42 protein-coding genes and 1 tRNA gene are annotated in these 57,671 nt (G+C 35.0%); 19 read left to right on the top strand and 24 right to left on the bottom strand.

Features of this window, described 5'->3' with window-relative positions; all coding sequences use genetic code 11:
• Window positions 1-193: 193 nt before the first annotated feature.
• From rplK to TY19_RS03425, 7 genes are all read left to right on the top strand, one after another.
• Window positions 194-622 carry a 50S ribosomal protein L11 gene (rplK, locus tag TY19_RS03455; protein ID WP_011175150.1) on the top strand — a complete coding sequence of 143 codons (429 nt, stop codon included), beginning with the start codon at window positions 194-196 and terminating at the stop codon, window positions 620-622.
• Between the two features lie 10 nt (window positions 623-632).
• A complete protein-coding gene (rplA, locus tag TY19_RS03450) occupies window positions 633-1,343 on the top strand; it encodes a 50S ribosomal protein L1 (protein WP_011175151.1) in 711 nt (236 codons plus the stop codon).
• Between the two features lie 4 nt (window positions 1,344-1,347).
• Window positions 1,348-1,893: a 50S ribosomal protein L10 gene (rplJ, locus tag TY19_RS03445; protein WP_011175152.1), complete on the top strand. Its 546-nt coding sequence runs from the start codon at window positions 1,348-1,350 to the stop codon at window positions 1,891-1,893.
• A 60-nt stretch (window positions 1,894-1,953) separates the two neighbouring features.
• Window positions 1,954-2,343: a 50S ribosomal protein L7/L12 gene (gene rplL, locus TY19_RS03440; RefSeq protein ID WP_011175153.1), complete on the top strand. Its 390-nt coding sequence runs from the start codon at window positions 1,954-1,956 to the stop codon at window positions 2,341-2,343.
• A 495-nt stretch (window positions 2,344-2,838) separates the two neighbouring features.
• On the top strand, window positions 2,839-6,603 hold the full coding sequence (rpoB, locus tag TY19_RS03435) for a DNA-directed RNA polymerase subunit beta (protein ID WP_011175154.1): 3,765 nt from the start codon (window positions 2,839-2,841) through the stop codon (window positions 6,601-6,603).
• Window positions 6,604-6,726: 123 nt separating this feature from the next.
• Window positions 6,727-10,893 carry a DNA-directed RNA polymerase subunit beta' gene (rpoC, locus tag TY19_RS03430; RefSeq protein ID WP_042280173.1) on the top strand — a complete coding sequence of 1,389 codons (4,167 nt, stop codon included), beginning with the start codon at window positions 6,727-6,729 and terminating at the stop codon, window positions 10,891-10,893.
• A 407-nt stretch (window positions 10,894-11,300) separates the two neighbouring features.
• Window positions 11,301-11,768 carry an outer membrane lipoprotein gene (locus TY19_RS03425; protein WP_042280171.1) on the top strand — a complete coding sequence of 156 codons (468 nt, stop codon included), beginning with the start codon at window positions 11,301-11,303 and terminating at the stop codon, window positions 11,766-11,768.
• 492 nt (window positions 11,769-12,260) lie between these two features.
• Here TY19_RS03425 and TY19_RS03420 read toward each other — a convergent pair whose 3' ends face one another.
• Entirely contained in the window at window positions 12,261-14,423 is a 2,163-nt protein-coding gene (locus TY19_RS03420) for a hypothetical protein (RefSeq protein ID WP_042280169.1), read from the bottom strand.
• Window positions 14,424-14,982: 559 nt separating this feature from the next.
• Between TY19_RS03420 and TY19_RS20520 the strand changes: the two genes are divergently transcribed.
• Window positions 14,983-15,108, top strand: a complete 126-nt coding sequence (locus TY19_RS20520; protein ID WP_255346657.1) for a hypothetical protein — start codon at window positions 14,983-14,985, stop codon at window positions 15,106-15,108.
• A gap of 139 nt (window positions 15,109-15,247) precedes the next feature.
• On the opposite strand, the gene TY19_RS03415 is transcribed toward TY19_RS20520, so the two are convergent.
• From TY19_RS03415 to TY19_RS03405, 3 genes are read right to left on the bottom strand one after another with little or no spacing between them, the layout of a single operon-like run.
• Window positions 15,248-16,933 carry a HEAT repeat domain-containing protein gene (locus TY19_RS03415; protein ID WP_042280167.1) on the bottom strand — a complete coding sequence of 562 codons (1,686 nt, stop codon included), beginning with the start codon at window positions 16,931-16,933 and terminating at the stop codon, window positions 15,248-15,250.
• 19 nt (window positions 16,934-16,952) lie between these two features.
• Entirely contained in the window at window positions 16,953-17,540 is a 588-nt protein-coding gene (locus TY19_RS03410) for a Maf family protein (RefSeq protein ID WP_042280166.1), read from the bottom strand.
• 11 nt (window positions 17,541-17,551) lie between these two features.
• On the bottom strand, window positions 17,552-17,848 hold the full coding sequence (locus TY19_RS03405) for a hypothetical protein (RefSeq protein ID WP_011175161.1): 297 nt from the start codon (window positions 17,846-17,848) through the stop codon (window positions 17,552-17,554).
• 198 nt (window positions 17,849-18,046) lie between these two features.
• On the opposite strand from TY19_RS03405, the gene TY19_RS03400 reads away from it, so the two are divergent.
• On the top strand, window positions 18,047-18,895 hold the full coding sequence (locus TY19_RS03400; RefSeq protein WP_042280164.1) for a hypothetical protein: 849 nt from the start codon (window positions 18,047-18,049) through the stop codon (window positions 18,893-18,895).
• Between the two features lie 38 nt (window positions 18,896-18,933).
• Here TY19_RS03400 and TY19_RS03395 read toward each other — a convergent pair whose 3' ends face one another.
• Window positions 18,934-20,313 carry a hypothetical protein gene (locus TY19_RS03395; protein ID WP_042280162.1) on the bottom strand — a complete coding sequence of 460 codons (1,380 nt, stop codon included), beginning with the start codon at window positions 20,311-20,313 and terminating at the stop codon, window positions 18,934-18,936.
• Window positions 20,314-20,583: 270 nt separating this feature from the next.
• Window positions 20,584-22,260 carry a DUF11 domain-containing protein gene (locus tag TY19_RS03390; RefSeq protein WP_042280160.1) on the bottom strand — a complete coding sequence of 559 codons (1,677 nt, stop codon included), beginning with the start codon at window positions 22,258-22,260 and terminating at the stop codon, window positions 20,584-20,586.
• A 318-nt stretch (window positions 22,261-22,578) separates the two neighbouring features.
• Between TY19_RS03390 and TY19_RS16130 the strand changes: the two genes are divergently transcribed.
• Window positions 22,579-22,737, top strand: a complete 159-nt coding sequence (locus TY19_RS16130; RefSeq protein ID WP_158383120.1) for a hypothetical protein — start codon at window positions 22,579-22,581, stop codon at window positions 22,735-22,737.
• A 505-nt stretch (window positions 22,738-23,242) separates the two neighbouring features.
• Here TY19_RS16130 and TY19_RS03385 read toward each other — a convergent pair.
• From TY19_RS03385 to xseA, 4 genes are all read right to left on the bottom strand, one after another.
• Window positions 23,243-24,085 (bottom strand): NAD(+)/NADH kinase, encoded by an 843-nt coding sequence (locus tag TY19_RS03385; protein WP_039357286.1) that lies wholly within the window; start codon window positions 24,083-24,085, stop codon window positions 23,243-23,245.
• Window positions 24,086-24,131: 46 nt separating this feature from the next.
• Window positions 24,132-26,039 carry a 1-deoxy-D-xylulose-5-phosphate synthase gene (locus tag TY19_RS03380; protein WP_042280157.1) on the bottom strand — a complete coding sequence of 636 codons (1,908 nt, stop codon included), beginning with the start codon at window positions 26,037-26,039 and terminating at the stop codon, window positions 24,132-24,134.
• A gap of 92 nt (window positions 26,040-26,131) precedes the next feature.
• On the bottom strand, window positions 26,132-26,410 hold the full coding sequence (locus TY19_RS03375; RefSeq protein ID WP_039357294.1) for an exodeoxyribonuclease VII small subunit: 279 nt from the start codon (window positions 26,408-26,410) through the stop codon (window positions 26,132-26,134).
• Window positions 26,403-27,890: an exodeoxyribonuclease VII large subunit gene (xseA, locus tag TY19_RS03370; protein ID WP_042280155.1), complete on the bottom strand. Its 1,488-nt coding sequence runs from the start codon at window positions 27,888-27,890 to the stop codon at window positions 26,403-26,405. Before xseA ends, TY19_RS03375 begins: the two co-directional genes overlap by 8 nt.
• A gap of 238 nt (window positions 27,891-28,128) precedes the next feature.
• Here xseA and TY19_RS03365 point away from each other — a divergent pair, with 238 nt between their 5' ends.
• Window positions 28,129-29,508, top strand: a complete 1,380-nt coding sequence (locus tag TY19_RS03365) for an alanine/glycine:cation symporter family protein (protein ID WP_042280154.1) — start codon at window positions 28,129-28,131, stop codon at window positions 29,506-29,508.
• Between the two features lie 14 nt (window positions 29,509-29,522).
• On the opposite strand, the gene nfi is transcribed toward TY19_RS03365, so the two are convergent.
• A complete protein-coding gene (gene nfi / locus TY19_RS03360; RefSeq protein WP_011175173.1) occupies window positions 29,523-30,230 on the bottom strand; it encodes a deoxyribonuclease V in 708 nt (235 codons plus the stop codon).
• Window positions 30,231-30,743: 513 nt separating this feature from the next.
• Here nfi and TY19_RS11555 point away from each other — a divergent pair.
• From TY19_RS11555 to TY19_RS03340, 3 genes are read left to right on the top strand one after another with little or no spacing between them, the layout of a single operon-like run.
• Window positions 30,744-31,223: a DUF948 domain-containing protein gene (locus tag TY19_RS11555; protein WP_052354752.1), complete on the top strand. Its 480-nt coding sequence runs from the start codon at window positions 30,744-30,746 to the stop codon at window positions 31,221-31,223.
• Window positions 31,224-31,226: 3 nt separating this feature from the next.
• Window positions 31,227-31,901 (top strand): YtxH domain-containing protein, encoded by a 675-nt coding sequence (locus TY19_RS11550; protein WP_052354751.1) that lies wholly within the window; start codon window positions 31,227-31,229, stop codon window positions 31,899-31,901.
• Between the two features lie 32 nt (window positions 31,902-31,933).
• Complete coding sequence (locus TY19_RS03340; RefSeq protein WP_042280153.1) at window positions 31,934-32,287, top strand: YtxH domain-containing protein; 354 nt, start codon at window positions 31,934-31,936, stop codon at window positions 32,285-32,287.
• 226 nt (window positions 32,288-32,513) lie between these two features.
• On the opposite strand, the gene TY19_RS03335 is transcribed toward TY19_RS03340, so the two are convergent.
• The 4 genes from TY19_RS03335 to TY19_RS03320 all read right to left on the bottom strand — a co-directional run bounded on the left by TY19_RS03335 (window position 32,514) and on the right by TY19_RS03320 (window position 38,126).
• Window positions 32,514-33,131 carry a hypothetical protein gene (locus TY19_RS03335; RefSeq protein WP_011175178.1) on the bottom strand — a complete coding sequence of 206 codons (618 nt, stop codon included), beginning with the start codon at window positions 33,129-33,131 and terminating at the stop codon, window positions 32,514-32,516.
• A gap of 324 nt (window positions 33,132-33,455) precedes the next feature.
• Window positions 33,456-33,543 (bottom strand) — tRNA-Ser (locus TY19_RS03330).
• Window positions 33,544-34,035: 492 nt separating this feature from the next.
• On the bottom strand, window positions 34,036-35,556 hold the full coding sequence (locus TY19_RS03325; RefSeq protein WP_042280149.1) for a carboxypeptidase M32: 1,521 nt from the start codon (window positions 35,554-35,556) through the stop codon (window positions 34,036-34,038).
• A gap of 44 nt (window positions 35,557-35,600) precedes the next feature.
• Entirely contained in the window at window positions 35,601-38,126 is a 2,526-nt protein-coding gene (locus TY19_RS03320; RefSeq protein ID WP_042280147.1) for a bifunctional UDP-N-acetylmuramoyl-tripeptide:D-alanyl-D-alanine ligase/alanine racemase, read from the bottom strand.
• 322 nt (window positions 38,127-38,448) lie between these two features.
• Between TY19_RS03320 and TY19_RS15190 the strand changes: the two genes are divergently transcribed.
• A complete protein-coding gene (locus TY19_RS15190) occupies window positions 38,449-38,598 on the top strand; it encodes a hypothetical protein (protein WP_226988476.1) in 150 nt (49 codons plus the stop codon).
• 42 nt (window positions 38,599-38,640) lie between these two features.
• Window positions 38,641-38,841, top strand: a complete 201-nt coding sequence (locus tag TY19_RS03315; RefSeq protein WP_042280145.1) for a CsbD family protein — start codon at window positions 38,641-38,643, stop codon at window positions 38,839-38,841.
• Window positions 38,842-38,918: 77 nt separating this feature from the next.
• On the opposite strand, the gene TY19_RS03310 is transcribed toward TY19_RS03315, so the two are convergent.
• The 5 genes from TY19_RS03310 to TY19_RS03290 form a co-directional block, all read right to left on the bottom strand.
• A complete protein-coding gene (locus TY19_RS03310) occupies window positions 38,919-41,996 on the bottom strand; it encodes an efflux RND transporter permease subunit (protein ID WP_052354750.1) in 3,078 nt (1,025 codons plus the stop codon).
• Window positions 41,993-42,805: an efflux RND transporter periplasmic adaptor subunit gene (locus TY19_RS03305; protein WP_039357319.1), complete on the bottom strand. Its 813-nt coding sequence runs from the start codon at window positions 42,803-42,805 to the stop codon at window positions 41,993-41,995. The genes TY19_RS03310 and TY19_RS03305 overlap by 4 nt, the downstream gene beginning before the upstream one ends.
• 1 nt (window position 42,806) lies before the next feature.
• Window positions 42,807-44,075 (bottom strand): TolC family protein, encoded by a 1,269-nt coding sequence (locus tag TY19_RS03300; protein WP_039357322.1) that lies wholly within the window; start codon window positions 44,073-44,075, stop codon window positions 42,807-42,809.
• Window positions 44,076-44,412: 337 nt separating this feature from the next.
• Entirely contained in the window at window positions 44,413-45,495 is a 1,083-nt protein-coding gene (locus TY19_RS03295; RefSeq protein WP_042280142.1) for an LptF/LptG family permease, read from the bottom strand.
• Window positions 45,495-46,646 (bottom strand): LptF/LptG family permease, encoded by a 1,152-nt coding sequence (locus tag TY19_RS03290; protein ID WP_042280140.1) that lies wholly within the window; start codon window positions 46,644-46,646, stop codon window positions 45,495-45,497. The genes TY19_RS03295 and TY19_RS03290 overlap by 1 nt, the downstream gene beginning before the upstream one ends.
• A gap of 214 nt (window positions 46,647-46,860) precedes the next feature.
• Between TY19_RS03290 and TY19_RS03285 the strand changes: the two genes are divergently transcribed.
• The 3 genes from TY19_RS03285 (at window position 46,861) to ftsH (ending at window position 51,624) form a co-directional block, all read left to right on the top strand.
• Window positions 46,861-47,196: a DUF4339 domain-containing protein gene (locus TY19_RS03285; RefSeq protein ID WP_042280137.1), complete on the top strand. Its 336-nt coding sequence runs from the start codon at window positions 46,861-46,863 to the stop codon at window positions 47,194-47,196.
• A 10-nt stretch (window positions 47,197-47,206) separates the two neighbouring features.
• Window positions 47,207-48,547, top strand: a complete 1,341-nt coding sequence (tilS, locus tag TY19_RS11545; protein ID WP_158383118.1) for a tRNA lysidine(34) synthetase TilS — start codon at window positions 47,207-47,209, stop codon at window positions 48,545-48,547.
• 326 nt (window positions 48,548-48,873) lie between these two features.
• A complete protein-coding gene (ftsH, locus tag TY19_RS03275; RefSeq protein ID WP_052354748.1) occupies window positions 48,874-51,624 on the top strand; it encodes an ATP-dependent zinc metalloprotease FtsH in 2,751 nt (916 codons plus the stop codon).
• A 383-nt stretch (window positions 51,625-52,007) separates the two neighbouring features.
• Here ftsH and TY19_RS03270 read toward each other — a convergent pair whose 3' ends face one another.
• The 4 genes from TY19_RS03270 to rpsO form a co-directional block, all read right to left on the bottom strand.
• The gene (locus TY19_RS03270) at window positions 52,008-52,754 is read right to left on the bottom strand and encodes a glycosyltransferase family 2 protein (RefSeq protein ID WP_042280135.1); all 747 of its coding nucleotides are present in this window, start codon (window positions 52,752-52,754) and stop codon (window positions 52,008-52,010) included.
• A 9-nt stretch (window positions 52,755-52,763) separates the two neighbouring features.
• Window positions 52,764-53,507 carry a glycosyltransferase family A protein gene (locus TY19_RS03265; protein WP_042280221.1) on the bottom strand — a complete coding sequence of 248 codons (744 nt, stop codon included), beginning with the start codon at window positions 53,505-53,507 and terminating at the stop codon, window positions 52,764-52,766.
• A 670-nt stretch (window positions 53,508-54,177) separates the two neighbouring features.
• Window positions 54,178-56,271, bottom strand: coding sequence for a polyribonucleotide nucleotidyltransferase (gene pnp / locus TY19_RS03260; protein ID WP_042280133.1), 2,094 nt, complete (start codon window positions 56,269-56,271; stop codon window positions 54,178-54,180).
• Between the two features lie 615 nt (window positions 56,272-56,886).
• Window positions 56,887-57,156 carry a 30S ribosomal protein S15 gene (rpsO, locus tag TY19_RS03255; RefSeq protein WP_011175194.1) on the bottom strand — a complete coding sequence of 90 codons (270 nt, stop codon included), beginning with the start codon at window positions 57,154-57,156 and terminating at the stop codon, window positions 56,887-56,889.
• Window positions 57,157-57,671 lie beyond the last annotated feature (515 nt).

Here is a 57,671-nt window from a genome sequence, read left to right as displayed (position 1 = left end):
AAATTTTAACAAAAAATCAATAAAACTAAAAAAACGCTAGAATTTTCTAGTCGTTTTTTGTATACTTCATTTCCTTTCGTTTGAACGGAAAAGAAACTGGATAAAATCTGAGAACAGATTGCACTGAGCGCCTCTATCTAAGTGTAAATCAGAAACCAGGTTTTACCATTAGATAAAACGTATAGAGGACAATATGTCAAAAAAAGTTGTTAAGGTGATCAAGCTGCAGATTCCTGCAGGGAAAGCCAATCCAGCTCCTCCAATCGGACCAGCATTGGGAGCAGCGGGTGTAAACATCATGGCTTTTTGTAAGGAATTTAATGCGAAAACACAAGCGATGGCGGGGGATGTACTTCCTACACTCATCACTGTGTATCATGATAAGTCGTTTTCATTTATAACTAAAAAGCCCCCTGTTGCCGAATTGCTTAAAAAAGCAAAAGGAATAGCGAAAGGTTCAGGCGTTCCAAACCGAGATAAAGTTGCAAAAATTACACGTTCAGAAGCGCGCAAAATTGCTGAAGAAAAAATTCAGGATATGAACGCTGCAGATTTGGAAATGGCAACTAATATTGTTTTGGGAACAGCTCGTTCCATGGGAATTGATCTCATAAAAGAGTAGAGAATAATATATGGGTCGTCCAAGTAAAAGAATTCGGGAGATAGCTAAATCGCTGGATGCGGCGAAAGCATACACGATTAGAGAAGCTATCGATATTTTAAAGAAATGCCCTCCTGTCAAATTTGATCAGACAGTAGAAGTTTCTTTAAAACTCGGTGTTGACCCTCGTAGATCGGACCAAAGTGTTCGCGGAACTGTTTCATTACCGAATGGAACGGGTAAAACGATGAAAATTCTCGTTTTCGCGAAAGGTGACAAAGTTAAAGAAGCTTTGGAAGCGGGTGCCGATTACGCAGGTCATGATGAACTTCTAGAAAAAGTTAACGGGGGTTGGACAGATTTTGATGCTGTTGTTGCAACACCTGACATGATGCGAGAAGTGGGTAAGTTAGGTAAGGTTCTCGGACCACGGGGTTTAATGCCCACTCCAAAAGCAGGAACAGTGACAACAGATATTGCTAAAGCGATTCAAGAGCTTAAAGCAGGAAAAATTGAGTTTAAGCTAGATCGTCATGGTGTCATTAATAATGGAGTAGGAAAAGTTTCTTTTGAGTCTAATAAGCTTGAAGAAAATATTCGCGCGTTTTTGATTGCTATTCAGCGTGCTAAGCCTGCTTCTGCTAAAGGTCACTATATGAGATCGCTAGCCATTTCCTCTACAATGGGGCCTGGCCTTAAAATTGACCTACGCGAATCTGATTTAGCAGCTAAGGAGTCATAAACTTATGAGAGAGGAAAAACAACTCCTTAAACAAGAGATTATTGATAAGATTCAGCGTTATCCTGCTTTTGTCATTATGCAATATGCTGGATTAACAGCTAACCAAGCAAATGATTTTCGTCGCCAACTGGGAAAAATTGGTGGTGATGTTGAAGTCGTGCGTAAACGTGTTTTGCTTAAAGCTGCTAAAGATGCTGGACTCGAACTAGACGTTTCTTCTTTAAATGGCCATATTGGTTTGGTGTTTTTAGGAGAAGATCCGATTGAAGCAACAAAAACAGTTTTTAAATTCAGTCAAGAGCGTGAAAAAATCATCCAAGTCCTCGGTGGACGTTTTGATGGACAGATTTATAGCGGTGATGATGTTGAAAAACTTTCGAAGTTGCCAAGCAAAGACGAAATGCGAGCTCAATTCCTCAGTACTCTGGAAGCTCCAATGGCTCAAACCTTGGCCGTTGTTGAAGCCCTCCTTGCAAGCGTTGCATACTGTTTGGATAATAAAAGCAAGCAAGGAAGCGAGGAACCAGAAAATAGCGCAAGTGAAGCCTAAGGTTAATCCATTCCACTAGAATTATTAACAGAAGTTATAGAAAATTAAGAGGTAAATACCGTGAGTAAGAAAAAAACAGAAGAACTAGTCGATGCACTAAGTGAATTGACCGTTTTGGAAATGGCTGAACTCAAGACTCTACTCGAAGATAAATGGGGTGTTAAAGCCGCAGCTCCTGTCGCAGTAGCAGCTCCTGCTGCTGGTGCTCCTGCTGCTGCTGTAGTTGAATCTACAGATTTCCAAGTCACTTTAACTGAAGCTCCAGCTGATAAGAAAATTGGAATCATTAAAGTTGTGCGTGAAATTACAGGTCTTGGTTTGAAAGAAGCAAAAGACTTAGTAGAAGCAGCACCTAAAGAATTGAAGCCTACAGCTCCAAAAGCAGAAGCTGAAGACATTAAAAAGAAAATTGAAACAGCTGGTGGAAAAGTCACTTTAAAAGGGCTTTAATCCTCTAACTATTTTAGTTAATGTGAACCAAGTGCAAAATTAAAACTCTTGCACTTGGTCTTGTGCTATTTTAATATTTATTTTTTAATTAAGATACCATAACTATTAGGATTCTAATAGATGCTAGTAAACGAATTACAATCTAATTCTATTCATATTTTTTCCAGTTATTTTTTGTTTTTTTATGAGCACTGTTTGTTAATTTTTGCAGGGCAGAAGAGGACTTTTGGTTTTTGACAGTTCGATTGGTTTATCAATCGTACACTCAAAATTCAAAATTCTGAGTTTTATTAACAGGTGATTTTTTGCTAATAAACTTGATGAAAGGCTAAAAAAGCGCTTAATCAAAGTAAATTTTTCAACTTAAGTTGTCAAAAATAGTAAAAGTTCACAAACATCGGTATTTTAATGGATCAAGCAAACAGCTATTTAGAAAAATATCGAGTCAATTATATCTATTCGTCTCAAGTAAAGCCATAGTAGGAGTCCTTCATAATGTTGCAAAGGCCGCCACATCGCGAGAGTTTTAATGATAAGGAAGAAATTATCGATCTTCCAAATCTGATAGAAATTCAGATCAAATCATACAACCAATTTCTTCAAGCCGATAAATTTCCTGATGAAAGGGAAAATATTGGCTTACAAGAAGTTTTTACCGAAATTTTTCCAATTAAGTCTTATGACGAGAAAACTATTTTAGAATTTTTGTCATATAACCTAGGAGTGCCTAAGTATAATCCTGAAGAATGTATTCGCCGGGGAATCACTTATAATGTCACTTTGAAAGTAAAGTTTCGTCTAACAGATGAAACCGGAATTAAAGAAGAGGAAGTCTACATGGGAACAATTCCTGTGATGACTGATAAAGGAACATTTATTGTTAATGGTGCAGAGCGTGTTGTTGTTTCTCAACTTCATAGATCTCCAGGAATATGCTTTGAACAAGAACGCCATTCTCGTGGGAACGTGATTTACTCATTTCGTATCATCCCTTACCGAGGAAGCTGGCTTGAAGGAGCTTTCGATACAAATGACTTAATTCACATCTACATCGATCGTAAAAAACGACGCCGCAAAATCCTTGCGACAACTTTTATTCGTGCTTTAGGTTATTCTTCTAACAGTGATATTATTGAAGAGTTTTTCACAACTCGTAAGTATAAAATTAAAAACGAGAAAGAGTTTGCTAAACTTGTTGGTAAAATTCTAGCTCAAGATGTTGTCGATGAAGAATCAGGACTGGTATTTGGTAAAGCTTCTGAAAAATTAACGACAGCTATGCTTAAACGTATTGTAGATGCTGGGATTGATGTCATTCGTATTGCAGAAGATGCGGATGAAACAAGCCCTGTTATTAAAATGCTTGCAAAAGATCCAACAGATTCTTACGAATCCGCTTTAAAAGATTTTTATCGTAAAATTCGTCCGGGTGAGCCAGCAACTTTATCTAATGCCCGTTCAGCAATTATGCGTCTTTTCTTTGATCCAAAGCGTTATAATCTCGGACGTGTTGGTCGTTACAAGCTCAACAGTAAATTAGGTTGTGAAATTAATGATGAGAAGTTACAGACGGTCACATTAGATAAAGAAGATGTGATTGGAGCTCTGAAATATTTGATCATGTTAAAAAGTGGTAGCGAAGAAGCCTCAATCGATGATATCGATCATTTGGGCAATCGTCGTGTTCGCTCCGTTGGAGAACTCATTCAAAATCAATGCCGCATTGGTTTGGCACGAATGGAGAAAATTATTCGGGAAAGAATGAATCTTTTTGACTTTTCATCAGATACATTAACTCCTGGTAAGATTGTCTCCGCAAAAGGGTTGTCAGGAGTTTTAAAAGACTTCTTTGGTCGTTCACAACTTTCACAATTTATGGACCAAACAAATCCAATTGCAGAGTTAACTCATAAACGAAGACTTTCATCTCTTGGACCTGGTGGTTTAAACAGAGATCGTGCTGGATTTGAAGTACGAGACGTTCATACAAGTCATTATGGACGTATTTGCCCAATCGAAACACCTGAAGGGCCAAACATTGGTTTGATCTCTTCTCTTTCATCGTTTGCTAAGATTAATGAATTTGGATTTATTGAAACACCTTATAGAATTGTTCGTGAGGGGGTTGTAACAGATGAGATCGAATACATGACAGCCGATCAAGAAGAACAGTGCGTGATTGCGCAGGCTTCTGCTCCGCTGGATGAATACCATATGTTTGCTGAACCCATCTGTTGGGCTCGTTATAAAGGTGAGCAATTTGAAACAGATACGAAAAATGTTACACATATGGACGTATCGCCGAAGCAGCTTGTTTCAATTGTTACCGGATTGATTCCATTCCTTGAGCACGACGATGCGAACCGTGCATTGATGGGATCAAACATGCAACGTCAGGGGGTTCCTCTTCTCAAACCTACTGCTCCAATTGTAGGTACTGGATTGGAGGCTAGGGCAGCACGTGACTCAGGAGCTGTTTTAATTGCCCATGAGGACGGAGTTGTTGATTATGTCGATGGTTTAAAAATTGTTATTTCTCCTGATGACAATCGTTTAGAAAAAAGAACTTATTTGCTTAAAAAGTTTATTCGTTCTAACGCAGGTACTTGTATCAATCAGCGCCCTCTCTGCCATGTGGGTGATAAAATAAAAGCCGGAGATGTGATTGCAGATGGACCGGCAACAGATAAAGGGGAAGTGGCGCTTGGACGTAATGTCTTAGTTGCCTTCATGCCTTGGTTTGGTTACAACTATGAAGATGCGATCATCATTTCTGAAAAGCTTCTTCGCGAAGATTATTATACTTCTCTTTACATTGAAGAATTTGAATTAACGGCGCGTGATACAAAACTTGGAAAAGAAGAAATTACACGCGATATTCCGAATGTATCAGAGGAAACATTAAGGAACTTAAATGACGATGGAATTATTCGTATCGGAGCAGAAGTAAAGCCTGGCGATACATTAGTTGGTAAAATTACCCCAAAATCCGAAACAGAATTAGCCCCAGAAGAGCGTTTACTACGCGCGATTTTTGGTGATAAAGCTTCTGATGTTAAAGATGCATCTTTGATTGCTCCTCCTGGAACAGAAGGGGTTGTTATGGATGTTAAAGTCTTTAGTAGAAGAGATAGACTATCTAAGACTGATGATGAACTTGTTGAAGAAGCTTCAAAATTGAAAGATATTCAGCGTGAATATAAATCTAATCAAGCCCAGCTTCGTACTGAAAAACATGAACGAGTAGGAGCTCTTCTTCTGAATGAAACAGCTCCAGGTAATATTGTTCATCGTCGAACAGCGGAAATTATTGTCGATGAAGGAGATTTAATCACACAAGATCTCATTGAAGCTTTGGAAAAAGAGAGTGTAGAAGATCTATTGATGCCTGAAAATGACATCTATACAACGTTACGACAAATTTTACACGATTATGAAATTGCTCTGCAAACCGTGGAAACACAGTATAAAACTCAGTTAGAGTTTATGCGTAAAGGAGATACAGATTTAGATCCGGGTGTCATTCGTCAAGTCAAAGTCTACGTAGCTTCTAAGCGTAAGTTGCAAGTTGGTGATAAAATGGCTGGTCGCCATGGAAATAAAGGGGTCGTCTCCAAAATTGTTCCAGAAGCTGACATGCCATTCCTTTCAACTGGGCAGACAATTGAAATTATTCTTAATCCTTTAGGCGTACCTTCACGTATGAACATGGGACAGTTGTTTGAAACTCACTTAGGAATTGCTGCTAAGCATACTGGAATAACAGTAAAAAGCCCTGTATTTGAAGGTTTCCCAGAAGAAAAAATTTGGGAAATGATGAAAAAGGCGGGTCTTCCAGAAGATGGTAAGTTTTTCCTTTATGATGGGTGCTCTGGTGAGCGCTTTGATAATAGCGTTGTGGTAGGTTACATTTATATGTTGAAGTTGAGCCACTTAGTAGCTGATAAGATCCACGCTCGTGCAGTTGGGCCTTATTCACTTGTGACTCAGCAACCATTGGGTGGTAAAGCTCAAATGGGTGGTCAACGTTTTGGAGAGATGGAAGTTTGGGCAGCCGAGGCTTATGGAGCCGCTCATCTCTTACAAGAAATGCTAACTGTTAAATCTGACGATGTAGCTGGTCGTACACGTATTTATGAATCAATCGTGAAAGGGGAAAACCTGCTTAAATCAGGAACACCGGAATCTTTTAACGTATTGATTAAAGAAATGCAAGGGCTTGGCTTAAATGTCTATACAGAAGCCGTTGATGACTCTTGATTAAATAGATGATTTGTTACTAGTACCGAAAAAGAAGAAATGCCATTAGGTGTTTCTTCTTATCTGAAAAAGTATCTATTTTGATCTGCTTAAAAATTTAAACTAATTTGTTAGGAGACATACATGTCTGAAAGAAATCAGCAAGATGGACAATTTGATAAATTGACCATTAAAATTGCCTCTGACGATGTCATACGTAATGAGTGGTCCCGCGGAGAGATTAAAAAACCTGAAACGATTAACTACCGAACATTTAAACCTGAAAAAGGTGGTCTTTTTTGCGAAAAAATCTTTGGACCCACACGTGACTGGGAATGTGCTTGCGGAAAATACAAAAAAATTAAACACAAAGGAATTGTTTGCGATCGTTGTGGTGTGGAAGTTACTTTATCCAAAGTTCGTCGTGAACGAATGGCTCACATTGATTTAGCTGTTCCAGTTGTTCATATTTGGTTTTTTAAAACAATGCCTTCTCGTATTGGTAATGTTCTCGGAATGACATCCGCCGATCTTGAACGGGTGATTTATTATGAAGAGTACGTTGTCATCAATCCAGGCCAAACGGATTTAGAAAGAAAGCAGCTATTAAACGACACTGAATATCGTGAAGCACAAGAAAAATGGGGGCGCGATAGCTTTGTGGCAAAAATGGGTGGCGAAGCCATTCGCGACCTCTTAGCGAGCGAAGATCTACAAACTCAATTGGTAGAATTAAAAGACAAACTTCGTAAAACTAAATCGCAGCAAGCTAGAATGAAGTTGGCGAAGCGTTTGAAAATTATTGAAAGTTTTGTTTCTTCGGATAACAAGCCTGAATGGATGATCATGTCTTGTGTTCCTGTGATTCCACCTGATTTACGTCCTTTGGTTCCTCTGGATGGTGGTCGCTTTGCTACGTCTGATTTAAATGATCTTTATCGCCGTGTGATTAACCGGAACAACCGTTTAAAAGCTATTTTAAAGCTTAAAACACCTGATGTAATCGTACGTAATGAAAAACGTATGTTACAAGAAGCTGTGGATGCTTTGTTTGATAACGGTCGTCATGGACATCCTGTTATGGGAGCTGGTAATCGCCCCTTAAAGTCATTATCTGAAATGTTAAAAGGAAAGCAAGGACGTTTCCGTCAGAACTTACTCGGTAAACGGGTGGATTATTCAGGTCGATCGGTTATTATTGTTGGTCCAGAATTGAAGTTCAATCAGTGTGGATTACCTAAATTAATGGCTCTTGAATTGTTTGAGCCCTTCATTGTAAAGAGACTTAAAGATCAAGGGTATGTTTATACGATTCGTTCAGCAAAAAAAATGATTCAAAGGCATGCTCCAGAAGTTTGGGATGTGTTAGAAGATATCATTAAAGGTCATCCAGTATTATTAAACCGCGCGCCAACGCTTCACCGTTTAGGTATTCAAGCTTTTGAACCGGTTTTGATTGAAGGTAAAGCGATTCGCATTCATCCACTTGTTTGTTCGGCATTTAACGCGGACTTTGACGGTGACCAAATGGCTGTTTATGTTCCTCTTTCTATTGAAGCACAGTTGGAAGCAAAATTGTTAATGATGGCGCCTGATAATATTTTCTTACCATCGTCAGGTAAGCCTGTTGCCGTTCCTTCTCAGGATATGACACTCGGTTTGTACTATTTAATGCTAGACCCTCTTTATATTCGAGAAAATCATGAATTAAAAACACAAGTTTTTCGAGATAGCGAAGAAGTACTGCTGGCTCTACAAGCAAGTGGTAGTTATAACTGGTATGAAGAAGGTAGCAAAAGTCCGAATGGAGAAAATCGTTCCGATTACTTAAGAGGAATTCGTATTCATGAAAAAATTAAATTACGAACAGAAAATGGGATTATTGAGACAACACCTGGACGTGTCGTTTTCAACACGATTGTTCCGAAAGAACTGGGTTTCCAAAACTATAGTTTACCTAAAAAGAAAATGGGTGAACTCGTTATGCAGTGCTATAAAAAGGCAGGACTCGAGGCAACGGTTCGTTTCTTAGATAATCTAAAAAGCATAGGTTTTGCGGAAGCGACTAAGTCAGCTCTTTCGATGGGTGTTTGCGATGTAAAAATTCCGACAATTAAGCAAAAAATCTTACATGATGCTCATGAACGCGTTGCTGTAGTCAGAAAACAGTACGAAGATGGTATCATAACTGAAGGGGAACGCTATTCTAAAACAATTAGTATTTGGACAGAGGTTTCAGATGTCCTTTCAGAAGAATTATTTAAGCTGATTAGTGAAGTTAAAGATAGCACAATGAACCCACTTTACTTAATGATGGATTCGGGTGCTCGTGGTAATAAATCGCAGATCAGACAGCTTGGAGCTCTGCGAGGTTTGATGGCAAAACCATCTGGCGACATCATTGAATCGCCGATCACTTCTAACTTTAGAGAAGGGCTATCGGTGATTGAGTTTTCTATTTCATCTCATGGTGCTCGTAAAGGACTGGCAGATACAGCGCTTAAAACAGCTGACTCAGGCTATTTGACTCGCCGTTTAGTCGATGTGGCTCAAGATGTGATCATTACAGAAGATGATTGTGGAACATTAAACGGAATTGATGTTTCAGCGATTAAGCAAGGTCAAGAAGAGTTACTACCTTTGAAAGACCGTATTTTTGGACGTACCGTTTGTGAAGATATTTATCAACCAGGTGATAGCACGAAATTGCTTGCTAAGAGTGGAGACACATTAACTGTTCTTCAAGCTGAAGCTATCGACGACTCAGGAATTGAAAGTATTCGAATTCGCTCCGTGTTGACATGTGAAACAAGACGAGGCGTCTGTGCAAAGTGCTATGGAATTAATTTAGCTAATAGCCGTTCAATAAGCATGGGTGAAGCTGTTGGTATTATTGCAGCTCAGTCGATAGGTGAACCAGGAACACAGTTAACAATGCGTACCTTCCACTTGGGTGGTATTGCATCTGCTGGTTTAACTCCAGAGATTGTTGCAGATGATAATGGTATACTTGTTTACACAGATTTGCGTACTGTAAAAACTGATGAGGGGAATTGGGTTGCTTTAAATAAAAATGGTAGACTTAATATTGTTAAAGATGAAGGGCGTACCTTAGATGAATATAAGAAGCTACTATCGACGAAATCGATCGAACCTTTGCAAGCATTTAACGTAGAACTCGGAACAAAGATTCTTCTTGAAGAGGGAACAAAAGTTAAACCGGGTACTCGTGTTGCCGAGTGGGAACAACATAATATTCCAATTATTTGCGATCGCCCAGGTTATGTTCGTTATGAAGATTTGGTAGAAGGACTTTCTACTGAACGTGACGTAAATAAGCAAACAGGTCAGGCAGAATTGATCGTAAAACAACATCGTGGTGAGTTACATCCTCAAGTTGCGATTTATGCTGATCAGGCTTGCGAAGATCTTGTAGGTACATATCCCTTACCTGCCGGAGCAATCATTTCAGTTGAAGAAGGTGAATTTGCTACAGCTGGTAAGATGCTTGCACGTCTTCCAAGAAGTGCTATTAAAACAAAAGACATTACTGGGGGGCTTCCACGTGTGGCGGAGTTATTCGAAGCACGTAAACCTAAAGATTCAGCAGAAATTGCTAAAATTGATGGGGTTGTGGATTTCCGAGGTGTTCAGAAAAACAAACGCATTGTCGTTGTTCGCGATGAAATGACAGGAATGGAAGAGGAACATCTTATCTCGCATACTAAGCACTTAATTATCCAACGTGGCGACCATGTTGTTAAAGGCCAACAATTGACAGATGGATTAGTTATCCCTCATGAAATTCTTGACATTTGTGGTGTTCGTGAACTTCAAAAGTATTTGGTTAACCAAGTACAAGAAGTTTATCGCCTACAAGGGGTAGACATCAATGATAAGCATATTGAAATTATTGTACGCCAAATGTTGAAGAAAGTTCGCGTCATTGATCCAGGCGACACAAGTCTTCTATATGGCGAAGAAGTTGATAAGAAAGAGTTCGAGGTTGAAAACCAAAAAGTTAGTCAAGAAGGTGGTAAGGCTGCCCAAGCAACCCCAGTTCTACTTGGTATAACTAAAGCTTCTTTGAGTACGGAATCCTTTATTTCAGCTGCTTCATTCCAAGATACAACACGTGTCTTAACAGAAGCTGCCTGTGCGGGTAAAACAGACTATTTAGTTGGTTTTAAAGAAAATGTCATCATGGGACACATTATTCCTGGTGGAACAGGTTTTGATCGCCATAAACGAGTTAAAATGTTCGTAGATAGCGAGCAAGAGCAAGAATTGGAATTCAATTTTGCGGATTAATTAAGCTCGTGAATTGTGTATTTCATTGCACAGACTGTTTGCAGTCTGTGCTTTTTTTTTACTAAATAAATTTTTAATATGAATTTTTATGATTAATCAAATAGTTCAACCTTGCTCCGATTGTGGTGTACCGAAAGATAAAGAAACGGAATGGCCACCTAAACATATTTGATACTTGTTTTAAAAGAGCTATTTCATTCCACAATTATTTCTTGAATTTTGTCTGATACTATAAACTCAACCATTTTTTATTCTTTTTGTCTTTTTAAATAAATGTCAGAAATTAGGAGTGTTTAAAGTTTATTTCTTGTGAGAGATTTCCAAAATGCTTAAAATAATTATTTCTAATTTTTTTTTATAGGACATTAAAACAACTAATTTCAAGTTTTAATTAAAGAGGGTTAATAATGAAAAAATTAAATAAGTTTTTGTTGCTAGGAATAAGTGTATGTTTGCTTAGTTCATGTACAAGAGATATTTCTTCTGATGTCTATTCAGTTAGACAAGTCGGTGAAGCTTCAATAACATATATGGGAAAGATTAGAAGTGTAAGAGCTGTGACCGTCAATCAAAATGCACAACTGGATGAAAACGGACTTGGTATAGCTGGAGGAGGCGTAACTGGAGGAATTATTGGAAATGCTGCGGGTAGAGGACATTTGCTTCCGACAGCATTTGGGGCAGTTGCGGGCGCTCTTGCCGGGTCTCTAATTGAAAAACGAGCTAAACAACAAGCAGGTTTAGAATATGCTGTGGAATTGGACAATGGGGATTTATTAACTGTTGTCCAGGGACCTAACGATAATTTTTACATCGGACAACCTGTTTATGTTATCGTCAGTGCTTCAGGTCGGTCGCGCATTACTCCTCAATAAATAAGGAATATTTTTAATAATTTCTTTTAGAGTTTTCCTAAAAAAACGTTTTTTTAAAAGTAGAAGTCGATGCTGACTGAATTAAGAATTTTTAGCATCGACTAAATTTTATTATTTTTTCGCTAAAAACTTATGAAGCAATTAAGACAGTGAACTTGTGAGTTAAAGTTTTTAATTACATATATTTTTTCTGATTAAAAAATTCGCAATATGGCCCGTGAATACCTTACATATGGCTAAACTAGTCTCTGCTTTTGTATAATTAATTTTTTTGTAGCATAGTTGTTTTTTTATAAATATGTAAAAGTATTATGCCAATTTATAATTTTATTCTTTTCTTGAGCGGAATGAATTTCATTCAATATTTAAAATAGAAAAATTTTGAAGAGAGGAGTAATCGAATAATTGCAGTTATTTAATATATATATTAAGAAATATAGAAAAATATTTTAAAATTACTATTGATTTGTTTAAAATTAAAATAACTAAGAATTAATCGAAAGTATAAATTTTGTGTTCACAGTACTTTCCTTCAGGCCTTCTTAAACCTACATTCACATACAGAGCTATACGATTGTCATTTTCACGATGTTGAAAAGAAAGACGTAAATGCCAAGCCGTCTGAATTGTTGTTAATAAATCGATTTCATATTCTAAATAACTAGGTTCTTTCTTTCGATTCCATCCTTGTCTAGAAGAAAATTCGCAAGCCCAATTAGGATGAAAGCGATAGAAGAAATGAAGTAAAAAAGTATTTCGTCTATCAGATAGAGCTGAATTAAATAAATTGTTTTCAGAACGAAAACTATCAAGAAAAAAGTTTTCTTCATCGACTTTGCGCCAACTATAAGCGCTTCTGTGACGATACTCGATAGCTAAGGCAAAGTCAGCGCTTAATGTCCATTCAGAGCGAAAATTAAAATGATCAAATAGATGATGTTGAAAATCCCAGGCTGTTTGAATCGTGTGTTTAATAGTAGAAATAGAGGAAAAGACAAATTTCCCATAAAGTTTGGGAAAAGTTCGAGCAATCGTTTTGGAGTTGAAAAAAGCGTGAGTATAAATATTTGCATAAAAAATTTGTGAAATGCCGTTTTGTTCTTTTAATAACAATGAATTTTTAAAACCTATCGTTAATTTGTTTAAGCGAGCCCAACCATCTGTAATATCAAAAATGTAATGTTGATTGGGAGATGAAGTAGGAGAGGTATAGTAGTGAAAAAATGAATAAGGGGTAACAACATGTTTAAAGTTGCCAAGATGTTTATAAAGTTGTGTTTCAACTCGACAACCGACTAATCCCAAACTAAGAAGTTGAGAGGAATGTTTCGGGCTATTTCCATAAAAAATCTCTATAAAACCCATTTGAGGGGTAATAGTTACGGGGCCTGCAATGAATGGCCGATATAAAGTAGGTCTATATTCAAACCGATTGGAAGCATAATTAGGAACATCCACTATATGTTTGGAATACTTAAAATCTAAGTAAGAAACACTAGCCCAATTTTCAAATATAATTCCCGTTCTTTGCAAAGGGAAAGGCTTAAAGTTTACTGACAGGGTAGGAAGCTCTTGTTTAACGGTTTGAAAACTATTAATACGCAAACGTGTGTATAAATTTCCAATCCATAAATTTTCTTGTCTTCTGATTAATACTTGTGTTCTTTCTGACGGATCAAAATCAAAATCTCTATCGTGGTAACTACTTGGCATATCTCTATCACTGATCTTGTCATAAGTCATTAAGATACTTACTTTATCTTGATCTAACAGTGTTTTAAATAACCCTTCAAAACGATATCGGGCTTTTTCATTTGGGTCCAAAAGAGAAGAATCTCTAGCTAAATAATTAATGCTTTGAAATTCCGTTTTACGATCAACAGAATGATACCTTGTTTCAATACCTCCTCCTGGGCCTCTAGCTAAACGATAATCAAATCGCACAAATGTTTTCCAACGATTCCAAGAAAATATTTCGTAAGTAAGTCCTACACGTGGCCCCTGTCTTCCTCCCCATCTAAAACGATAACGAATAGGGGAATCAAAAATAGAGTCTAAGTTAGCGCTTAAAGAAGGAATCCATAAAATAGTGTATTTTTTGAGTTTTAGTTGTACATCATAAGCTTTCAGGTATCGTCCTTGTTTGACATAGACATTATTTGAATAAAGACCCCATTCGGGTTGTTCGTTTTCCGATGTCGTAATATAACCATTATATAAAACATAACTACCATCACAGCGCATTTCAATTTTTTCGCCTCCGAAAAACCAAGGTTCTATCGCTGTCCGTCCATATTCAATAAAACCTTCTTTTTTTTGAAAGTCATAGTAGAGTTTTTGTCCTGTAAATAGGTAATCTCCAAATTCGATTATGAGCTGGTCTTTTGCTTCAATTGTTAAAATCGGAGTTTTATCGATCATTTTTTTTGTATAACGGATGACTTTTGCTTGGATACGAAGACGAGGTGCAGAAATCACTCCTCCTTGATTGGTTGTCATAACACCATCTATATAAAGAGGTTCTTTTAGGTCGACAGTGATGCCTTCAGCAAAACCCTCATGTAAGACTTTAACGGTTTCTTCAGCATAATTGGAGAGGCAAAACCCTAAAAATGAAAGAAGAGATAAAAATAAAATGAAGGGATGAAAACACATGGATATACGTTTGATAAGATAAAAAGAGCAGATTATACGATGAAAGCGATTAACTCAAAAGGTGAGAATGACCTATTTCAGAGTAAAATGGATAGAAATACTGGAGATACCTAATTCTAATTTTTGAATTTTTTAAATGAATCAATATATAATAAAAAATAGTGATATTTTCTTTTTTATTTAAAATAGTTTGAATTCATAAAATCGTTGCAAGAAATAGATTAAAGTCTTTGAGATGTGTATATTTTAACAATATAATGACGAACTTATACCATGACGAACTTATGATCGCGATAAAGTTCTATAGATAAAATAAAATTTTAGCGATTCATTGTCACAAGGAATCCAATTATTTTTAAAAGAATTTTTGCTATTGATTTTATGCAGCAAGTTTGGACATACAATCTCTCACTTTTACCAGAAAAAAAGTCCTCAAATTTAAGCGAAAATCGAAAGGAATTAATTGATGATTTGATCAGATATCAGACATCAAAGAACAATTTTTGGCAGATACAGCTCTTCCGAGAAAAAAATATTTCGGCAGGAAGGAGCAAGCTATTTGATGCAAAAATTTGGAGTAAAAGAAGTTTTAGCATTGTTTTCTAATACTGATCCTAAAACAATCGATTTTAAACAAGAAAAAGCAAGCTTAAATCAGCAACTTAAAGAAGTTTGTGGAGAATAAAGATCATTTTTCTATCCACATTTTAATATCATTTCTTGAAAGAAATTGAATTAAATTTAAAAGTCTTAGAAATTGGCAAGTTTTTAATTTACAAAAGCTTGTCGATACTCCTTTCAGAGAAATTTTCCAACTGATTAATTTATTGTGTGGCTCGCAACAGAATACCTGCCAAGGCATACTTATTATTGGTTTGATCTTGACTAATGGCTTCCAAAAGCGCTTCAATTCCTAGCGTATCTTGATTAATAGCAAAAGCTTCATATATTTTAATTAAAAGCTGAGAAGCTTCAGCGGGAGCTAGTTGATAACTGTTTTCAGTTAATTTCCAAGGATTTGTAATAGATCCTTTAAATCGAATAAATTCAGTTTCTCGTTGAGTTTTGACCCACTGTCTGAGTTGTTCCGCGTAAGGGCCTTTTTCTTGAAGACGATAAAGTGCCAAGTTACAATAATGACGCACAAACGGAGCTCCTAATTGTTGTTGATGAGCTTTTAAACAATTGACTGCGTCGTGAGAGCCTATTTCTTCTAACAAGCTAGTAACTAACGGAATAAGCTCATTTTGCTGTGATTCAAAAATGGCATGAGCAAGCACAATAAAAAAAGGCTCGGAAAGATTTCTTACGGTTTCAACGACAGATTCTTTAAGGGTTATATGTTCTTGATAATCCAGGTCACCTTCCATGATTTGGCTAGCTGAAGGAATGATTCTCCAAATTTTAAAAGTTCTACCAGGGGAATGATCAGGAACAAATGCATAATCTTTTTTATGGCGTAAAATGATCTCTTTCAAATAAGGAAAACAAACCGTATTTTTTTGATTTAATAGAGCTAAAACAGCATTAATGCGCAATTGAGGATTTGAGTGGTCTAAGAAGTTTGTAAGAACCTCACTTTTTTCAGGAATTTCTCCTAAAGCTTGAATGGCAAATAAATTTTCTTGTTTTGCCATTGCTTCAATAGCATCAGCAGAGGTGTTGATTCCTAATTTATATAAAGCCAAATGAGCCGCTAAGGCAACTGTTGGATAGGGAGAAAAGGTTAATTTTTGCAATTTGTCTTTGCTATACCCATCGTAAAAAACTCCGAGAGCATGTGCACAAGCTTCTTGTTGAATTTGATTTCCTTGAAAAGCTTGTTGCCTAATTTGTGGAAGTAAATCATCTCTTTTATATTTAGCAATGCTGTGGATGACTGACAAACGAACTGTTTCAGAAGAATGATGCAGTAATTTTCTTAAGACCCTTATAGCTTGTGGAGTTCCCACGGAGGCAATTAAAGGTGGATAAAGAGAAATTAGAATTTCTGGCGTTTTATACATAAGAGATTCAGCTTGATTAATAGAGGCGGGATGATTTTTTAAACAAAGTTGTTTTAAAGCTTCTAGTCGAATTAAAAGTTGATTAGATCCCATCGCTTTAAGAATCGTTTGATCAGCTTTATCACTTTGAAGGCGAGATAAGGTATTCAATGCAATCAATTGAATTTGAGGATAACGATTTTTTAAACCAGCTTCTAAGATATAATAGGCATCTTCATGAGCAGAAACACTTGCGCCTAGCAAAGACAAAAGTTCAATTTCAGGATCAGATTGTCTATATCCAAAATCTAAAATCCCTAATCCTATGTGATGTAAAAGTTCAAAATCATGCAATTCATTAGCTTGAAGGTTATTCATGTAGATATTTAATGCTTGAGAATGATCTCCTTGCTGGATAAGAAAAAGAATACGCCCGCTTTGAGAAGTATGGATTTCTTTTGCTTGCAAAAAAAAATGACAAAATAGAGAGAATAAAACTCCTTTTATGACTAAATTGAGATTCATTTAAAACTCATTGTTTAAATTATCGATCTTTTAAATATTTCCAGAGATCGATGCCTATCTCAGATAGACACAATCTCAAAGTATTAATAGGAAGTCCCATTACATTATAATAACATCCTTCCAGCTTTTTGATGATTAAACTTCCCGCTCCTTGAACCATGTATCCACCCGCTTTGTCTGCACAGTGAATCTTTTCTTGATATTGATGGATTTCATCATCTGTCAATGAATTAAATAAAACTTTTGTTTCTTCAAATTGTTGAATTTCTTGATTTTCATTTGATACGTTAACTCCTGTATAAACGGAATGCCAATGGCCAGCAAGTTCACGTAAATTTTGAAAAGCTTCTTCTTTACTACGTGGTTTTCCGAAAACTTTTCCTTCTTTGTAAACAATAGTGTCTGCAGAAATGAGAATATCTTTAGGAAATTGATATCTAAGTGATTTGGTTTTACCCGCGGATAAACTTAAAACATAGTGTTCTGGGTTACCTTCAAACGGGACTGTCTCTTCATCAAAGACAGGGCTCACTTGTTCAAAGGGAAGAGAAAAAAAATTTAAAATTTCTTTACGACGAGGAGATTGTGATCCTAAAATTATCTTCATTGTTATTATCCCTAGCTTAGAAATATTTGCGGGAAAAGTTGAATTTTTTGTTTATCTAAATTAAGTTTAGGACAATAAAGTTGCAACTGAGTTTTAATCTTTTCTTCAATTCGTTTTAAAGATTTGTAAGTTGGCATCTCCTCGGTAAAAAAACCAATATATTCTTTATCATTGCAATAAGCACTCTCAAATATTTTTTCCAGTTTCCACTTTTGTCTATTTTCTTGAGACGTTTGTTGAAGATGTATTGCAATTTCTCCTTGTAATAAATAGCCTAAAAAGAGACGTATTTGGATAGGGTTTGACATGAAATAACTTTATGGGAAATTTATGATTATTTTATCAAAAAATAGGTTTAAGAGATTATTCTAGAATTAGCTTACTATACGATATAGGCCATCCATGATTAAGAATGTTTTATTTCGATGGAATCCCTTAAATATATTTGGGATAGAAGTTGAGTATCAAGATTACTTCATCAACCTCTTGAATCTGACGAAACGTTGATGCAAGATAGTCGTGGTTGCGTCCATCGTTTAAAAGTTTCTTCTAAACACTCTACCTTTTGGGAGACAGTTCTTTATTGGATTCAAATTCACCTTAATAAAAAAGGTCATTTGGATGCAATTGATAAATTATTATCTTCTTTTGATTCTCAAATCCTTCAATGTTCTTTTTTAGCAGCTAAAGAATTTAAAGAAATAAAATCTAATCTAGAAAGTTTAAAATCATTGAAAAATGATTATCATTTTCGACAATCAATTGGCATTAAAGTGATTGATAAATGGTTGGCGGAAATTGAAGACAAAGCTTTTTCTATTTTTGAGTATAGTATGCAGAAAATGGCTAGAGAACAAGAAGAAGAAAGGAAAAATTTTTTTTTATTTCTAACAGAGGAAGTCAATTTATTTGTTATAAATTTAATTCATGACCATCAAAATAATCTACAACAAATTAAATTTTTTTTATTAGCCTCTTCTCAACATTTAATTAAACTTTTTCAAGAGCGTACTGAATATATCCACATTTGCTTATATAAAATTAAAATGTTAATAAAGAATATTAATTTATTAGAACATGAGCACCAGGATAAATTTACAATTCCCTTTTTTGAAGAATATGTTTACCAAATGCGTAAAAAATTGACAAAAGGATTGAATCTCATTGAATTGCAAGTCATCACTCTAATTGATCATTTAAAAATTGCTTATCAAGTGAATGCCACCAAAGATGTTATTAAAAATCTGTTAGCCACTCTTGAAGTTAATCCGCGTGAAATAAGGCAAAACGAGGAAAAAGAAAGAAACAATTTACTGGCTGAAGTGAAAATCCTTCAGAGTCTATTGTCTACTTAAGATTAAAATAATTTGTTTAAGTGTAGCTCATTCTATTATTATTGAGCTAGTCTTTTTTTTAATCGATCTGAAAATGTAAGAGCAACAATATCCAATAAATTTTGATGATTTTTGACAGATCTATTCTTTTCTAATCTATCTAAAATCTGTTGTCCATTGATTAAAATAGATTCAAGTGAAGATGGAATAAAATTAATTTTATTAAGATGAGGATGTAAATAATACCTGTCATACATAGAGACAAATAAGGTTGTCAGCAAATGAATATCAGCTTGCAATTCTTTTTCTTTAGATCTTTGTTCAAACTGCTTCGTGTAAACATTTAATTTATTTAATAAACTTGATTCAGTCCAAAAAAATAGAAGAACTTCTTCAGGATGTATCCCTTTGAAGTCCGGGGGAGTATAGGCATCTGCATGTGTAGAATGAATGAGTTGGTAACGATATAGCATATAGTAAACAGAATAAATAAAAAGCTTAATTCCTATTGAAATATGAGATATTTCAAAATTTGGGTTTAATTTAAAAAGAGGATCTGGAGTTGTTCCTCCATGAATAATTTTTCGTTTGACTTCATAAAAATCGTCAATCCATTTCCAAAATAGCTCTAATGGTTTTGTAAATTTTAACGGAAGAAGGGAGCGAAGCTTATGTTTAAAATCTGCTGTGACTTGTTGATCATTAAGATCGAATAAAGCTTCAAAACTCGAAGCTAAAAAGACTACATCTTCTGGTTCAAATAAATATTCAGAAAACTGAACCTCCTTTTCAAAAAGATTAACAAACCGTTGAAAGAAGCGATCGACAAAATATCGAATGGAGCGAACGAGACGTTTATAGGCATGAATGGTAGCCATGTTTTCATGGGGAGCAGATTGATAAATTGTTAGCAGCGTTTTTCCCAGTCCTTGGCAGATGTCTTGATCAAGAAAATGAATACAAACAGTCTCTTCGCGATAACTTTCATTGATGTAAAGGTTTTTCCAGTTATCTTTGGTTTTAATAAAGTCGAGAGTACAAGGAATGATTTTTCTAAAGGCATTAAAAGAAGGAATTTCATTTCCATAGTAAAGATCTCGAAAAGTACAAGCAAAATAAAGCAAATAAAGAGCATCGACTAAAACAGCCTCTCTTTCTGAAACAGGAATTTGATTTGAGATAGAAATACATGTTGTTTCTTTAGGATATAGTTTGATTGTATTAATCCACTCAACTTTTTCATTACCAACCTTAGCTTTTATTTGACCAATAGAGTAAATGTAATTATGAAAAAAAAGATGTTCGGTTTGATTTAAATAAGTTGAATATTGGGAAGCAGGCCAAAAGATAACAGCTCCAAATTGAATACATGTTTCTTTTGCTAATTCAACAAAGGGGAGGCAAGCATAAATCTGATAATTCAAATTACTATTATTCATTATCCACCTTAATCAAAGAATTTAAATATTTTTTTATGGAAACTGAATGCCATTTTTCTCAAAGTTTCTTTATATTTCACTAAGGAGATATTTTTTTAAATACTTTGTCCCAAATAATTGAGGGGCATTTTTTATTGCTGGGCATAAAAAAATCGAAAAATTAAATTCTCAATTAGAAAAATTATCCAAAAGGTGTAATTTCAGATTTGTGAAATGAAAAAGGCAAGTCCGAAGACCTGCCTTTTGATCACTGATTTAGAAAATCAGACCTTAGTTCACAATTAAGCTCTCTTCTTGTGTGATCGGATTTTTAATGAAATCCGAGCTTACTTGCACTTTAGGACGTAAATCACCGCGACTATTAGCCTTAACAGTGATATAGTACTCAAGTGTTTGCCGAGGAGCGAGATTTGGGAATGGAGCAAATGTAACTGTTTGTCCTTTTAACTGAGCTGCAGATGCACCAGATGCGTTAACTGGAGTAAGCTCGCTTGGGAAGTTGACAACAACATTTACATTTGTATCATACTCTTGACCTTTGTTAGTCACAATCACTTTAAAGCGGCTTGTTTCACCAACACAAATTGGATTATCGGAATTTGTTATACCGACATCAAGAGCTGGGCGTCCTTTCCAGTTTGTACCAAATTCGCAGCTAGAGTTGCAACCTTCACAGTTAGTGACATTAACTCTATTAACAAAATAGCCAGGTGTGCAAGTTGTCAACGTAGCGTTGAATGTTGCTTTTTCACCAGCTTTTAGTTCTTTAAGTTTCCAAATAGCTTGTTTGCCATTAATGTTTGCACCAGAAGCTGTCACAATACTTGTTGCAGAAGGAGCTGTATCTGTAACAACAACTTCATGAAGTGACTTGTCACCTGTGTTCACAACTGTGATTTGGTAATCAGCATTTTGTCCGACAGGAACTTCTTTAGGTCCAACTTTTTGGCATTCAACTTGGCAGCATGCGACACATGTGCAAGCTTCGCAAGATGTTTGATTAGCATTGCAAGCTGTTACAACTGCTGTATTGCAGAAATTTCCACGATGGCAAGTTGTTAAGCAGAAGTTCACTTTTTTCGTTTGGCAAGGCTCTAAGGTGCCTAACTTAAAGTTAAGAGTTTTTTGACCACTAGCATGTTCTAGTCCATCTGGAATATTGTCAGTAATGACAACATCTTCGGCTGGGCATGTACCAATGTTTGTTACAGTAATTGTATAGTTGATTGGTTCATTTGGACCAACTTCAGCTGGTGCATGTTTTTCACAAACAAGAACAGGTTTTGCACAAAGGAGAGCGCAATAGGCAACTGGAGTTGCTTTCACGCAGAAGCATGTGCAAAGATCACCTTCTCTTTCGCTTTTTAACCAAATTCTAGCTGGAACAGTTTGTCCTCGGTTCATGCTGCCAAAAGACCAAACAACAGTACGGCCATCAACTTTTGCTTCTGGTTGGCTTCTCAAATAAGTTACACCTTCAGGAAGAGTAGTTGTTAGAATAACTTCACAAACATCACAGCTACTAGAAATTTCTAAATCTAGAGGATATTGGTCACCAAGAATACACATCTTGGGGTTTCGAGCTTTAACTGTTACCCCATTTGTAGAGCACTCACCTGCAGGTCCAGCTTTACATTGCTTTAAAGGTGCTGCACACTTAGGTGGGCAGTGCTCTTGAGCAACTAAAGGGTAAGCAGGTTTGCTAGTCGCTTTTTGTGGAACCGCGCATGACTGTGGTTCACAAACTGGCCGGCATGAATTGAGAGTTTTGCAAGGCTCTGAACAAGGCTTGCATACAGGAGGACAGATTGGTTTACTTGGCGCACAAATCGGGGCCGAAGGTTCGCAATAATCGCTGCTTCCGTGTGAATTGGAACAGCCTGTCCAAAGAAGTGCCGAAACACCTAAAAAAACCAACGAGGTTAATATCCCTAGTTGTTTTCTCATAAAGACTCCTTGGTTAAGGTCTTAGTTGTAGAAGATTTTGGATAATTCTTTTGAATTATAAATTTAGAGTCAGTATCGTTACATGCCCTACAGTTTTTCTGATCTGATTAAGAAAGATGTCTTACTTACCGACCTTTATGAGCTGTATTTTTTTGCGAAACTTTTAGATGGCATGGGGTGCGTTTGAAAACTTCGCATTCATTTAAACTCATCGTTGAGTTTTTGTGTTTGACTTTTTCAATTTACACAACTCCTTTGCCAATTACTTAAAACTTTGTAACTAAGCAGAGAAATTATTCATCTGCTTTTGAGTTTCACATGCATTGGCATGCAAATCGCATTTTAGTAGCAATCACTGTTGTCAAAATATTTTGGTTCGCATACCGGCTTTGGAGAACATGCCCTTGGCTCGCAGTAACGTGGCTTTGGAGAGCACGGCTCACAGCTTGGGTTACGATCGAAACAGCAGCTAGATAAAGACAATACTAATGTAGCTAAAAAGCCTAAACCTAAAAATTTTTTCATAAAAGAACTCCTGTTAGTTTTTAAAAAGTGTAAAGGATAACATTCGTCATTTTCTATTACCCATTTATATATCGCCTTTTTCTTCATGTAAGCATGTTGATTAAGGGTCGATTAACAAAAAAGTATTTATCTCATTAAATACGCCTTAAGAATTAATTGTTCCAGAAGATTTTTTTAATTAAAAATGAGTTTTGCTAGAAACTGTTTTTAACTCCTTGGTTTTCAAATTGATAAAAATTTTTAAAGTGCAAAAAAAATCTCTTTAAAAAAATTCTAAAAAAAACAGGAAAACAGGAAATGATAAGCAATAAATAAGTTTTCCTTGCTTTAAAAAGCCTTCAAAATCTATTAAAAATATGATTAAGGTAGTAGATTTCTTGAAAATTTTGTTAAACACAAAGAATTGGTTAGATTCATAAAATTAAAACTTTATAAAAAATGAAAAATAAGGAAATTTTTAAATTTTTAATTTTCCTTGCCATCCTAATTTTTCTCTTAGAGTAGCGAAATAATCATGCCTTTCTAAGCAAACTAAATCAAAAGTTTGAGAAGAAATAGAAGCATGAAAAATTTCGTTTGTTGATAAGCTAAAACTCGATATGCCATCTGAGGAAACTTCAACGGGAGCGTAGGAACTTAAATATTTAACTTGAATAGATATTTCTGGCATTAAAACAATGGGGCGATTAGAAATCGTATGGGGACAAATAGGAGTAAGAACAAAAGCTTTTAATTCTGGCGTTAAAATCGGGCCGCCGGCTGCCAAAGAGTATGCTGTTGATCCACTCGGAGTCGAGATAATCATCCCATCAGCTGAAAAAGTGTTGAGATAGTTTCCATCCACATAAATAGCTAAATCAATTAAGCATGGATTCTGAGCACGGTGAATAACGGCTTCATTAACTGCAAAACAAGAGGGCTTACATAATACTGAACCTTCCATCATCATCCGTTTTTGAACACGATAACGTCCTTTAATTAAATCTTCTAAGCTTGGAAAAATGCCATCTAGCGGAATGTCAGCTAAAAAACCAAGACTTCCTAAATTAATTCCAAGTAAAGGAGCATGAATAGTTGGGTGTTTATGAATGAGTCGTAAGATTGTGCCATCTCCTCCGAGAGAAATACGAAAATTGATATGTTGAACGTTTACTTGTGATAGGGGAAATACGTTTAATTGTTTGGCATGTTTATCTTCGGCAGTAATTTCAATATTTCGAGAAATCAAAAACTGGCAAATCTCTGCTGCAATTTTTAAGGAAGGATCTTTACTTTCATTAGGAAATAGTGCAATCATCATAGCATATCTACTTGTTCAAGTATGTCTTACAAACTTTGAAAATAATTTAAGCAACAGGATTAAGGGTATTTTGTGCTATTAAATTAAAATGAGATTGAATTTGTCTGAAAATTTTTTCAGGCACCAAGCCAATCTCGTTTAAAAGATCCTGATTTCTACCATGATCGAGAAAAGCTTCGGGTATTCCCAAATTTAAAACTTGTATTTGATTAAACCCTTGTCCAACTAAAAAGTTGTTAATAATCGAGCCCATCCCAGAAACAACACTATGTTCTTCAATGGTGACAATTTTATTGTGATTTAGAAGCAGCTTACAAAAAAGTTCTGAGTCTAATGGTTTAATAAAAATAGGATCTAAAACTGTAGCTTCAATGCCAGTCTGAGCTAATAGGTCTCGGACTTTTAATGCCGCCTGATTCATATGACCTAAGGCGACAATTAAAATTTCGTTGCCTTCGATTAGAACTTCTCCCTTTCCTAATTCTCTTTCACAAATAGGATGGTTAAATTCTTCGGTCATTAAGTTTGGATAACGGATAGCCGTTGGCCTTTTCCAACTAAAAGCTGATTCCATCAACTCTTTTAAAACCTGTCCATTACGAGGCTGTGCAATAATCATATTTGGCATCGCATTCAAAAATGAAATATCATAGATCCCGTGATGGGTAGAACCATCAGGTCCTGAAATTCCTGCTCGATCAATGGCAAATACGACCGGTAACTCTTGCAAGCAAATATCATGAAAAACGTTGTCAAAAGCTCTTTGTAAGAAAGTTGCATAAATAGAGGCGACGATTTTCATTTTACCTCCATATGCCATACCCCCTGCAAAAGTAATCGCATGAGATTCAGCAATACCCACATCAATACAGCGTTCAGGAAAAGTTTTCATAAAATCATCTAAGCAAGACCCTGCAGACATGGCTGGGGTTATTGCCACAATGCTAGGATCTTTTTCAGCCATTTTTAAAAGATGAGAACCAAATATTTTGGGAAAAGTAGGTTTGGTTATCGGGTTTGGTAAAAATTTACCAGTATCTTTACTAAATGGCTTGGCTCCGTGGTAAGAGATTGGATTTTTGATGGCTTCATCCATTCCTTCCCCTTTTCTGGTCAAAACGTGAATGATAACTGGCCAGTTAGAGTCTTTTACACCTTCTAAAACATCCACTAGTTTTTTTGTGTCGTGTCCATCAATCGGTCCGATATAAGAAAGACCATATTGTTCAAAATAAACGGCAGGGCTCACCAAATTTTTTAAAGATTCAGTAATTTTATGTCCTTGTTGTGAAAGAATGGGACCATAATTAGGTATTTTAGAAACGATTGTATCAAGCTCTTGGTGAATTTTATTTGTTGTAGGATTACTTAGTAAGCGACTTAAAATATGCGTAATTGCTCCCACATTTTTAGAAATAGACATAGCATTATCATTGAGAATTACGATAAAGCGCTTAAGCTCTCGAGAAATATTGTTTAGGGCCTCTAAAGTTAATCCACATGTTAAAGTTGCATCACCAATAATTGGGATAATATAATCTTTTCTCTTAGTTAAGTCTCTATTTTTGGCAACACCTAATGCTAAGGAAAGAGCGGTTCCTGCATGTCCTGCATGGAAGTGATCATGAATAGATTCTTTAGGATGAGAAAATCCACACAATCCTTTGAATTGTCTAATTTCATGAAAGCGATCATTTCGACCTGTTAGTAATTTATGAACATAAGTTTGGTGACTAACATCCCAGATAAATTTGTCATCAGGGGACTCAAAAACTTTATGCAGAGCTAAAGTGAGTTCAACCACACCCAAATTTGAGGCTAAATGTCCTCCATTAACAGATAAAACTTCAATAATGCGTTGTCTAATTTCATGAGCTAAGTACTTGAGATCACTATAGGAAAGATTTTTGATATCATTGGGATGATTCAGATTCGATAGAATTGATTGTGTCATTCAAAATCCTTTATAGTCACTTAATTAAAAAGTCATCTCTCAAAAAGTTTTTATTGACATTCTAAGACGGAAGACTGCAATAAAAAGATAAATTAAGAGGTTGAAGCGATCTTAAAATCTTGAATGATAGGTTTGTCGTCGTTTCCTAGTGTTAATTCACCACTACGGTTTTTGACTAGAATCTCTATTTTTCGTTCAGCATCATTTAATCGTTTATTGCAAATTATTATTAACTGATCAGCTTCTTCATAAAGTTTAAGAGATTCATCAAGGCTTACTGTACCGCTATTCATCTTTTCAAGTATTTCTTCTAAGCGGCATAAAGCTGTTTCAAAGCTAGTAGTAGGTTCTTGATCAGATGGATTATTCACGAGGATTCACTTCGTTGATAGTGATTAAGGCTTCGCCATCAGATAATAAAAGCTTGGCTTTTTGCCCTTTTTTAAGTTTACATATTGAATTTATAACGAATACTTCTTTTTCCGCAAATAGAATACTATAGCCTTGTTTTAAAAGATTTTTGGGATCAACAGCTTTTAAAATATTAGTTATATGTAAAATTTTCTGTTTTGAACATAAGATTCGATCTCTGATTAATTGATTATTTTTGATTCTATAGTCTTTTCCTTTAAAAAGATATTTTTTTTGCCCAATTAAATAGGTCCACTGTTGTTTTAAACGATATTCAATTTGTTCAATCTTTTTTTTATTTTGCAAAAGTAGATCTTGCATTTTTCTTGAAAAAATACCATTCCAGTCTCTCAAATGCTTTCTAAGGTGAATGATTTGATTAGATGGTTTCAAGAGCTGGGTTTGGCGAGCAAAAGATTCTAATTGATGTTTTTTGAAAGTAATAATCTGTTTGAGTTGGTTAGAAAGATCCTCTTTCAAATCATCAAGTTTTTGCATTCTCCATTCTGTAATAACATGAGGATGAGTAATAAAAAGATGTTTGCTAAAACCTTTTAAACGGTAGTGTCCTGATTGGATAAGATTTTGAATAGCTTGCTGTATTCGCCTTCTTAAAGTTTTTAAATGTTCAAGTTGTTGATTTTTTTCTGAAATGACAATCTCTGCGGCAGCAGAAGGAGTGGGAGCTCTAATATCTGCAACATAATCAGCGATGCAATGATCTGTTTCATGCCCAACAGCACTAATAATCGGGATTTGACTGTTATAAATAGCTTCAGCAACAATTTCTTCATTGAAAGGCCATAAATCTTCTAAACTTCCTCCACCTCTTCCTACAATTAAAACATCAACTAATTGATATCGGTTGAATTGTTCGATTGCACGAGCAATTTCTTTTGCTGCTCCTTCTCCTTGAACTTTGACTGGATTAAGTATGAGATGAAAACCTGAAAAACGACGTGTTAAAATTTGTAAAATATCTTGAATCACTGCTCCTGTGGGACTGGTTATCACACCGATTTTTTTAGGAAAACGAGGAATCGATTTTTTATGAATCGCTTTAAACCAACCTTTTTGATGAAGTTTAATTTTGAGCTGTTCTAATTTCTGAAGAAGTTCCCCTATACCCACATAAGAAAGTTCTCGAATAATCAGCTGATAATTCCCTTTAGGTGGATAAACACTTATTTCTCCTTTTATCATGACATGATCACCCCCCTTTGGAGGAGTTTTCAACAAAGAAGCCTCAGCTTTAAACATCACAGCAGAAATTTGAGCTGTTGCATCTTTTAGAGAAAAGTAAAAGTGACCAGATGATTGCTCTTTAAAATTGCTGATTTCACCCTGTAAATAAATAAAAGGAAACATCGACTCTAAATTGAGTTTGATGGCTTGAGTCAATTGTGTAACCGTTAATAAAGGGGGGGTGTCTGATTGCATAAAACTCAAATTAAAAATTTTTAAAATTGCAATTTGTGAATCGTATGATGTATATCATCTGGCGCTTAAGCTTGGGTTTACCAACTTTTTTTATGTATACAGCAATCTCAAACCATGAGATAATAGTTGATTTACGTTTTTTTTAACAATTAATGAATAGTTAATTTTTTTAATTTAAAAGCATATTACATATTAATATCAAAAAAATATTTACAGAATTAATTAGTAACAGGTAAAAATGGATTTTAGTTTAAAAATTTTTTTAATAAATTTTAATGAAGGATTTACGTTTTTTCTGATTTTTCCGAGTATCATCCTTTTTGGACTTTATCTAACGTTTAAATTGCAATTTGTTCAAATATCAAAGCTAAAAATGAGTTTTTGTTGCTTACTTAAAAAAGATCAAGGATGTCAAGGAAATATCAGCCATTATCAAGCAATTTCAGCTGTTTTAGCCGGTAATTTTGGGACGGGAAATATTTCGGGTATGGCTGTTGCTATTTCAACAGGTGGTCCAGGTGCCCTTGTTTGGATGTGGATTATGGCTTTTTTAGGTGCCTCCATTCAGTATGTTAGTTGTGTTTTAGGTGTTAAATATCGAAAACTTAACTCTAACGGTGAGTATGTAGGGGGGCCTATGTACTATTTATCCGAGGGTCTTAATATGAAAGTATTAGGAACGTTGTTTAGCCTATTTACCATTTTTGGTGCTTTAACAGTTGGAAATTTTGCACAAATCAATTCAGCAACACTTCCATTGATAAAATTAGGTTTAGATCCTTTTATTTGTAGCTTATTTATTGCTTTATTTGTTGGTGTTGTCTTAGTAGGGGGAGTGCAAAGAGTTGCCAAGCTTGCTTCAATTATTGTTCCTATTAAGGCAGCCCTTTATTTAGGAACAGCATTTGTTATTCTTTGGCTTCATGCCGATCAAGTGATGCCTGCTTTCGAACTCATGATAAAAGCTGCGTTTGTTCCGCAATCTGCTTTTGGAGGAGTACTTGGATTTAGTGTTGTTAAAGCTATCTCTACAGGATTTGATCGGGGAGTTTTTGCAACTGATGCCGGAACAGGGATTGTGCCAATTTTGCAATCAAGTGCTCGTACGACTAATCCTATTGTGGATGGAGTGGTTACTTTAGTTGCTTCTTTTTTAGTGATGATTGTTTGTACAGCGACAGGGCTAACTTTGATTGTGACAGGAGCTTGGCAAGTGGAGGGATTACAGAGCACCAATATGGTTACCCACGCTTTTCAAGTAGGCTTAGGAAGCTCGATTGGAGCATTTATCGTAATTACTGCCCTGATTTTATTTGCTTATACAACTATTCTAGCTTGGGCATATTGTGCAGAAAAAGCTGTAGATTTTTTGTGGGGAAGTAAATATGCAGGCTATTTTAAGTATATTTATATTGTTTTTATTCCCATCGGAGCTCTAATTCATGTTGACTTGATTTGGAGGCTTGCCGATATCGCAATTTCATTAATGTTGTTTACAAATTTGATAGGTATTATCAGCTTGTCTAAAGAAGTTATCGATGATAATCGTTTATTTTTTTTAAAAAAGTCAGATTATTTATCGCATACAAATTTAATGCCCACAACGCCAAATGAATAAAATTATTTTAAATATTAATTACCTGCTTGACTTTGTTTTCTAAAAGCATTAGCAGCTAAGTGAGCTTGCCTAGTTGGTTCAGGCAAACGATATCCTTTTACACAGTTTAATACATATTCAATAGCTGTTCTTAAAGATACGCGATGGCCTGTAGAAATAATGAGTGGTTTGCAGCGAAGCTTAGTTCGCACAAGAGCTCCAATTTCTTTCCCATAAGCATACAAAAAAACATAGTCACCCACGCAGGAACCTAAGTCTTTTTTCGGTTCTCCAAAAAGAATATTTTTAGCAACTCCTATTGTAGGAATATTGACTAACACTCCAATATGACTCGCAATACCTAACCTTCGAGGATGAGATATTCCTTGCCCATCCACAAAAATCATGTCTGGAAGCTTTGGAAGACTTTCTAATGCATCAATAAGTGCAGGAGCTTCTCTGAAACCTAAAAATCCAGGAATATAGGGGAAGGTTTGCCTTTGTGATACACTGTTATGGAATTGAACAGATAACATTTTAGAATCTAAAAGTATGGCTGTTGCATAAATGATTTGTTTAGGATCGAAAAGATTATTGCTAACATCCATGCCTCCGAAAAACTCTGGTGTGTTAAATTCATCTTCTAAGCAAATGCGGTTGGCAAGTTCTTTTTGAATGATAGTTGCTTTTTCTATCGAATCAGGTTGTAAAAAGCTGGGGTCAAAATTAAAACGTTGGCTCATTTGATAATGTCCTAACAATTTTTTTTTAATAAGTTTCATTTTACATGATAGACACAGAAAATCAAAACAAATGATGAGTCGTTTTTTTTTGTATTGCGATCCTTTGATCTGAGTTGTAAAGCAATAATAATGCAGAAGCCCTTTAAAAAAAATAATAAAATTTTCTCTTAGCATATTTCAGGAGTTTGTTTAGATTTCACAAAATTTGGATCAATAATTAGCAAGGATTAACGTAACAAAACGGATAGTTATTTTTGAAAAATAAAATAATTATTTGTTATTATGCGTTTAATTTGGTTTACTCAGTTTTTCTAATTAAACAAATATAATAACCATGAATTTAATTTAGATGGAAAATTCTATTTACATTCTTATGTAAAATGATCATAGTAAATTTATCGACTAGCAAATGCGAAAGTTGTTCTTTGACTTTTAAGCTGGAGATGAGCTCTTCGCTAGACAAAAATCAGATATTTTCGGTGATTTTGAAAGAATCAAGATTTGGAGAAAATTATGGTTATTGAAATAAGTGTAGCAGCGATAGCTATAGCCTTTATTTTTTTGGTGATTTATCTTGTATGCTTGTGTAAATCGGCGCGTATTATGTTAAATCAACTTAATCATTTAATTATTGATGTTCGTCAACAATTAGATGGTATAAAAGATGAGGCAAAAAAAACGATTGAAAATACAAATCAAATTAGTTTGGATTTAAAGCATAAAATTGAGGCATTTGATTCCTTGTTTCAATCGTTGGCAAATATTGGAGAAGCTTTAGAATATAAAGCAGAGGCTTTTAGACAAAAGACACTTCGTTTCTATAGCGGCCGTGCAAAAGAATTCTTACGTTCTTCTTTTAGAAACGAAACAAGTGAAGAATTACCTTTCAAAAAAAATAGGGATGAAAGCCCCGAGTTACCATTAGTCGCAGAAATTCTTGAATTAGCAAGCCAGGGCTGCCGCCTATGGCAAAATCTAAAGAAAAGGAGATAATCGATGACTTCAAAAACAACCCATACAAAAGATTTTTTCGCAGGAGCTGTAATTGGTAGTTTACTAGGTGGTGTAACTGCACTTCTTACAGCGCCAAAAGCAGGAAAAAGGTTACGTCAAGAGATGAATGATTTTTACAGCGATGTATCAGATCAGTCTCATGATATTGCAGATAACATTTCCAAAAAAACTAGATCTGTCATGAAATCTTTTGGTTCTCATTCCAACGAATTAGCGGATAAAGCTAAATGTTTATATTGCGGAGTAAAAAAAATGATAGGATGTGAACAGGAAGAGGAAGAAGAAACCTGCACAAAAGATTTAATGATGGGTGGGGTTATTGGCGGAATATTAGGTGCTGTGGTAGGGCTTTTGCTTGCTCCTAAATCTGGTAGTGAGCTGAGAGATGATATTGTCGAAGGATGTGAAAAAGTGAGTGATAAAACTCGTGGTATAGCAGATCAATTTTCCAAAAATGGAAAAAAAATGGCCGCAACTGCGTATTCGAAAACCAACAAATGGCTTGAGCTGGCAAAGGGCATAGTCCATGAGTGGACTGATGAAGCAGAAGAAAAAAGCGAAAATTTTACCAGTCAAGCTAAACATCGTATGGATGATTTAATGGATTGGGCTGCTTTAGGTTATCGTGTTTGGCAAGGTATTAACAAAAAACGATAAATTCTAGCAAGTAAAGATCAAGGATGGTTCCTATGAATAAAAAGATCCTTTTAGGAAGCCTGGCTGGGGGCTTTGTCGGATTGACAACAGCTTTATTATTAGCACCGAAGTCGGGTAATCAACTCATTAAGGATGCTTATAAGCCTTTATTTCCATTACTTCGCCAGCTTTTTTCGTATGCAAAAAAAAATGATGATGGGGAAGATTCACAAATTTCCCTAGCTAATCCTCGCAAATCCACAAGAAAAGCGAAGATAAAAACAGCTGCAAAAGCTGTTGCAAAACCTAAAAAATCTGTTAACTCAACAACTAAGAAGCTTCCTACTTCAAAGAAGTCTGCTGCAAAAAGCACGTCTCATGAATCTTCAACAAAGGTAAATAAATGATAAACTCTTTTGATTTTTAGTGAGTTGAAATTTTCCCTTAAAGAGCTAATTTTTTAAAATTCTAATATCTTGAATTTTTTGCCATCTCTTTAAGGGAAAATTTAAAATTGTTTTTGTTTCCTTTCCGCAATCTATCTGTTTTCTGTCTAAAGAAACATTTTTTAGCTCTTAACAACTATAAAATTTGTATAAGAAACGCTGATTTTATCAACGAAAATTTTTTGTATTACAAAAGAAATTGTGCACATTGGTTGCCGATATGCAAAATAGGTCTGCTGGCTAAAAAATTGAAAAACCAAATGAAAGTTTCTTTTGCATCAGTCAATCTTCTCGTTGAAGAGGTTTCTGTCATTTGACATTGAAAATATTTATTAATGAATAGATTAATCCGACGAAAAGATTGATAGAAAAGTTGAAGAAGGATAGGACAAGCAAAGCAAACAGCTAAAATGCTAATCACATGGCGAGGATGCCAAGGATTAACTTCAAAAATTGTATTAGGACCAAAGTAAACTTCCATTTGAAGAGGAGAAAAAAAATAATAGGAAACTTCCGTAATCAAAGCGAATCCTGGACGAGAGGCTACAGCACTCAAAATAAGAGAAATTTTACTGCAAATGATACTGAAAATGTGAATTTTAGATATTCCTATATTAGTAGAAAATAAAGCATTTAATAAATGTCGGCCTTTTGAGATTTGATAAAGATTACAAATCTCAAGAATTCCAAAGGTACAAGTTAAAATGCTTGCACAATTTTTGATAATTTCCTTCAAGAAGATAGAGTTTAAATAGAAATTACTAAATAAAATACCGTCTGCGACAAGTTCAATGTTCGAACTCATAATTATTTCCGTTTAGTGCATGTCAGTTCAAAAATAATGAATAGCGGATAAAAAAAGAAATATTATACTTATTTCTACATAAACTGCAACAAACTCTAACACTGTATCACATAGAATTGGTGATGAGTTAGATTCTAAAGAGGAATTAAAAATTTAAAACAACAAGAAAAGAAGATAAAAGGATTCTCAAAATTAATCAATCTTAGGCAATGTTTTTTCAAAAAATATTTGTATGAAAATAGTTTGTTAGACTGTTTTTATTTAAAATGATTTCAAGGCGCATTAAAATAGATAAAAAAACCAGCAGAGAAAAAGAAAAAGGAACGGAAGAGGTAGGATTCGAACCCACGGTCGGGGGCTGCCCGACTTCTGTTTTCAAGACAGACGCATTCGGCCACTCTGCCACTCTTCCGCACAAGATAACCATTTTTTCATGATTAAAGATAAAATATATAAGACTTCTCTAAATTTCGTCAATAACTTTCGTTATATAATGTTTTTTTATGTTGTGAGAGAATATTTAAAATTCTATTTTTTTTTGGCTAAAAATAAAAAATTATAATAAATAATTTATGTTTTGTTTTTTCTATTAAAAAAAAATATTTTTCCCTAAAAAACGATTTAAGTACATTTCATATTTTTAATTCAATTTGTAAAAGTGGGATTGATAGTGGGATGTTTCAAATTACAGAGGTTTTTCCTTTTTAAAGTTCATTCAGTACCAAGATTTACAATCTGAGGAACTAGAATCTGTCAGTTATATGCTGTGTATGTACCCAGCTATTTTAATCAAAGAAAGATTGGATTTTGCCAGAGCAGTTTAGGTGCTTTTTCTTTACTTTTTGAAAGCTTTTCCATCTGTGCGGAATGATATTTATCGATCATTCAGCACAGATGTGTATTTTTATAGCTGATAGATTTGACTATACTTATCTTGAAGGTAGCGGAGATATGCATTAGCATTAAAAGCATGACCTGTTGCTAACTTGAGAAGTTCACGACTAGAGTAACGACGCCCATGTTGATAAATGTGCTCGGATAACCATGCTTTGACAAAATCTAATTCACCGATTGAGATACGTTGTTCCCAGTCAGGATATTGTTTAGCAAAAGCTTCAAAAAGGTGAGCCGCATAGAGATTGCCTAATGTATACGTTGGAAAATATCCGAATGCACCCATTGACCAATGAATGTCTTGTAAGCAACCTTCATTATGATGACTAGGTGTTATGCCCAAGTATTCTTTCATTTTTGCATTCCATGCTTCGGGAACTTCGCGAACATTTATTGAACCTTCGATTAAAGCTTTTTCCAACTCAAAACGTATAATCACATGTAAAGGATAAGTCATTTCATCGGCTTCCACGCGAATGAAAGAAGGCTCAACTTTATTAATCGCTTGATAAAAAGAGTTTAAATGAACTTGATCGAGCCGACCTGGAAAAGTATTTTTTAAAATGGGGAAAAAGTGTTTCCAAAATGATTTATGAAGTCCAATTCTCGTTTCCCACCATCGAGATTGACTTTCATGAATTCCTAATGAACGAGCATCTCCTAGGGGTGTTCCATAAAGATTTTGTGGCAAACCCATTTCATATAAGGCGTGTCCTCCTTCATGTAAAACAACCGAAATATTACTCATAAGTGAAGACGGGTGAATGCGTGTTGTAATACGACTGTCGGTTGGATGGCTAGCAGAAGAAAAAGGATGAGAAGAAAAGTCTAATCGACCTTTGTTAAAATCATACCCCATAGCATTTAAAATCTGGTGGCTAAATGCTATTTGCTTATCATGATCCCATTTTCCAAATAAAAAATTATTTTCTATTTTTTGAGTAGAAATTTTTCTTATCCATACCGTTATTGTATTTTTGAGTTTGTCGAAAATTTGCTTCGTTTCTGCTGTGGTCATATCAGGTTCATACAAATCCAGCAGAGCATCGTATGGATGATTTTGATAACCTAATAAATCGGCTTTTTTCCGATTCATGGTAACCACACGATCTAAAAAAGGGGCAAATTGTTGAAAGGAATTTGATTTTTTTGCGTTGCGCCAAGCCAAAACAGATTGAGAAGTTAATTGAGCAAACTCTTCAACGAATTCTGCTGGCATGGCAGTATCTTGCAAATAATCTCGACGCCATTCTTTAACAGCAGAGGATTGTGCAGGCGTGAGGTCTTGTGCAATCAATTCGCCGCTAGAAAGATCGATAAGTTTAGAAAGGGTATTTGCGAATTTTTGACTTGTTTTTTCTCGATGAATTAAACCCGCCATTGTTTTAAGTTGCTCTGCGCGAATAGCTGCGCTACCAGAAGGCATATAGGTTTCTTGATCCCAATCTAAATGAGAAGAAATACCTTGTAGAATGCGTGCATGTTTACTAAGTACATGCAGTTTTTGATACTCTTTTTGAGTTTTACTCATATGAAATCCTTCCTGTTTCCTAATCATTTATCCGCATTCATTGATCAACGAACTTGGCTTCCTTCTTCATAAATAAAAATACGTTGAATACGTGGTCCTAAGCATGTAATCAATTCATGAACGATTGAATTTCCATTCATCGCTAATTCTTCAGGGGAAAGATAATGTCCATATTCATCTTCTCCGAAAATAAGAACTTTATCTCCAATATTCGCATGAGGAATATCTGTAATATCAACCATCATATAATCCATGCAGATCGATCCCACCATAGGAGCTTTTTTTCCATGAATCAACACATAAGCTTTTCCACTATAATGACGATGTAGACCGTCAAAATATCCGACGGGTAAAACAGCGATTGTTTGATTTTCTTTTTCTATCAGGTAGTTTCGACCATAACTAATGGTTTCCCCTTTACGACAGTGATTAATCCCAACTATACGAGATGTTAAAGATATGGCCAGGCGTAAATCTAAAGCTTGTTTGACAGCATCAGAACCATAAAGACCATAAGTTGCTAGACCTATACGAACCATATTATATTGAGGAAGAGAAAAGCGAATGGTGCCGCTGGAGTTAGCTGCATGCGTCCATTTTGCTTGGATACAATGTCTTTTTAATTGTTCAATGACAGAATCAAAACATTGAATCTGCTCTTGTGTAAAAGAATCATGACGAGGATCATCTGCACAAGCAAAATGAGTCATAATCCCTTCTAGAATTAGGTGCGAAGAAGACGTAATTAACAAAGCGAGATTTAGCGCTTCCTCAGGACGGCATCCAAAACGACCCATTCCTGTATTAATATGTAAATGTACTTTAATGCATTTATTGCTCTTTTTTGCCTCTTGAGCTAAAGCTGAAATAAAATTAACATCGCTGACACCTACTTCTAGTTCCCATTTGACTACTTTAGCAATTTCATATTGGGCGGCATTAATCGTGAAAATAGGAAGAGTAATACCTGCTCGTTTAAGGGCTACGCCTTCTTCTACATAAGAAACACCTAAAATATCAACGCCGTAAGAACTTAAAAATTTTCCTAATTGGATATCATCTGTTCCGTAAGCGAATGCTTTTATAATAATCATTAAACGGGTTTCAGGAGTTATTTTAGTGCGAATCATGTCTAAATTGTTTTTGATCGCTGCTAAGTTAATAATGCATTGATTATTGTTTGAGCTCCCATTAAAAGTTTCTGGTAAGATTTCGAAAGGAATTTTACGATCTCCTTTAATCAAGATGAGGTCTTGTGATTGAAGATTTTTTTGGAGATGATTAAGAGCTTCTTCACATCTTTTGAAACATAAAATTTCTGTTTCAGGTGATATTTTTTTGACCTCATCAATGAGAGGTTTAAAAGGTTGATGACCAAATAATAACAAATGTCGAAGGTGTGCTTTAGAGATCGTTTTACCAATTTTTGTATAGTAGTTTTGGGCAAAAGAAATATTGCCTTTCATTCCTCCAAAAATGAAAATTTTGCGTTGAAAAGGAGCAGCATGATCAAAATGTTTAAGAGCACGATCAATTGAATGTGGGTCTGAACAGGACGTTTCATTGATGAAAGTTGCTCCTATAGGGGATTTCCAAATTTCAGTTCGAGAGGGTTCAGGATAGTAGTAATCGAATATTTTCTTAATGTTTTCTGCTTTAATTCCACTTAACCAGGCTGCTTTAGAAGTGATATTGATTAAATTCAAAAAATAGGAATAGCCATTTGTCATTTGCTGTTCGTATCGGGATGAATCAGGAAATGTTAGTTGATAATGAGAGGTGAAGGGAGAATTTTTGGAAAAGGGAATGGCATGGGGAAGACATTTTGAGTCTCGGTCCCATATATACGAAGAAAATAAATTATTTTTTAAGTGGAACTGTTGATAGATGTCATTGGGAAAGAGCACCCATCCGGTTTTAGATGTCGCCCAAACTAACTTAAGGGTTTCATAAGTTATAGTATCAATATCATTTAAAGTAGCTAAATGTTTTTTTCCAATAGGTGTTAAAATAGTGTAGTCTGGACGGATTAAGTCTGCTAATATATCCATTTCCTGTTTTTTTGAAATAGCGGCTTCAATGATCGCCAATTCTTGGTTTTTTTGAATGGTTAAGAGGCTAAGAGCAACTCCGATTTGACTGTTAAAGCTCCCAGGAGAAGCACATACATTTTTTTCTGTAGATAAAAGTTGGAACAAAAGATCCTTAACCATCGTTTTCCCATAGGTCCCCGTAATACCAATGATTTTCGTTGGAAGTTGCAAGCGGTAAGTTTTAGCTACTTCTTGTAAAGCTGATAAAGGACTTTTTACTTTTAATAAAAAAATGGGTTTAAGATTAAAAGGGGGAATCCACTGTTCAGAAACAAGCGCATATTTTGCTCCTAATTCTGCTGCCTGCTGGACAAAATCATGACCATCTTGTTTTTCTCCTTTTAATGCTACAAACAAGGCATTGGGAGAATTAACGTGTCTGGAATCAATAATAATTTGATCAATAATTACTGGAAATTCTGCTTTCCCTCCAGCCTGGTTAAATCCGTCCCATTGTCTTAAATCAAACGCATCCATAAAAAATGTCATTCAAAAAATAAATATATGAATCAAAGATCGGTTAACGAGCAGTACCGAAAGATAAAAGGTTATCATTTTTTGGTTTATTTTTAGCAAATTTTTATATTTTTAAATCTGATTTAAGGGGATTTTATCTCTTTTCTACATTCAGAAGCAAATTGCAGATTTTAATGAACTATAAAAATTGCAAGTTAGGGTGGTTATTTTAATAAGAAAAGTTCAGGATAAATAATGATGCAATTTTAGTTTTTAGGAAGTTTCTTCTCATATTTATGACAAAAGTTGTAGAAGCGATTAGTGAAGAAAAATAATTGAAGAGGTGATTCAATCGGCTGTAATAGAAGCTGCTATGACGTTGCATAGCATTAAACAAGATAATATTCAGCATAGCGTGGGAATCGTTGAAAACACTAATATTTTAAAACATCGTGTCAATTTACATCTCAGTTCTGTCATTGAGGATTATTAGCAAGATTAGAATCAAAGAAGTAATAAAAAAAAGGAGAAAAAAATGAATAAAGATCAGATTGAAGGGGAATGGAAAAATATTAAAGGAATAGTCAAAGAAAAATGGGGCAAGCTAACCGATAATGATTTGACAGAAATCAATGGACAAAGAGAGCAATTGCTTGGTAAGCTTCAAAGCTTATATGGTTATAGTAAAGAGCAGGCTGAAAAAGAATGGAAAGATTTCCAAAATAAGCATAGATAGGTTATAAGAGTCGGCTTAAATAAATTTAAAGCCGACTCTTATACTTTATTGAATCATTTTTGTTATTTTTGACGTCTCTATTGTTTTTTTCGTTTAAATAAGTTGGTAAAAAAGTTTATTCCATTATCTACCATGTAGTACATGACTGGTACGATGATTAAAGTCAAAAACATCGAAGATACTAATCCTCCAATAATTGCTAAAGCCATGGGAGCCCGCGACTCAGAGCCGGGCCCGTTACTCAATGCAATGGGTAACATTCCAAATACCATAGCCAACGTTGTCATCATGATTGGATGCAAACGGGTGGGGGCCGCTCGTAAAATCGCTGTACGAATATCCAAGCCATCTTTTGATCTAAGCAAATTGATATAATCAATCAAAAGGATCGCATTTTTTGTCACCATTCCCATTAGCATAATGATTCCTATAATAGTAAAAATGCTTAAGGTTGATTGAGTAATAACCAAAATACCTAGAGCTCCGATCATTGAAAAGGGGACTGAAAGCATAATAATTAAGGGTTGAATAAAACTTTCAAATTGCGACGCTAAAACCATGTATACAACGACAAGGGCTAGAAAAAGTGCGAAGAGAAGATTTGCGAATGATTCGTTCATGGATTCAGCATGGCCAGAAAGCTGGACGCTATAGCCTGCAGGAAGGTTCATGGATTGAATCGCTGATTGAATTTCGTTAATAGCCTCACCTAAGACTTTTTTTTCGCTTTGTAAGTTACTATAAACTGAAACTATCCTAAATCGGTTATAGCGATCAATTTGAACAGGGCCTTGCTTTTCCTGTACATCGATGAAATGATTAAGTTTCATTAATTGTCCTTGGTCATTGCGAACAGATAAATTAAGTAAATCTTTAGTTTTATTTCTAAAAGCTTCTTTTAAACGAACAGTAATGTTGCAGCGTTCTCCATCTGCTCTAAACTTACTAATATCTGATCCACCAATTAAAGGTTTCACTGATTGAGCAATGGTAGAAGGAGCAACACCTAATGCAAAAGCTTGATCACGTTTAATATGTATTTCTATTTCAGGTTTACCTTTTTCATAAGAAGTATCTAAATCAACGTAACCTTCATAGCCTTGTAAAATTGCGATAAGATTTTGAGCAATTTCATCAATTTTGCCTAAGTTGTGCCCTTTAATATCTAATTGAATCGCTGCATTTCTTGCTCCGCCACCAGAAATGGCTTCAACAGGTTCAACGCTGATTTTCATATTTTCGAGATTCGTTAACTTTTCTCTCACCCATTTCATCGCATCCATTTGAGAAATTGTTCTTGTTCCTTTATCTGTCATTTTGACATAAATACCGCCTTCATTAACTTTGTTAAAGCTGTCATTACCGATGGTGGAGAAGCTATATTTAAACCAATCATTGTCTTGTATTTGAGCACGGATATTTTTTAATGCTTGGTCGGTGACAGATAAAGATGATCCAAGAGGTGTTCGAACGTTGATGAAAAATTCACTTTGATCTTCTAGTGGAACGAATTCTGATCGAATATATTGACTTAAGTAGATAGTCATTCCTAATAAAAAAAAAGCGATAAATAAAGAAGTTTTATAAAATTTTAAAGCCTTTATTAAAAGAGATTCATAAATTTGATCTAAACAATATAAAGCTTTTCCAATCCATTTTGACAAAAAATGATTCGATTCGGACGGTTTCAAAAATTTTGCAGCAAGCATGGGAGTTAAAGAAAATGCAACAAAAAGACTTAATAAAACTGCAAATGTGACAGTGAGACCAAACTGGTAGAAAAAACGTCCAATCATTCCTTTCATAAATGCGACGGGTAAAAAAACCGCTACAATAGACATCGTAATCGCAAAGGCTGCAAGAGCTATTTCTCGGGTTCCAATTTTGGCGGCTTCCTCTGCATTTTTACCCTGTTTAAAATGGCGGAAGATATTTTCTACGACGACAATTGCATCGTCAATTAAAATCCCGATTGATAAAGAAAGAGCCAACATTGTCATTGTATTTAAAGTGAAATTCATCCAATTAAGCAGCATAAAAGTTGCCATGACACTGATGGGAATAGCAAGAGCACTAATTAATGTGATGCGAAAGTTTCTTAAAAAAAGAAAAACAATCAAAATGGCTAGGGCGCCTCCAAAAAGTAAGTGGAATTCAATTTCTTCGATTGAATGTTCAATAAAAACTGAAAGATCTTGTGCAATTTCTGTGTGAATACCTTGAGCAGCTAATTCAGGTTTTAACCTTTCGAGCTCTTTTTTTACTGCATGAGCGACATTGACTGTATTTGTTCCGGATTGCCTTCGAATAACTAAAGCAATGGCTTGTTTTTCATTTAAACGCGCAAGCGTTCGTTGCTCTTCTAATCCATCTACTATAGTACCTATATCCGATATTTTGATGGGATAGCCATTTTGATAAGCAACGACAATAGAAGAAAGATTTTGAGATTGATCAAATTCAGCTTTGATTTTGACGGGAAGTTCAATTTTACCGGTTTCAATGCGTCCGCCCGGAAATTCTAAATGTTGATTTTTGATGGCTTGCATCACATCTTGAACAGACAGATGCATGCCTTCCAATTTATAGGGATCCAAATAAATCCAGATATTTCGATCTTGCTTTCCAACAATCTTGATTTGACCGACACCTGGTACTTGCTGCAGAGAGTCTTTTATTGTTTTGTTAGCAATTTTCGAAAGTTCTTCAATAGGTTGATCTCCAGAAAGAACCACGGCCATAATTGGAGCGGAATCGATGTCAAATTTTTCAATAATAATATCTTTTAAATCATTGGGCAACTCTTGCCGAACTGTTCCAATTTTAGCTTGTACTTCTTGATAAGCAATATCTACATTTTTATCTAAATCAAACTCGACGATAATTTGTGAAATTCCCTCAGCACTTGTAGAACGGAGATGCTTAATAGAACTGATATTAGAAACAGCCTCTTCAATGATTTCTGTGACAGATTTTTCCATTGTTTCTGGATCTGCACCAGGAAGGGTGGAAATGACTGTAATTACAGGAAAGTCTATTTTAGGAAATAGATCTACGCCCAATTCTTTAAAAGCAATCGTTCCAAATACAACAAGAGCTAGCATAATCATGGAAATGAAAACAGGTCTTTTAACAGAAAGGTCAGGTAAGTTCACAGCGAGTTTCCTTTTATCATGATTTTAGCAAAGGATCCAGGTAAGAATTTTTTATTTTCATTACTTAGAACAACTCTGCAACGAACTGATCGAGTATTCTCATCTAAACAAGGGTGAATGAGATCAATTTTTGCTTGGTAATTTGAGTGATCAGTTCCTTCAATTTCAAATTGGATGGGGGTACCGATATGAACTAAGTTCAAATAAACTTGAGGAACTGAAAATTCTAAATAAACAGGGCTAATCGATTGGATTTCAAAAAGAGCTGTTGTAGGAGCTGAAGCAATGGATTCGCCTAGATCTACAAATCTTTTAGTGATAACGCCATCAAAAGGAGCTTTAATGATTGTTTCTGCAAGGTGCTTTTTGACTCTTCGCAACTCTTCTTCATTTCCTTTTACTGAGGCAAGCGATTTTTCATAAATGGTTTTTGCTTCTTCGAATTTTTTTAGCGAAATAGAAGGTGTTTTCCCTTCATTTTTTTCCCAAAGCCTTTTCATTCTTTGATAATTGATTTCGGCATCTGTATGTTCAATTTTTGAACATTCTAAGTTGTTTGTTTGTTTTGATACATCAATTTGAAAAAAAGTTGGATCAAGAGCAAGAAGCGGATCTCCTTTTTTGACTTCATGTCCAACTTCGACATAAATTTGATCGACCCTTCCCGAAACTTGACTTCCAACAACACTTTTTGAAGAAGGATAAATATTTCCAACAGTAGAAAAATCCGTAGCAAGAACAGATTGTTGAAAAAAGAAATAACAAGCGCCCAATATGATCGCTTTAAACATTTGATGAAGATTTAACATATTAGAGATATCCTTTTTTATGCATCATTCCTGCTGAATGGATCAAATTAGCCCTTGATTTGTGATATGTATAAAGTGTTTTAAAATAGCTTACTCGTGCTTCTAATAAATTTTCATGATCATGTACCACGTCAAGATTAGTCACCAATCCCTCTTCGAATAAATTTTGAGTGATTGCGAGATTTTCTTCTGCTAAAGTAACTCCTGTTTGAGCAACGGGGATTTTTCCGAGGGCGGTTTGAATGGCTAAAAAAGAGGAGCGGATATTTAACTCGATATCTCTTTCAAGTTCTTGATAACGCCACTCTAATTGACTTAATTCTTTTTTTATTCTGCGGAGTTTGGCGTAGGTATAACCTCCATCGTACAAAGATAGATCAATAGCAATTCCTGCATCTAATCCTTGACAATAAGGAAGCGTATAATCAGAGGTATTACTGTAATTGGAAAAAGCATACAAATTTGGATACAAGGTTGCTTTTTCAGAACGATACCCATGTTTAACTGCTTGGATTTGTGCGGATAAGGCTAAAAGTTGAGGATGGTTAAGTTTAGCCGCTTCGATTAAATTGTCTAGGCAAATTTCTTGATTTGTAAAAGTCAAAATATCTTCAATTTCAATTAAAGTATCTAAATTTTTATTCATCAGTCGATTAAGCCTTTCAGTCGCTAATTTCGTGTTAAGTTTAGCTTCCATGGAATTTTGTTGAAGTTGTGCCAATTGAACTTCGAATAATAAAGCTTCATTTCTATGTATTAATCCTTGATTTAGAAAATCTTGGGTTACTTCGATTTGCCTTTGCAATGATCGAATAGACTCTTCAACAATCCATTCAAGCTTTTGAAAAATTAATAATTCAAAATAAGCCTCACTAACTGCATGCAGAATGTCTTGCTTGATTTGGTCTAAAGAATGAAGAGAAGATTGATAAAGATTTTTCTGAGATTTAACAGCCTCTTTAGTTAACCCAAAATTACAAATTGGAATCACAAGAGAAACTTTGACATGTCTATTTCGTGTATTATGTCGCCAGTGTTTGGTTTCTCCAGAGGTCATATAATCGCCATGAATATTTAACTTAGGACGACCGGTGCTTCGTGCTTCATCAATTCGATCATAAGCAATTAAAGCTTGAAGATCTGCAATTGTTTTTTTTTCTCCGTTCTCAAGAGCGATTGTTTGACATTCTTCCAAAGTAAGTTTAGCTACAAGAGACAGGGGAGATAACAAAGTTACTAGCACTGAAAAAAATAAAAAATAGACATGCATAAACAATCTTTAAAAATAGATTTGACTCAAAAATTAAATTGGTTTCTCAGAGATGCTAAATGTTGTCACAATTATTCACAAGTGAATTGGAAAGTCGTTTTTGAAAAGAAAAAGAAAGTGTCAACACTTTATGAATTTAGGTGATTTAAGCGGAAGTAGTTAAAATAACCAACTTTAAATTTTTAGAGTTTTAAACTTTTGCTAATGGTGAAGAAATAATTTTAAAATTTTATGAGTCGTTTGTTTGAAAAGCAAAATGAGATTAACATTTTATAGCTGATGGTAAAAATATATTTTAAATTCTATTTTTTTAAATTTCATGGCATTTGATAAATTGTTATTTCAAGCGGGCAAAGCGATAACTATAAAAGCTGAATACAAGTATAAAAGGTAAGCCTATAGCCCAGATTGGAGGAAGAACTTGCCTTTTAGCTAACACTTGGGACGCATCCATAAGCATGTAAAAAGCAATTAGGCCAAATAGAGAATAAATATAAATAAAGAAAATAGGTATCTGGCGCGAAAAGCGAACGCAAGAAGGAGCTGGTGCTAAAATCGCTAGCAGACAAAGCCAAGGCATGAGAAGTTTCCAGTAAAATGCAGTCGCAATTTTGCTTTCTTTTTCACTTAAGTTGGCGAAAAGACCGGGCTGTTGAAAAAATAGATTTGTTAAAGGCAAAATATCGGGATCTAAAATAGCAGATTGCAAAAGTTCTTGGTTAAATAGCAAACTTTTAAATTCATATTGACTATATGACTGTTGTTGTAATAGTTCGCCGTTAGGCTGTCTTAAAAGATGATCAACAAAATAACCGACAGGTATTTCTTTATTTGGGCATAAATATTTGGCTCGATAAATACTATCGATCGATTCAATCCAGTATACATCAAAAAATTCTTCTTTTTCACTGTCATAATTTTGATAAAGTAAAAGAGATCTATCTTCTAGAACGACATGTTTAACGGTAATTTCCGGCAATTGCCGTTTTTTTTGGTGCTTTGTTGCGTTTTCGAGATGGCGTAACTTTTTAAGGGCGGAAGGCAAAACAAACTGTTCATTTAGATAAAGTAAGCAAACAAATGTTAAGGCAATCATAAGAAAAGGACGCATCAAAGTTTTCAGTTTGATTCCGCCTGCCATCAGAGCGACTAATTCTTGATGAGTATTTAAAGTACAAACTGTTTTAATAAATGCAATCAATAAAGCAAGCGGAATGAGAATTTCCGCTCGACTCGCCAGAATAAAAAGATAATAGCGAATGAGTTCTCGTATACGCAGCTGTATATGATGATGTGGAAGAGCACTTGTATGACTTGCATAGTCAATGAGAACATACAGACCATAAAAACAAACTAAAAAAAGAAGAAAAACTTTAATAAATTCACTGACAAAATATCTTTCCCAAATGCTTCTAAACATTATTCAATTCCATTGCTAATTCGATTGAGTGTCCAAAGTGAAATGATATCGATCAGGATGAGAGGTAAAAGATATAAAACGAAAGAAAGATAAAACTGTTGATCTAATCCCTTAGCCAAAAAAAAAGTTGTCAGATAAAATGTTGTTAGGATTATAACGATCAATAAATTTTTATGTTTACGTTGCCGGCTAATATTCATTCCAAAAGCAGTTCCCATAAGTGTGAAACTTATCACAGCAAAAGCAATTGATGACCGTTTAGCGATTTCTGAAAGGCTTTTATGAAATTGCCCTTTTAAATCTTTGACAATAACAGGATTTTTATTTTCTAATTTTGCTTGGCGAAATGCCTGCTTCTGTTCCTGAGCGCGAATTAAAAGCAAAGGGAGCTTAAGATAGTCATTATTCACAGTCCAGACTTTTTTTTGCAAGATTTGAGAAAAATCCTCAACATGGGTAGTAGATTCTTTCATATTTTCAATCAACAAGTCATCAAAAGCGTTCTCTTGATTGAGAGATGTTGTTGTTAACAACGTGGCTCCTTGAGCAGTAAAAATAGAAGAAGATGCTTTAAGTTGTTTTGCAATGAATAAGTTAATTCTTTGATGGTGCTGACTTGGAATCGCAAAAACAGCATCGGTAGCCATTTCTCCTACCCGAGAAGGGCCTAAAGAGTCAAAATAGAGTCCTTTAAGCCTCATTAGATGCTTATTATTGAGAAGCAGTAAAGGATTAATCGAACGGAGTTCACTTTTAAGAATATTTGTTTGAAGGTGAGTTTGCGTAGCGACTTCGGAAACTATCCAAAAGTTGAAAATCGTGAGAAAGGCGGCTGTTAATAAAATGGGCGCAAGAAGATCTTTTAAAGCAAAACCGCAAGCACGTAAAGCTGTTAATTCATGTGTATTAGAAAGGCGCTGAACAAAAATTAGAGAGGCAATCAAACACGAAAGAGGAAGTGCTATAGGAAGTATATAAGGTATTTGATAAAACGCAAACAATAAAATGTAAGAAATCGGAGCTCCTAATGCAGCGAAGTTGGCGATTTCATCCAAACGCATTGTAAGTAAAATCGAAATGAATGCAAAGACGCAAGCGAAAACAATTTTTAAAAAATGGTTAATGGAGTAACGCCACAAAATAGGGATCACAAATTTTTCCAACTATATAAAGAGGTTTATAGGCAAAACTAAAAAGTAGTTATTTATACATTTATTTTTCAATTTGGTATGATGTGCCTACTAGATTAATTAATCACCGAATTTGATACAATAGAGCTTACTAAACACGGGTTCAATGCAGTCGAGTTATTCAGAAAAGAAGAAAGCAGATTTCTAGACAATTTTTCAGAAATGAGGATGAAATGTGAAACAAGAATGGTATATTTCCATTAATGGATTTAAAGAAGGCCCTTTTAGTCCTGGTGAGCTTAAAGCAGATGTGCGCGTTAATCCGGATACTTTAGTTTGGAAGAAGGGATTTAAGGAATGGGTTCAAATACGTTTTATCAAAGAACTAGAATCCGTATTTAAGGATGAGCCTTTATCGTCTAATCACGAAATTAGAAGAGAACCTTTATCTCCAAAATTGGTTGATGAAGAGGGAACGTTAACTATTCAACAGGATCCTTTTCCATTCTTACTTTGGATTTTGATTTTGCTTCTATCTTTAATTTATGTCTTGTATTTGCTTAAAAAATGAGAAACTAAATGTGATTAATCAAGTTAAAAGATTTATCAAAAAGTATTGTAAATCAACACAACCACTTCTATTAGCTCTTTCAGGAGGCGCTGACTCTCTTTCTCTTTTTTATTGTTTACTTGCTTGCCGATTAGAAGGAATTCTCTCTTTTCATGTTGCTCATGTTGATCATGGCTGGCGTGAAGAGAGTACCAAGGAAGCAACCATATTGAAAAATTTAGCAGAGCAACACCACGTTCCTTATCATCAGCTGAAAATCGATCTCTCGCAATTAGCTGGAAATTTAGAAGATGCTTGTCGAAAACAACGCCAGAAATTTTTTAAGGAAATTTGCCTGCAAAATAATTTACAAGCTGTTTGTTTAGGGCATCAACAAAATGATCAAGTGGAGACTGTTTTAAAAAGAATCTTAGAGGGATCTCACTGGTCTCATTTTGACGGATTAAAAGAGAGAATGTGGCACGATCAAGTCCAGTTTTTACGTCCTTTACTAGGAATTCAAAAAGATGAGATCTTAGCTTTTCTGAAAGGAAATCAACTCAAAGCGTTTGAAGATGGGACAAATTGTGACGAAAGATTTATGAGAGCTCGCATGCGACGAACTATTATTCCAGACTTAAATCGATCCTTTGGAAAGAAAATAGACAACTCATTAGTTTACATTGCATCTGAAATGAGTGAATTAAAAAAATATTTTTTAGGCCGGGTGTCTCCTTTACTAGGTCAGATCGTTAAAGGTCCTTTTGGAGTCTATTTAAACTTAGCCAACTATCCCTCTATAGATCTGGTTGAAATCAAGTATCTTTTACATTTAATCAGCGAACAAGAATTATTTTTTCTATCTCGACAAATCCTTCAAAGAGCATCAGAGGCAATTGAAAAGTTGGAGCCCCAACTGAGTTTTGAGATGGGAACTAAAAAAATCGTTATCGATCGAGGACATTTTTTTATTCTTTCAAAAAAATCTGCATGTAAGAATCCAAACTTGCAAATTTCTGGCTCTAGCCTTCAGTATTATGGGAAATGGATGATAAAAACGAATGAGAGTTTCTATCATCAAAATTTACAAGCTTCAACGTGGTTAGATGGATGGCGTGGTTATTTAAAAACATATCTTCCTTTGGGTAAGTATGTATTAGGGCAGGCCTCTAAACACGCCAAACTTTTAAGACATCACTCCACAATCAATAAATGGTGGAGTTCGCATCACGTTCCTCCCTTTTTACGCTCTTTTTTTCCAGTAATTTGGCAACATAATGAAATTGCTCATGAATTTTTAACTGGTTTAGAAAGACAAAATTTGCAAGAAGGAGAAAAATGTTTGCAAATAGAATTAAGTTATCTTACATAAGAAAAATACAACAACATATCAGAATTTTTTTGATTTCAATGTGAGATGTTGTAGTAAATTAAAAAATATCTTAAGTTGTGGATTTTGTGGGAATTGGAATTTAGTTTATGTTTGTATGGTGAAACCATAAAAATTTTCATCTCATATCCTTACAACCAGTTCGCTAAAAAATATCAACTAGAATGAGCGAGAGAAACTTTACAAGAAGTCTATTATTGAATGCGAATACTTCCTGTGGTAGAATGAACAAACCAATGCAATTATTAGTACAGACTTTTTCTAGATAGTGATTGAGAAAAGGTCGTCAAATCGAATGTTAGGAAATTATGTCAGACGATAACAAGCAAGATTTTAAAAAGGGAATTTCAAACAGCTTTGTTTGGTTTCTCATGGCCGCCTTTTTGTTTGCCTTAATGGTACAAAATTTTATTGATACCAAATTTGCCAAAGTGTCTTTTAGCTATCAGTTAGAACATTTAGTCAATTTACAGCTTTTACAACCGGAAGATAGTCGTAAAATTGCTTTAAATGACAATTTGGTGACTTTCAGCGGTAAATTTAGAGATAGGCTGACAGAAGAAGGGAAAACGCGTTATAAATACTTAGAGTTACTTGACACGAATCATGAACTTAAAGCTGAACAAGCACGTGTTAAAGATGAAATTAAAACTCTGAAAACAAAAGTTTTCGATTCTGCTAGTTTGTTTTTGCAATTAAGCGGCTTATCGATTCCTAAGGGGGGATATGTTGTTGTCGATGACATGTACAATACTCCCGAAGAAGATCAGAGTGTGATTATTAAAGATTTACCGAAGTCTGCTGTCGAAAGTTTGGTTAGCTTGGAAAAAGAATATGAAGCTGCTCGACAAAATCCAACGGCAGAGTCTTTAAAAAATTTAGGTAACTTAATCAATGAACTTTTAAGAAATTTGCGTTCGCCCGCTCTTGGAATTGGATCTGAAACAATTAAGCAATCCCTTAAAGGAATTGATAAAGAAGTGGCAGATAGTGGAACGACTTCTTTATCTGAACAATTAGCTGCTTATGGTCATGCTTTAGTTAGCCTAAAAGCTATTGTCGATGAATTAAATCATGAAGAGGATCACATTCGTTTAGCCAAACTACGAAGTGTTCGTAATTATAAAGAAACGTTGGATGAATATAATCAAATCAACACACGCTTAGATGATAATCAAATTCAGTTAGACAAGGCTCGTCAATCCGTATCGAATGTTATTTGGTATTTTAACAACCAAGAGCTTTCAACAAAAGCTTTAGAAAAACAAGATCCTGAAGTTTACAATCAATGGTTTAGCAAAGCTAAAGAAGAGTGGGCTAATTTTAGCCACAATCGAGGAGGCATTTTTAGAGCCCCAGATCAACCTCTTAACGCTGTCCTTGAAAAAACCTTCAAAAGCGAAGAACCTTCTCCAAATTATTTTAGCTACTTGTTTACCTTATTACCTGTTTTATTAGTAATTTTAGTTTTGTATATGCTTTTTGCAAGGCAAATGAAGGGGATGGGTAATACGGCAATGAATTTTGGAAAATCTCCAGCCCGGCTTCTCAATAAGGGAGATAACAAAATTACATTCAAGGATGTAGCTGGAGTAGATGAAGCATTAGAAGAACTTCAAGAGATTGTAGAGTTTTTAAAGAACCCTCAAAAATTTACTTCGCTTGGTGGTAAAATTCCAAAAGGCGTTTTATGCATTGGTCCTCCAGGAACAGGTAAAACATTGATAGCAAAGGCTGTAGCAGGGGAAGCCGACCGCCCATTCTTTTCTATTTCGGGTTCCGACTTCGTAGAAATGTTTGTAGGAGTAGGAGCGAGTCGAATTCGAGATCTATTCGAACAAGCAAAAAAAGCGGCTCCTTGTATCATCTTCATGGATGAAATTGATGCTGTGGGCCGCCACCGCGGAGTTGGAATGGGTGGAGGTCACGACGAACGAGAGCAAACATTAAACCAACTTCTTGTTGAAATGGATGGTTTTGACACGAATGAAGGTGTTATTTTAATGGCTGCGACTAATCGTCCAGATGTATTAGACAAAGCGTTATTACGTCCAGGCCGTTTTGACAGACGAGTCATTATTGGATTACCAGATATTAAAGGTCGTTATGACATTTTAAAGGTTCATGCTCGACGCATTAAAATGGATCCTTCAATCGATTTAATGGCAATTGCACGCAGCACCCCTGGTTCTTCTGGAGCTGATTTGGCAAATATATTGAATGAATCTGCTTTACTTGCTGCTCGTAAAGGAAGGACAGCTGTCACTGCGCAGGAAACGATTGAAGCTCGTGACAAAGTTTTGTATGGAAAAGAGCGGCGAAGCTTAGAAATCGATGAAAATGAAAAAAGAACAACAGCTTACCATGAATCAGGTCATACTGTTGTCGGATTAATTGTGAAAAGCGGAGATCCTGTCGATAAAGTAACCATCATACCTAGAGGAATGTCTTTAGGGGCGACTATGTTTCTTCCTAAAAAAAATCGTGTGAGCTATTGGAAACAAGAACTGCATGATCAACTTGCTGTCTTGATGGGTGGACGTGTCGCCGAAGAAATTTTTGTCGGAGATGTGTCTAGCGGCGCTCAACAAGATATTGAACGGGCAACGCAATTAGCTCGCAGTATGGTCTGCAAGTGGGGTATGAGCGATAAATTAGGTGCTGTTGCTTATGATGAACGTTCGGAAGGTGGCGGTCAATATGGCTTTGGTGATCATCACGAGAAAACTTATTCTGATGAAACTGCACAAGCTATTGATTCCGAAGTCCGCCGTATTTTAGACGAAGCACTTGCTATTGCCCGTAAAATTATTTTGGATTATAAAGAACAGGTCGAGTTATTAACTCTGATGTTGATTGAGTTTGAAACACTTGACAGTGAAGATATCCAAGAAATTGTGGTTAAAAATAACTGGGATGCAGTTCGTAAACGTGAAAGATTAAAACGCGCAGCAGATTTACATAAAAAAGAAGCTGCTACACCACCACCTCCTCCTCCCAGAGAGGTTGATATTTCTAGTTCCGGAACAATACCGAACACTTTAGGATTGTCTTCTTAGGAAGGGCTATCTCTTTTCTTTAAACCCTAACCATAGAGTGGTTAGGGTTTTTTATTTCCGCTAATAAATCTATGCTTTAAGTAGTAAAATTTTTTATTTTTAGCTTTTAATATACATCTTCTAATCAATTAGTATTTCCCGTATGGAATAATAATTAAACTGATTTTATATTAAGTAGGGAATTAAAATTCCTGAAATTTGATAAGAAGCCATTAATTCTATAGCATGAATTACAAAAACAAAAGGGATATGGAAGGGAAATATCAGCAAACACTATGGTTGCTTATGTTTTGCGAAAACTTATTTCAAGGAAGTAACTAATTTAAGGAGAAAAGCCTTAAGTGATCGCCAGATTTGAAGCAGCATTAGCAGCAAATGAGTGACTAAAAGATGGGTTTGTAGTGGGGTTTATTTCTAATAAAATTTGTTGCTGCGATTTGCTCTTTTCGATTGATTTTATAATCGCTTAGGGGATTGACAATATTGTAGACATAAAGTTTATCAGGAATAAAACGAACTTTGTGAGCTGCCATTTCAAGCATTGGATACATCAACGCTTTATCCCACGAGACTCGAAAATATTCTCCTGATTCCGGATCTCGTAAATCTTCATCTTTGATTTCTCGAAAAAGTCGGTATTTGTAAGTTTTCAAATGGCCAAAAATATCCACAATTTCTCGATAAAGTTGTTGTTCGATGACAAATTCGGGAATGGGAAGAGCATAATTCATTTTTAAACAATCAGGGGGGTATGTTTGAAACTGTCCCCAGGTTAAATAAACATCTTCTTCACTGTATACCTTATCAAGAATGTTTAGCGTATTTTCATCGTATAACCAATCATCCCCATCTAGCATGACTATAACATCGTCTTCCTGAGGATTTAGATGATGAATTGCTTCCACAATGCTAGCTAAAGCACCCTGATTTTTTGAATGAAAGATAAATTTCCATTGATTACGATGGCAAAATTCTGAAATGATTTCTCTTTGTTTTTGAATTGTGGAAGCGTCATCAATCACACAAACTTCAAAATTTTTGTTCAATTGTTTTTCAACAGACCCTAATGTGTTTGAAATAAAATTAACGCTATTAAAAGAAGGAATGACAATTTTAAACTGACCTTTCATAAAAAAACCTTACGGCAAAGCTGCGTATTTTGGGAGTGATTTAATATAATGTTCCTCTAAAAGCTGTTCATCTCGACTAATTTTATGATCATTTAAAGGATTTTCAAGATTATAAATATAAAGAATGCGATCTATAAAACGAATGTGATGTCCGGCAAGTTCAAGTAATGGGTAAAAAAACGCCCGATCGCTTGTGACCATATAATATTCTCCGTTTAAGTTACGCAGATCTGAATCTTTAAGATGTTTCCAGAGGTGATATTTAAATGTTTTCAAGTGATGGTAAATCCACGGGGTTTGCCTATATAGTTGCTGATCAATAATTTCTTTGCTGACCGGTGCTGCATAAGTGATGTTTAAGCAATTTTTCGGATAGGTTTCAAAGGAGCCGTAAGTTAAGTAAACAGAAGGGAACTCATAAACCTCTAAAAGTGTTGAAAAGACGAGATGATCAGCCAACCAATCATCCCCATCGATAATCACAATAATATCTTCCCGATCACAGTTCAAAGCTTCTATTCCATTTTTAATACTAACAAGGGCTCCTTGGTTTTTTTGATGAAAAAGAGGCAGCCATCCATTTTTCGTACAGTATTTTTCAATTAAAGAGCGTTGCATTGGTAAGGTAGAAGCATCATCAATCACGCAAACATCCACGTCTCTAATCGTTTGATTTTCAATTGACTGAAGCGTTTTATCTAAGTATGAAACACTATTAAAAGAAGGAACAACAACTTTTAAACGTTCTTTCATTTTTTGCTCAAGGCTTGGGTTATTTTTATTTAACCTCAACATGGGAGATAAAAAATAAAATAGCAACATAGATTTCTAGATAGGATAGTGACAAATAACAAGAAAATCGTTAAGGCATAATTTTTTAAAAAATAAAAATTTTTTTAGGTATTATTTTTTCTTATTTTCATTTATTAAAAAAAATTAGATTAATTAAAAAACTTAATAAATTGCTTACAAATACCTCTGAAAATATTTGAATAAATACAATTATTAGGTAGTCCTGAACTGTAATGCTCGATGCCGATTGTAGTCGCAAATGAAATAGTTGTTCATACCAATAGCGACTAATGTAAAAATAATTGGCTAAGTCTACTCTATTTACTCCTAAAGATTCATGGATCGACCCTTAAAAAACTTTAGTTGAGAACTTTAACCATTAAAGCAAAAAGTTTTTTTGAAAGTTATCAAGAAGAACTTCTTTTATTTAAAGGGTTGTCACATTTCCTTAGAGAAATGTTTGTGATCTGTAAAGCAATGAACTTATCTCTTATGAATAGACGAGCAGTTTAATTGCCCTTTTCTTACTTTTGATCAAGAATATTTTTGCTTGTAGACATTAGCGTGGTTTATGAATTTTATAAAAGAGGAATAGATGGTGCTGAATTTGTTCAGCACCATAAAAGAAAAGCTATTGACTTTGTAAAGTGGCTTTGCGGCTCAATTTAATTTGTCCTCGTTCGTTGATATCGAGAACTTTTACCATGAGCATATCACCTTGTTTTACAAATTCATCTAAGCTGTTGATACGATTTACATCAAATTCAGAAATATGACAAAGGCCTTCTTTACCGGGAAGGATTTCCACAAAAACACCAAAGGGTGCAATAGAAATGGCTTTTCCAGAATAAATTCTACCAATCTCAATTTCAGCGGTCAGACCATGAATAATGGTTTTTGCTTTTTCAATGCTTACTAAATCTGTGGCAGCAATGTTAACAAGACCCGTATCATCAATATCAATTTGAACACCTGTCTGTTCGATGATTGCTCTGATTTGTTTTCCACCTGGGCCGATAACAACTGCAATTTTGCTTGGTTTAATTTGGATCGTTTCAATGCGTGGTGCATAACGAGACATTTCACCCTTATACGTTGGGCATACAGCTAGCATCTTATTTAGGATATGGACGCGACCCTCTTTAGCTTGTTTTAAAGCAACCCGCATAATTTCAATGGTAATGCCTTCTACTTTGATGTCCATTTGGAAAGCAGTAATGCCGTTTTGATCTCCGGTTACCTTGAAATCCATGTCACCGAGCGCATCTTCAATTCCCAGAATATCTGATAGGATAATAAAGCGTTCATTTTCTAATATTAGTCCCATTGCGATTCCTGCAACTGGACGTTTAATAGCCACACCTGCATCCATGAGCGCTAAGCAGCCTCCGCAAACAGTTGCCATAGAAGAGGATCCGTTAGATTCTGTAATGTTAGATTCCAAACGGATTGTGTAAGGAAATTGTTCTTTCGTGGGGATGACTGCCATTAAAGCTCTTTCCGCTAACTTTCCATGTCCGATTTCTCGTCTTCCCGGAGCCCCAACTCTTCCTACTTCTCCAACTGAGTAAGGAGGAAAAGAATATTGTAAGTAGAACCGGTTGTTACCTTCTCCTTCTAAATCTTCAAATCGTTGTGCCATTGAAGCACCGCCCAATGTACATACAGCTAATGCTTGTGTTTCACCTCTTGTAAATAAAGAGCTTCCGTGAGCGCGGGGGAGAAGACTTTGTTCAATATCAATAAATCGAATATCTGTTGATGTTCTTCCATCGGAACGAATATTTTCATTTAAAATCATTTGACGCATCATTTTAGAAGAGACGTCTTTAATGACACAAGCGATATGTTTGGCTGGGTATTTAGGCTCTTCGTTTTCTGGCATCAAACGATCATTGACAGCCTTGGTGACTTCAGCTAGGGCTTCTTCCCGTTTTTGCTTTTCACAGATTCGGAGTGCTTTTTCTAATAGGGGATTCGCAATTGATTCTACATCTGCATACAATTCTTTTGGTAATTGTCTAAGAGTTTCGCGATTTTTTGGTTTACCCACTTTTTCACGCCACTGTTTAAGAGTTTGGCAAATCATTTTGATGCTGCGATGGCCTATTTCAATAGCTTCCAATACTTGATCTTCTGTTAAGAAATCACAAAAGCCTTCGATCATCAAAACAGCTTCCTCGGTTCCGGCTATCAACAAATCTAGTTTAGATTGCTTTTGTTGTTCTATAGTTGGGTTGACGATAAATTGAGCATCAATAAACCCTACACGTACAGCTCCAATAGGTTTAATAAGAGGAATATCGGAAATGACTAGAGCTGCTGAAGCTCCACAAATTGCTAGAGGTTCTGGTGAGTTAATTCCATCATAAGACCAAACAAAAGAGAGAAGTTGAACTTCATTGTAATAACCTTCTTCAAACATTGGGCGAATAGGACGATCGATTAAACGAGAAACAAGAACTTCTTTCTCAGTCGGACGACCTTCTCTTTTAATAAATCCACCAAGTGTTTTACCTGCTGACGAAAATTTTTCCTGATAATCAACACGAAGAGGTAAAAAATCGGTCGTGGAATCAGCATTTGGGGCGGCACAAGCCGTTGTGAAGACAACTGTTTCTCCACATCGGACAACAACAGCTCCTCCAGCTTGACGAGCAATTTTACCTGTTTCAAAAATAATTTCTTGTGCACCAACAGGAACTGAAATAGTTTCACGTTGCATTAAATAATACTCCATAAAAAAAGAAAACTTTAATAAATCAAAATTGAAAATTCTATACGCATTTTTGAGAGGAAAAAATATTGTTTATGACCAACAATCTTTAGCCTAGCTCTTATTGGATCCTTGTAACAGTTTTGCCAAAGAAAAACTTTTGTTTATTCCCAATAAGAAATTTGCAAGAATCTATGGGAGGGGGTTAGCGTCTATTTGAATTAAGAAATTCATTTTATTTTCAAGGGTTATCTTATTAAAAACTTGATATTATTAGAAATAGCTTGAGCTACCCTAATAGAACCGATGAATTTAGCCCATGGCAATTTCTATAAATTTTTTAATCCAAGTTGATAATCCTAGAAAAAAATTAGGATAAAAGAATTGGTATGACCCAAGAAATTAAACAGGAATAGAACTCAGAAAACGCACTTCAAAAGCTTTTAAAGAACATTTTCTGATTTCTATTTCATTTTCACAATTTCTTTCTAAGAATTGCTAATTCTCCTTATATGGCTTCTTGCAAATTTTAAACTTTACTTTAAAAGGTTGTTTTATGCAAGAGTCCTAATAGCAAAAAGGGGCAGTTAAAGCTGCCCCTTTTTGCTGACTTTAAAGATTAAATTATCTTCGCAGTTTTAGTTTGTTAATCAACGTTTGATAGCGTTTTGTATCTGTTGAATTAAGATAGTCTAGCAAACGACGGCGTTGGCCGACGAGCTTAAGAAGTGCTAAGCGAGATCCATGATCTTTTGGTGCTCTTTTTAAGTGCTCTGTTAATTCAGTAATGCGTTCAGTTAAAATAGCAATTTGGACGTCTGCTGACCCTGTATCTTTTTCATGTAATTGGAACTTTTTTGTAATTTCTTCCTTGGTACCTTTGTCTAATGACATGAGGAATCCCCCGTATTTAGAGCCAAAAAGGCTAATGTTTTGAACATGATTTCTGTAAATAACTAATATAATAATAACAAAACCTTAATTTTCAGGCAAGAAAACATCTTAAAGAAGGACATGGAAAAGTATTTGAGCTTGTTTAAAAATACATGTGGAAGGGAATTTAACTCAAAATCTTTGTGTAAGAATAATTGAAGGATATGCTTTTTTATAAAATTTATATAAAGAACTTGCGTATAAAAGCTTATTTTTCAAAAAAAATAATTTTATATCAATGATTAAATAATTAAATTTTTGTATTTAAAATAACTTCAATATAAGTAGGCTGTTTTTCATAGCTCTCTTGTTTTATCACTCACTAATTGAGAAAGGATGCTGATGAACATTTGATATTTTTCCATTTGTAATTCATCCTAAATTCTTTCTTTAAATTTTTAGGTAGAAGGTAAATTTCGACATCCTTTTAATAATTGTCAATATAGGTCTTTTCTTTTTGTTAAATGATTTTAACA

Source organism: Candidatus Protochlamydia sp. R18, from assembly GCF_000648255.1.
Taxonomy (GTDB): domain Bacteria; phylum Chlamydiota; class Chlamydiia; order Chlamydiales; family Parachlamydiaceae; genus Protochlamydia; species Protochlamydia amoebophila.
Note: the sequence above shows the minus strand (reverse complement) of the source record. Positions and strands in the feature narration are given on the sequence as shown.

Bases quoted from the DNA above. Each gene is read 5' to 3' on its own strand.
- TY19_RS03390 (WP_042280160.1), bottom strand. From the start codon at position 22,260: ATGAGAAAACAACTAGGGATATTAACCTCGTTGGTTTTTTTAGGTGTT.
- rplA (WP_011175151.1), top strand. From the start codon at position 633: ATGGGTCGTCCAAGTAAAAGAATTCGGGAGATAGCTAAATCGCTGGAT.
- TY19_RS03425 (WP_042280171.1), top strand. From the start codon at position 11,301: ATGAAAAAATTAAATAAGTTTTTGTTGCTAGGAATAAGTGTATGTTTG.
- TY19_RS16130 (WP_158383120.1), top strand. From the start codon at position 22,579: ATGCATTGGCATGCAAATCGCATTTTAGTAGCAATCACTGTTGTCAAA.
- rplJ (WP_011175152.1), top strand. From the start codon at position 1,348: ATGAGAGAGGAAAAACAACTCCTTAAACAAGAGATTATTGATAAGATT.
- TY19_RS03420 (WP_042280169.1), bottom strand. From the start codon at position 14,423: ATGTGTTTTCATCCCTTCATTTTATTTTTATCTCTTCTTTCATTTTTA.
- pnp (WP_042280133.1), bottom strand. From the start codon at position 56,271: ATGCAACGTGAAACTATTTCAGTTCCTGTTGGTGCACAAGAAATTATT.
- TY19_RS03405 (WP_011175161.1), bottom strand. From the start codon at position 17,848: ATGTCAAACCCTATCCAAATACGTCTCTTTTTAGGCTATTTATTACAA.
- TY19_RS03400 (WP_042280164.1), top strand. From the start codon at position 18,047: ATGCAAGATAGTCGTGGTTGCGTCCATCGTTTAAAAGTTTCTTCTAAA.
- rpsO (WP_011175194.1), bottom strand. From the start codon at position 57,156: ATGTCATTAGACAAAGGTACCAAGGAAGAAATTACAAAAAAGTTCCAA.
- TY19_RS03320 (WP_042280147.1), bottom strand. From the start codon at position 38,126: ATGGATGCGTTTGATTTAAGACAATGGGACGGATTTAACCAGGCTGGA.
- rplK (WP_011175150.1), top strand. From the start codon at position 194: ATGTCAAAAAAAGTTGTTAAGGTGATCAAGCTGCAGATTCCTGCAGGG.
- TY19_RS03380 (WP_042280157.1), bottom strand. From the start codon at position 26,039: ATGACACAATCAATTCTATCGAATCTGAATCATCCCAATGATATCAAA.
- xseA (WP_042280155.1), bottom strand. From the start codon at position 27,890: ATGCAATCAGACACCCCCCCTTTATTAACGGTTACACAATTGACTCAA.
- TY19_RS03315 (WP_042280145.1), top strand. From the start codon at position 38,641: ATGAATAAAGATCAGATTGAAGGGGAATGGAAAAATATTAAAGGAATA.
- rpoC (WP_042280173.1), top strand. From the start codon at position 6,727: ATGTCTGAAAGAAATCAGCAAGATGGACAATTTGATAAATTGACCATT.
- nfi (WP_011175173.1), bottom strand. From the start codon at position 30,230: ATGAGCCAACGTTTTAATTTTGACCCCAGCTTTTTACAACCTGATTCG.
- TY19_RS03415 (WP_042280167.1), bottom strand. From the start codon at position 16,933: ATGAATCTCAATTTAGTCATAAAAGGAGTTTTATTCTCTCTATTTTGT.
- TY19_RS03265 (WP_042280221.1), bottom strand. From the start codon at position 53,507: ATGAAAGAACGTTTAAAAGTTGTTGTTCCTTCTTTTAATAGTGTTTCA.
- ftsH (WP_052354748.1), top strand. From the start codon at position 48,874: ATGTCAGACGATAACAAGCAAGATTTTAAAAAGGGAATTTCAAACAGC.
- TY19_RS03305 (WP_039357319.1), bottom strand. From the start codon at position 42,805: ATGTTAAATCTTCATCAAATGTTTAAAGCGATCATATTGGGCGCTTGT.
- TY19_RS11550 (WP_052354751.1), top strand. From the start codon at position 31,227: ATGACTTCAAAAACAACCCATACAAAAGATTTTTTCGCAGGAGCTGTA.
- TY19_RS03410 (WP_042280166.1), bottom strand. From the start codon at position 17,540: ATGAAGATAATTTTAGGATCACAATCTCCTCGTCGTAAAGAAATTTTA.
- TY19_RS03395 (WP_042280162.1), bottom strand. From the start codon at position 20,313: ATGAATAATAGTAATTTGAATTATCAGATTTATGCTTGCCTCCCCTTT.
- TY19_RS03340 (WP_042280153.1), top strand. From the start codon at position 31,934: ATGAATAAAAAGATCCTTTTAGGAAGCCTGGCTGGGGGCTTTGTCGGA.
- TY19_RS03385 (WP_039357286.1), bottom strand. From the start codon at position 24,085: ATGATGATTGCACTATTTCCTAATGAAAGTAAAGATCCTTCCTTAAAA.
- TY19_RS03365 (WP_042280154.1), top strand. From the start codon at position 28,129: ATGGATTTTAGTTTAAAAATTTTTTTAATAAATTTTAATGAAGGATTT.
- TY19_RS03325 (WP_042280149.1), bottom strand. From the start codon at position 35,556: ATGAGTAAAACTCAAAAAGAGTATCAAAAACTGCATGTACTTAGTAAA.
- TY19_RS03295 (WP_042280142.1), bottom strand. From the start codon at position 45,495: ATGTTTAGAAGCATTTGGGAAAGATATTTTGTCAGTGAATTTATTAAA.
- rpoB (WP_011175154.1), top strand. From the start codon at position 2,839: ATGTTGCAAAGGCCGCCACATCGCGAGAGTTTTAATGATAAGGAAGAA.
- TY19_RS11555 (WP_052354752.1), top strand. From the start codon at position 30,744: ATGGTTATTGAAATAAGTGTAGCAGCGATAGCTATAGCCTTTATTTTT.
- TY19_RS03335 (WP_011175178.1), bottom strand. From the start codon at position 33,131: ATGAGTTCGAACATTGAACTTGTCGCAGACGGTATTTTATTTAGTAAT.
- TY19_RS03270 (WP_042280135.1), bottom strand. From the start codon at position 52,754: ATGAAAGGTCAGTTTAAAATTGTCATTCCTTCTTTTAATAGCGTTAAT.
- TY19_RS03300 (WP_039357322.1), bottom strand. From the start codon at position 44,075: ATGCATGTCTATTTTTTATTTTTTTCAGTGCTAGTAACTTTGTTATCT.